The organism is Dyadobacter psychrophilus (assembly GCF_900167945.1).
Classification (GTDB): domain Bacteria; phylum Bacteroidota; class Bacteroidia; order Cytophagales; family Spirosomataceae; genus Dyadobacter; species Dyadobacter psychrophilus.
In genome coordinates this window covers 1-57,671 of the sequence record NZ_FUZA01000001.1, presented here as the reverse complement: position 1 = coordinate 57,671, position 57,671 = coordinate 1, and the positions used below count along the sequence as shown (strand labels likewise).

Annotated in this window: 55 protein-coding genes and 1 pseudogene (1 of these 56 running past the window's edge); 36 read left to right on the top strand and 20 right to left on the bottom strand. The window is 44.4% G+C overall.

Features of this window, described 5'->3' with window-relative positions; genetic code table 11:
- The 7 genes from B5X68_RS00275 to B5X68_RS00245 all read left to right on the top strand — a co-directional run.
- On the top strand, positions 1–2,429 hold the 3' portion of the coding sequence (locus tag B5X68_RS00275) for a PAS domain S-box protein (RefSeq protein ID WP_082212685.1). It extends 19 nt beyond the left edge of the window; 2,429 of the gene's 2,448 nt are visible here — the last part of the coding sequence; its start codon lies beyond the left edge, outside the window; it ends in the stop codon at positions 2,427–2,429.
- A gap of 317 nt (positions 2,430–2,746) precedes the next feature.
- Entirely contained in the window at positions 2,747–3,163 is a 417-nt protein-coding gene (locus B5X68_RS29070) for a hypothetical protein (protein ID WP_212567967.1), read from the top strand.
- Between the two features lie 401 nt (positions 3,164–3,564).
- Positions 3,565–4,401: an alpha/beta fold hydrolase gene (locus B5X68_RS00265; RefSeq protein WP_082212683.1), complete on the top strand. Its 837-nt coding sequence runs from the start codon at positions 3,565–3,567 to the stop codon at positions 4,399–4,401.
- Between the two features lie 201 nt (positions 4,402–4,602).
- Positions 4,603–6,123: an IS1182 family transposase gene (locus B5X68_RS00260; protein WP_141110150.1), complete on the top strand. Its 1,521-nt coding sequence runs from the start codon at positions 4,603–4,605 to the stop codon at positions 6,121–6,123.
- 681 nt (positions 6,124–6,804) lie between these two features.
- Entirely contained in the window at positions 6,805–7,359 is a 555-nt protein-coding gene (locus B5X68_RS00255; protein ID WP_082212682.1) for a DUF4833 domain-containing protein, read from the top strand.
- A gap of 222 nt (positions 7,360–7,581) precedes the next feature.
- Positions 7,582–7,848, top strand: a complete 267-nt coding sequence (locus tag B5X68_RS00250; protein WP_082212681.1) for a transposase — start codon at positions 7,582–7,584, stop codon at positions 7,846–7,848.
- A gap of 20 nt (positions 7,849–7,868) precedes the next feature.
- The gene (locus B5X68_RS00245; RefSeq protein WP_141110149.1) at positions 7,869–8,711 is read left to right on the top strand and encodes an IS3 family transposase; all 843 of its coding nucleotides are present in this window, start codon (positions 7,869–7,871) and stop codon (positions 8,709–8,711) included.
- Positions 8,712–9,061: 350 nt separating this feature from the next.
- Here the strand turns inward: B5X68_RS00245 and B5X68_RS00240 are convergent, their stop codons facing one another.
- The 4 genes from B5X68_RS00240 to B5X68_RS00225 all read right to left on the bottom strand — a co-directional run bounded on the left by B5X68_RS00240 (position 9,062) and on the right by B5X68_RS00225 (position 11,885).
- A complete protein-coding gene (locus B5X68_RS00240) occupies positions 9,062–9,430 on the bottom strand; it encodes a hypothetical protein (RefSeq protein ID WP_141110148.1) in 369 nt (122 codons plus the stop codon).
- A 162-nt stretch (positions 9,431–9,592) separates the two neighbouring features.
- Entirely contained in the window at positions 9,593–10,264 is a 672-nt protein-coding gene (locus B5X68_RS00235) for a DedA family protein (RefSeq protein ID WP_082212678.1), read from the bottom strand.
- Between the two features lie 185 nt (positions 10,265–10,449).
- Positions 10,450–10,836: a nucleoside diphosphate kinase regulator gene (gene rnk, locus B5X68_RS00230; protein ID WP_082212677.1), complete on the bottom strand. Its 387-nt coding sequence runs from the start codon at positions 10,834–10,836 to the stop codon at positions 10,450–10,452.
- Between the two features lie 83 nt (positions 10,837–10,919).
- Complete coding sequence (locus tag B5X68_RS00225) at positions 10,920–11,885, bottom strand: hypothetical protein (protein WP_082212676.1); 966 nt, start codon at positions 11,883–11,885, stop codon at positions 10,920–10,922.
- A 162-nt stretch (positions 11,886–12,047) separates the two neighbouring features.
- Between B5X68_RS00225 and B5X68_RS00220 the strand changes: the two genes are divergently transcribed.
- From B5X68_RS00220 to B5X68_RS00210, 3 genes are all read left to right on the top strand, one after another.
- Positions 12,048–12,800 (top strand): TerC family protein, encoded by a 753-nt coding sequence (locus B5X68_RS00220; RefSeq protein WP_082212675.1) that lies wholly within the window; start codon positions 12,048–12,050, stop codon positions 12,798–12,800.
- Between the two features lie 71 nt (positions 12,801–12,871).
- The gene (locus tag B5X68_RS00215; RefSeq protein WP_082212674.1) at positions 12,872–13,699 is read left to right on the top strand and encodes a universal stress protein; all 828 of its coding nucleotides are present in this window, start codon (positions 12,872–12,874) and stop codon (positions 13,697–13,699) included.
- 59 nt (positions 13,700–13,758) lie between these two features.
- The gene (locus B5X68_RS00210; protein ID WP_082212673.1) at positions 13,759–14,817 is read left to right on the top strand and encodes a calcium:cation antiporter; all 1,059 of its coding nucleotides are present in this window, start codon (positions 13,759–13,761) and stop codon (positions 14,815–14,817) included.
- 291 nt (positions 14,818–15,108) lie between these two features.
- Here the strand turns inward: B5X68_RS00210 and B5X68_RS00205 are convergent, their stop codons facing one another.
- Positions 15,109–16,281 carry an MFS transporter gene (locus B5X68_RS00205; protein ID WP_212567966.1) on the bottom strand — a complete coding sequence of 391 codons (1,173 nt, stop codon included), beginning with the start codon at positions 16,279–16,281 and terminating at the stop codon, positions 15,109–15,111.
- Positions 16,282–16,455: 174 nt separating this feature from the next.
- Here B5X68_RS00205 and B5X68_RS00200 point away from each other — a divergent pair, with 174 nt between their 5' ends.
- The 8 genes from B5X68_RS00200 to B5X68_RS00165 all read left to right on the top strand — a co-directional run bounded on the left by B5X68_RS00200 (position 16,456) and on the right by B5X68_RS00165 (position 26,960).
- Positions 16,456–17,037: a Crp/Fnr family transcriptional regulator gene (locus B5X68_RS00200; protein ID WP_082212672.1), complete on the top strand. Its 582-nt coding sequence runs from the start codon at positions 16,456–16,458 to the stop codon at positions 17,035–17,037.
- A gap of 118 nt (positions 17,038–17,155) precedes the next feature.
- Positions 17,156–17,638: an NADPH-dependent F420 reductase gene (locus B5X68_RS00195; RefSeq protein ID WP_229208236.1), complete on the top strand. Its 483-nt coding sequence runs from the start codon at positions 17,156–17,158 to the stop codon at positions 17,636–17,638.
- A gap of 249 nt (positions 17,639–17,887) precedes the next feature.
- Positions 17,888–18,721, top strand: coding sequence for a 4,5-DOPA-extradiol-dioxygenase (gene ygiD, locus B5X68_RS00190; RefSeq protein WP_082213913.1), 834 nt, complete (start codon positions 17,888–17,890; stop codon positions 18,719–18,721).
- 227 nt (positions 18,722–18,948) lie between these two features.
- The gene (locus tag B5X68_RS00185) at positions 18,949–20,112 is read left to right on the top strand and encodes an efflux RND transporter periplasmic adaptor subunit (RefSeq protein ID WP_082212671.1); all 1,164 of its coding nucleotides are present in this window, start codon (positions 18,949–18,951) and stop codon (positions 20,110–20,112) included.
- A 3-nt stretch (positions 20,113–20,115) separates the two neighbouring features.
- Positions 20,116–23,265: an efflux RND transporter permease subunit gene (locus tag B5X68_RS00180; RefSeq protein WP_082212670.1), complete on the top strand. Its 3,150-nt coding sequence runs from the start codon at positions 20,116–20,118 to the stop codon at positions 23,263–23,265.
- A 20-nt stretch (positions 23,266–23,285) separates the two neighbouring features.
- Entirely contained in the window at positions 23,286–24,683 is a 1,398-nt protein-coding gene (locus B5X68_RS00175; RefSeq protein ID WP_082212669.1) for an efflux transporter outer membrane subunit, read from the top strand.
- Positions 24,684–24,724: 41 nt separating this feature from the next.
- Positions 24,725–25,300, top strand: a complete 576-nt coding sequence (locus B5X68_RS00170) for a DUF417 family protein (RefSeq protein WP_082212668.1) — start codon at positions 24,725–24,727, stop codon at positions 25,298–25,300.
- A gap of 61 nt (positions 25,301–25,361) precedes the next feature.
- A complete protein-coding gene (locus tag B5X68_RS00165; protein ID WP_141110147.1) occupies positions 25,362–26,960 on the top strand; it encodes a hypothetical protein in 1,599 nt (532 codons plus the stop codon).
- A gap of 62 nt (positions 26,961–27,022) precedes the next feature.
- Here the strand turns inward: B5X68_RS00165 and B5X68_RS00160 are convergent, their stop codons facing one another.
- The 4 genes from B5X68_RS00160 to B5X68_RS00145 are packed head-to-tail and all read right to left on the bottom strand — an operon-like array spanning position 27,023 to position 29,371.
- Positions 27,023–27,691: a DUF2490 domain-containing protein gene (locus tag B5X68_RS00160; protein ID WP_082212666.1), complete on the bottom strand. Its 669-nt coding sequence runs from the start codon at positions 27,689–27,691 to the stop codon at positions 27,023–27,025.
- On the bottom strand, positions 27,691–28,320 hold the full coding sequence (locus B5X68_RS00155) for a hypothetical protein (RefSeq protein ID WP_082212665.1): 630 nt from the start codon (positions 28,318–28,320) through the stop codon (positions 27,691–27,693). The genes B5X68_RS00160 and B5X68_RS00155 overlap by 1 nt, the downstream gene beginning before the upstream one ends.
- Positions 28,321–28,369: 49 nt before the next feature.
- Complete coding sequence (locus B5X68_RS00150; RefSeq protein ID WP_082212664.1) at positions 28,370–28,777, bottom strand: DoxX family protein; 408 nt, start codon at positions 28,775–28,777, stop codon at positions 28,370–28,372.
- A 33-nt stretch (positions 28,778–28,810) separates the two neighbouring features.
- Positions 28,811–29,371: an NADPH-dependent FMN reductase gene (locus B5X68_RS00145; RefSeq protein ID WP_082212663.1), complete on the bottom strand. Its 561-nt coding sequence runs from the start codon at positions 29,369–29,371 to the stop codon at positions 28,811–28,813.
- A 492-nt stretch (positions 29,372–29,863) separates the two neighbouring features.
- On the opposite strand from B5X68_RS00145, the gene B5X68_RS00140 reads away from it, so the two are divergent.
- Both B5X68_RS00140 and B5X68_RS00135 read left to right on the top strand, forming a co-directional pair.
- Entirely contained in the window at positions 29,864–32,413 is a 2,550-nt protein-coding gene (locus B5X68_RS00140) for a cation-translocating P-type ATPase (RefSeq protein ID WP_082212662.1), read from the top strand.
- Between the two features lie 145 nt (positions 32,414–32,558).
- Entirely contained in the window at positions 32,559–32,864 is a 306-nt protein-coding gene (locus tag B5X68_RS00135; protein WP_082212661.1) for a phosphoribosylpyrophosphate synthetase, read from the top strand.
- 43 nt (positions 32,865–32,907) lie between these two features.
- Here the strand turns inward: B5X68_RS00135 and B5X68_RS00130 are convergent, their stop codons facing one another.
- On the bottom strand, positions 32,908–34,326 hold the full coding sequence (locus B5X68_RS00130) for an amidohydrolase (protein WP_229208235.1): 1,419 nt from the start codon (positions 34,324–34,326) through the stop codon (positions 32,908–32,910).
- Complete coding sequence (locus tag B5X68_RS00125; protein WP_082212660.1) at positions 34,319–35,110, bottom strand: glucose 1-dehydrogenase; 792 nt, start codon at positions 35,108–35,110, stop codon at positions 34,319–34,321. Before B5X68_RS00125 ends, B5X68_RS00130 begins: the two co-directional genes overlap by 8 nt.
- Before the next feature lie 344 nt (positions 35,111–35,454).
- On the opposite strand from B5X68_RS00125, the gene B5X68_RS00120 reads away from it, so the two are divergent.
- Positions 35,455–35,880: a DNA-directed RNA polymerase subunit alpha C-terminal domain-containing protein gene (locus B5X68_RS00120; protein ID WP_082212659.1), complete on the top strand. Its 426-nt coding sequence runs from the start codon at positions 35,455–35,457 to the stop codon at positions 35,878–35,880.
- 218 nt (positions 35,881–36,098) lie between these two features.
- Here B5X68_RS00120 and B5X68_RS29340 read toward each other — a convergent pair whose 3' ends face one another.
- From B5X68_RS29340 to B5X68_RS00080, 9 genes and pseudogenes are all read right to left on the bottom strand, one after another.
- The gene (locus B5X68_RS29340; protein ID WP_262485859.1) at positions 36,099–36,230 is read right to left on the bottom strand and encodes a hypothetical protein; all 132 of its coding nucleotides are present in this window, start codon (positions 36,228–36,230) and stop codon (positions 36,099–36,101) included.
- Positions 36,231–36,233: 3 nt separating this feature from the next.
- Positions 36,234–36,593, bottom strand: a pseudogene (locus B5X68_RS29550) (phytoene/squalene synthase family protein); the annotation flags it as partial.
- 35 nt (positions 36,594–36,628) lie between these two features.
- The gene (locus tag B5X68_RS00110) at positions 36,629–37,135 is read right to left on the bottom strand and encodes a hypothetical protein (protein WP_229208234.1); all 507 of its coding nucleotides are present in this window, start codon (positions 37,133–37,135) and stop codon (positions 36,629–36,631) included.
- Between the two features lie 225 nt (positions 37,136–37,360).
- Entirely contained in the window at positions 37,361–38,125 is a 765-nt protein-coding gene (locus B5X68_RS00105) for a LytR/AlgR family response regulator transcription factor (RefSeq protein ID WP_082212658.1), read from the bottom strand.
- Complete coding sequence (locus B5X68_RS29135) at positions 38,055–38,282, bottom strand: fasciclin domain-containing protein (protein ID WP_141110146.1); 228 nt, start codon at positions 38,280–38,282, stop codon at positions 38,055–38,057. Before B5X68_RS29135 ends, B5X68_RS00105 begins: the two co-directional genes overlap by 71 nt.
- Positions 38,283–38,645: 363 nt before the next feature.
- A complete protein-coding gene (locus B5X68_RS00095) occupies positions 38,646–39,314 on the bottom strand; it encodes a porin family protein (protein WP_229208233.1) in 669 nt (222 codons plus the stop codon).
- A 362-nt stretch (positions 39,315–39,676) separates the two neighbouring features.
- Entirely contained in the window at positions 39,677–40,612 is a 936-nt protein-coding gene (locus B5X68_RS00090; RefSeq protein ID WP_082212656.1) for a polysaccharide deacetylase family protein, read from the bottom strand.
- A gap of 257 nt (positions 40,613–40,869) precedes the next feature.
- Complete coding sequence (locus tag B5X68_RS00085; RefSeq protein WP_082212655.1) at positions 40,870–41,268, bottom strand: response regulator; 399 nt, start codon at positions 41,266–41,268, stop codon at positions 40,870–40,872.
- Positions 41,265–44,297, bottom strand: a complete 3,033-nt coding sequence (locus tag B5X68_RS00080) for a PAS domain S-box protein (protein ID WP_170916539.1) — start codon at positions 44,295–44,297, stop codon at positions 41,265–41,267. The genes B5X68_RS00085 and B5X68_RS00080 overlap by 4 nt, the downstream gene beginning before the upstream one ends.
- 458 nt (positions 44,298–44,755) lie before the next feature.
- Between B5X68_RS00080 and B5X68_RS00075 the strand changes: the two genes are divergently transcribed.
- From B5X68_RS00075 to B5X68_RS00005, 15 genes are all read left to right on the top strand, one after another.
- On the top strand, positions 44,756–45,943 hold the full coding sequence (locus B5X68_RS00075) for a sensor histidine kinase (RefSeq protein WP_170916538.1): 1,188 nt from the start codon (positions 44,756–44,758) through the stop codon (positions 45,941–45,943).
- An 11-nt stretch (positions 45,944–45,954) separates the two neighbouring features.
- A complete protein-coding gene (locus B5X68_RS00070) occupies positions 45,955–47,124 on the top strand; it encodes a hybrid sensor histidine kinase/response regulator (protein WP_082212652.1) in 1,170 nt (389 codons plus the stop codon).
- A 23-nt stretch (positions 47,125–47,147) separates the two neighbouring features.
- Positions 47,148–47,510, top strand: a complete 363-nt coding sequence (locus B5X68_RS00065) for a sensor histidine kinase (protein ID WP_170916537.1) — start codon at positions 47,148–47,150, stop codon at positions 47,508–47,510.
- 464 nt (positions 47,511–47,974) lie between these two features.
- On the top strand, positions 47,975–48,715 hold the full coding sequence (locus B5X68_RS00060) for a cupin domain-containing protein (RefSeq protein WP_082212650.1): 741 nt from the start codon (positions 47,975–47,977) through the stop codon (positions 48,713–48,715).
- A gap of 313 nt (positions 48,716–49,028) precedes the next feature.
- Positions 49,029–49,466, top strand: coding sequence for an RrF2 family transcriptional regulator (locus tag B5X68_RS00055; protein WP_082212649.1), 438 nt, complete (start codon positions 49,029–49,031; stop codon positions 49,464–49,466).
- A 43-nt stretch (positions 49,467–49,509) separates the two neighbouring features.
- Complete coding sequence (locus B5X68_RS00050) at positions 49,510–51,615, top strand: cbb3-type cytochrome c oxidase subunit I (RefSeq protein ID WP_082212648.1); 2,106 nt, start codon at positions 49,510–49,512, stop codon at positions 51,613–51,615.
- 37 nt (positions 51,616–51,652) lie between these two features.
- On the top strand, positions 51,653–52,672 hold the full coding sequence (locus B5X68_RS00045) for a cbb3-type cytochrome c oxidase subunit II (protein WP_082212647.1): 1,020 nt from the start codon (positions 51,653–51,655) through the stop codon (positions 52,670–52,672).
- A 45-nt stretch (positions 52,673–52,717) separates the two neighbouring features.
- Positions 52,718–52,975, top strand: a complete 258-nt coding sequence (locus B5X68_RS00040) for a hypothetical protein (protein WP_082213911.1) — start codon at positions 52,718–52,720, stop codon at positions 52,973–52,975.
- A gap of 4 nt (positions 52,976–52,979) precedes the next feature.
- On the top strand, positions 52,980–53,390 hold the full coding sequence (locus B5X68_RS00035) for a cytochrome C (protein ID WP_082212646.1): 411 nt from the start codon (positions 52,980–52,982) through the stop codon (positions 53,388–53,390).
- Position 53,391: 1 nt separating this feature from the next.
- Entirely contained in the window at positions 53,392–53,787 is a 396-nt protein-coding gene (locus tag B5X68_RS00030; RefSeq protein ID WP_082212645.1) for a group III truncated hemoglobin, read from the top strand.
- A gap of 11 nt (positions 53,788–53,798) precedes the next feature.
- A complete protein-coding gene (locus B5X68_RS00025; RefSeq protein WP_082212644.1) occupies positions 53,799–54,191 on the top strand; it encodes a DUF488 domain-containing protein in 393 nt (130 codons plus the stop codon).
- 41 nt (positions 54,192–54,232) lie between these two features.
- A complete protein-coding gene (locus B5X68_RS00020; RefSeq protein ID WP_229208232.1) occupies positions 54,233–55,387 on the top strand; it encodes a cytochrome-c peroxidase in 1,155 nt (384 codons plus the stop codon).
- 153 nt (positions 55,388–55,540) lie between these two features.
- The gene (locus tag B5X68_RS29405; protein WP_374754811.1) at positions 55,541–55,714 is read left to right on the top strand and encodes a 2Fe-2S iron-sulfur cluster-binding protein; all 174 of its coding nucleotides are present in this window, start codon (positions 55,541–55,543) and stop codon (positions 55,712–55,714) included.
- Between the two features lie 592 nt (positions 55,715–56,306).
- Entirely contained in the window at positions 56,307–56,936 is a 630-nt protein-coding gene (locus B5X68_RS00010) for an HAD hydrolase-like protein (RefSeq protein WP_170916536.1), read from the top strand.
- Positions 56,937–57,411: 475 nt separating this feature from the next.
- On the top strand, positions 57,412–57,671 hold a 260-nt coding region (locus B5X68_RS00005; protein ID WP_141110145.1), incomplete at its 3' end, for a transposase.

Here is a 57,671-nt window from a genome sequence, read left to right as displayed (position 1 = left end):
CAGACCAAACCAATCCTCGGGAATTGCGCTTTCGCAAACTCATCGAGCATAGTTATGCTGGCATTACACTTCTGGACCATGAGCTGAAGGTGGTTTACAGGAGCCCGTCAGCCGAACGTATTACCGGCTGGAGCCTAATTAACCGGACAGGACAAGCTGTAACCTCACTGGTACACCCTGATGACGCCCTAGTATTGCATCAAATATTATTAAGGGTTTATGCACAACCCGGTGAGCCGGTTACTACGCGCTTTCGGACCCGGCATTATGCCGGGCACTATATCACAATTGATTGCACACTAACCAACCTGCTGGACGAACCAGAGGTTGAAGCGATCGTCTTCAATTTCGTGGATGTGACCAAGCAAGTTGAACGGGAAGCCCAGCAGCAGCAAAGCCGGAAAGCTGAAAGCGAGGCTAGCCAGACGTCAGCAAAGCTGGAAGGTATATTGGACAGCATTACGGACGGTTTTTTCACGGCGGACGCTGACCAGCGCTATACGTATGTGAACAAACGGCTTTGCCAAATGGTTGGCTTGACAGCTCAGGAAATGATCGGACGGCAGGTTTGGGACGTTTTCCCCGACGCGGTCGGCTCTACTACCTATGACTCTATTCAGGAAGCACTTCATGAAAAGCATTTTGTCCGCAGCGAAGATTATTACGCGCCGCTCGACCTATGGCAGGAGAACCGGGTCTATCCCGGCGCAGATGGCTTTTCTATGTTTATCCAGGACATTACAAATCGTAAAAAGGCCGATGAGCAGCTCCGTTTGCTTTTCGACAGAGCGCCTGATATGATCGGGATCCTTGGGCTCGACCGCTACTTTAAAAGGGTTAATCCTGCCATGTGCAGCCAGTTAGAATATGCCGAAAAGCAGCTATTGGACACCTCACTAGATCATTTGGTACACCCGGATGACGTGGAAGTCAGTCGCGACCGGACTGAGGCTTTTATTGCCAGTGATAACCAGACCATGTACTTTGAGAATCGTTTTTTGACCAAAAGCGGTAAAGCGATCTGGCTATCCTGGACAGTTACCCGGTCTGCCAATGAAAAACAATTGTTTTGCGTCGGTAAAGATATTTCCGACAAAAAGGAGATTGAAAACCTGTTGCATAAAGCCAATCAACTCGCCCGCATTGGGAGCTGGGAAGTTGACCGGGTGAACGGAACGGCTTACTGGTCACCTATTACCCGTGAAATCTATGAAGTGCCTGAGTCTTTTGTGCCCAGCGCTAATAACTGGTTATCGTTTTACCGCCAGGGCGCTGACAGAGATTATATCGCCGGAAAGATGGCCAATACGATTGCGACCGGAAAGCCCTGCGATGCCGAAGTGGTGCTGGTTACAGCATTGGGCAATCTTCGCTGGGTCAGGGCAATGGCGGAAGCCGAATTCAGGGATGGCGAATGCGTCCGGGTATACGGCAGCTTCCAGGACATTGATCAACGTAAAAGGGCGGAACTGGCCGCAACCGCTGCGCTTGCCGAACGAAATGCGATCCTTGAGAGCATCGGCGATGGCTTCTTTGCCGTCGACAGTAATTGGATCGTTACCTACTGGAACGCTACTGCCGAAAAAAACACGGGCAAGCCACGTGAAACCATGCTTGGTAAATATTTTTGGGACATCTATAAGGATGTGTTGGATTTGGAATTCTACAGATCCTACCAGCATGCCATGCGTGAAGCAACGGCGGTCCACTTCGAGGATTATTACCCAGCCATGCAGGCATGGTTCGCCGTAAGCGCGTATCCTTCAGAGAATGGCTTGTCCGTATTTTTTAGGGATATTTCGGAAAGTAAAAGGACGATGCAGGCACTGGCCGAATCTGAAAAGCGTTACAGTGACCTGTTTCATCTAAGCCCGCAGCCTATGTTTGTTTACGCTATGGACACGTTGAAGTACCTGGATGTGAACGAGGCTGCTATTGCCCATTATGGCTATAGTCACAAGGAGTTTTTGGCCATGACGATACTGGATATACGGCCTGCTGAAGATATCCCGCTTGTACAACAGACGGTTGATCTGCACCAGTACCAAGAGAAGGTAATTCTGCATGGGATTTTCCGGCACCGGAAAAAAAATGGCGAACTGATCAACGTCGATATACAAAGTAATGTGATTACTTACCAAGGCATAAAGGCGAAGGTGGTGCTGGCCAATGATGTAACCGAGCGTTTGCAGTATATTAAGGCGATCGAGGCGCAGAACGAAAAATTGCGTGAAATCTCCTGGATGCAATCGCATGTGGTCCGCGCGCCATTAGCTCGTATTATGGCATTACTTCCAATGCTTGAACTGCCAGCTGAACGCAATACCGAGCAACAGCTAATCTATGACTACCTGGTCGCGTCGGCCAATGATCTCGATCAGGTGATCCATTCGATCACTGACGCTACTTGTGATATAAATTTAAAATAAGGAGCAAATCTCTCAAATACCTCAATGAAGAAAATATCAGAAGTGGACGTACAGACTATTTCAGCCGCATGTTTGAGGAACAAATGCCAGAAACACAATTTTCTAAAACTACTTCGGCAGATAGATCCTTTTAAACACAGTAATTTTGTAACTTGCAATTAGGATATGCTCAACGTTATTTACCGGGCCAGTCGAGGCTGGCCTCTTTTATAAAGGCTTGGCATTGGGGTTAGCCAAAGTATAATAGAGTTTGGGCCGCTACTAGCGTTATTGATCGGCTCGATGCTTTTTGAAGTAATGAGTTCTAGCTGATCTTTTTGGTGATCGCACTGCTTTCGATTCCAGGAATATACTTTGCCCTCAAACTTAAAGAAAGAGACCGGTTGCTGGCTCGCCAGTTTAGCTTCAAAGTATCCTTTCCATCAGTCTTTAACCGGTTAGCGTTTTTAGGTGCTTTTGCAGTGGAAGGAATGCTGGTAGTTTTGATTGGGGCCCTGTTGATGAGCGCGCAGCCTAATTGGTCGGCAGTTGAAATCACTGCCGCTGTTGCCGGGTCTCTTATCTTTCGGAGGATATGTTCCCTTTTAATTTCGCCTTTTGCGGGTTGCTTTGCTGACCGGTATGGGCGTGCTAACATCTACTCAGGTTCAATTCTCTTGATCTGCCTGGGTTTGCTGCTGGCAACGAGCGGCTGGGTAATGCCCGGATTGATCCTTGTATTTACGTTTTTATAATGTAAATGCATCACTAGCAGCTGGCGCGGCATCCGCCGGGAAAGACGATGTGACACACGCAGTCTCAATTAATGCCACTTTCCGGATGCTGGGTCCGCATTTGGCGCATTAGCGGGCGGCTTTTTATTGACCGGTAATCATTTGAGCCTGATCTTCACGGCTCTTACTTTGGTTCTGATATTTCTTACTTGGGGGATACTACCGAAAGGCAGCGGCAATCCTTGTTTAAGGCAACGTTATAGATATTGTCGATATCGTAGACCTGTCAATTAATCGGTCGTGGCCGTTGCAGAACTGTCCTGTTAAATAGTCCCCTGACTTGCTTTGATTTATGTATACAAAGGCGAATAGCAAAAGTGAGAGATTGGCTTTATATTAGAATACGAACAGCCTTTTTTATTATGCAGTCACAATTGCTTATTGCAATACTTTCAGCCAGTTTCTATACAGCATTTGGCCAGCAGGGGCTCGTAAAGGGCCACCCGCAATTAGCTTATTGGAAACTCGGCAATAAATCAGAAGTGGTGATAGTGCTACATGGCGGGCCTGCAAGTCATCACGAGTACCTTCGACCGGAGCTTGATCTACTAAGCGAGAGTGCTACAATCATTTACTACGATCAAAGAGGTTGTGGTAAAAGTGAACGAAGCAACAGCTACACATGGCAGGATCATGTGAAGGACTTACAACGGCTTATCACGGCTCTGGCTCCCAGAAAAAAAATATTTTTGGCGGGGTCATCATGGGGAAGCTTACTTGCAATACTGTATGTCTATACTTATCCCAAAAGTGTTAAAGGCCTTATTTTAAGTGGAACGGTCAGATGGATGGGTGAAGGAACAACTTACATTAGAGATAGTGAATTTAACTATAACAAACCGCACAAGCAGCCAATGCATGAAAAGGCGCTGGCAGAATCTCTTCGATCTGATGGAACAATTGAACTAGATACCATAGAAATTTCAAAGATGCTAGAGGTAGAATCAGGGATACAACTTCACGAGGCCATGGCAAGTTTAATCTCGGCGCCGATTGCTGACAGCCTGGCTAAAATCCGTGTACCTATTCTAATGTTTAATGGAGAGCGCAGCAATAGGTATGATTGGGTAGACGAGTATATGGAGCTATTTCCAAAAGTTGAATTACAAACCTTTCCCGTTGCTGGCCATGATCCCTGGTTTAGTAATCCCAAACACTTCGCAAAGCGATGCAATGAATTCATTTTCAGAAACAAATAGTTGTGTCCAACTGAATATTAAAATTTGTAGAAAATACGAATCGTTTTCTGTAACTGACCAACTGAAATTAGAAAGACATGCAATGTCGTTCTTCGAGCGGCTGGCCTGTTCACATCCTTAAACGACGATAATAATTTGAAAATCACGCCAGAAAACGCCTAATTTATTTATTACTACCCTGAATTTTTTGTAACTTCAGGAATGCAAGGAAGAAAAAACTACACGGAAAAACTGTTCATGAGCTTCCAGTTATCCGAGCGGATTCCGAAGGCTAATTTTTATCGAAGGCTGAGAGAATCGCTGGATTTGAACTCCATCCACAAAGAAACCAAAGCGCTTTATGGAAGCACTGGAAACCCTTCCATAGACCCGGTCGTGTTTTTTAAGCTAATGCTTGTCGGCTACCTCGAAAATGTAACGTCTGACCGCAAGTTGGTAGATCACTGCTCAATGCGCATGGACATTCTTTACTTTTTGGGCTATGATATTGACGAGCAGCTACCTTGGCATTCGACTATTAGCCGGACCAGGCAATTATATCCAGCTACTGTTTTTGAATCTCTATTCAACAAGGTGTTTGCTCTGTGTGTTGACAAGGGCATGGTTAGTGGACATACCCAAGCCCTGGATTCGGCACCGATTAAGGCCAATGCTTCAATGGAAAGTCTTGAACTGAAAAAGCCTTTTCAATCTATTGAAAGGCACTTTGCAGCAGTGAATACCGAGAACCAAGAGCCAGTCATCACTGCTACACCTTCGACAGTGGGGTTGATCACTGCTCCACAGCATCATTTGAACCGTGTGAAACATGTCCACGATAAACTGCGTAAAAATCCAGTCGGCGCCAGCGGCGCTTCTCATGAAAAAGCTCAGTTATTCAGTAATAAAACACATTATAATCCGCATGATCCGGATGCTCGTATTTCAGTAAAGCCTGGCAAGGCAAGAAAACTTAACTACCACTGCAGTATGGCGGTAGATTCAGGTCAGGGCGTAATTAGTCATATACAGGCAGACTTCGCCGATGGCAGAGACAGTCAGTATCTGCCAGCAATGACGGTGCAAGTCCAAAAACGATTAAAGGCTAATGATCTTCGGATGACAGAGCTATTAGCAGACGCAGGGTACTCAAATGGGTTTAACTATGAGTTTCTCGAACTGAGAAATATCACACCATGGATTCCTGTTTTTGGAAAGTACAAACCAGAAAGGGAATGGGTTACCTATGACCGGAAAGAAGATGTCTTTACCTGCACCATGGGTAAGACAATTCCTTTTAAAGGCTTCGATCTGACATCTGACGGGAAGCTTATCAAAAACTACCGGGCTTCAAAAAAGGATTGCATCCCCTGTGTTCTAAAAGAATCCTGTACGCCTAAGTCTCAATTTAAAAGAATTTCTACGACAGCTTATGAAGACTATTACCGCCGAGCCTATGAAAGACAACTAAGCAGGCGAGGGAAGCGGATGAAGCAAACCAGACAAAGTACGGTAGAGCCGGTCTTTGGAAGCTTGGTCAATTATTACGGATTAAGTAAAATTAATGTTCTGGGAAAAGACGCGGCACATAAGGTGATGCTAATGGCAGCGACCTGCTTCAATCTCAAAAAATACATCAAAACATTCAAAAGGAAACTGGTAAATAGTGCAGCAATGGAGACTGTGGAGCATTTAGTCAGCGCATTTTTAAGGCCCTTGATTGCTTTTACATTGAAATTTTGAAAATCTCACAAGTCAGATTTAAGAATTCTTCAAATTCAATTTGTCAGGGCAGTTCTGCAACGGCCACGGTGGTTTTTATGAACTTTGATAATATTCAGAAAGTATCAAAATATACGCCACAAGGTTCCATATAGTACAGATTGGTGTTTTACATGACGTTAAACTGTACTTTTCAAATGGAATGCTGCCCAGAAAGTGGCTAGCAAAAGGTAGGCTCACAATCTAAAAGAATTGCTCTCGACGATATCAAGTGCAGGGTATTTGGGAATCGGATGTGATTCAAACTTCGGTAATTATGGCAGGCAATGAGATTAACGGTGAGCTGACTGTGCTTTGCCGCTCAAGATATGGAAGGTTTATAGAATAACATCATAGGCAGTTCTTCAACCGGAGGGTAGTCGGTAACTGGGAAGACGTTTCGCAGTGGACAGCAGATACAGTCCTAACTGTTTTATTTAACGATCTGAAAGCGACTTTTGGCGAAGGATTAAAAAATAACATTGCCCTGCCGTTCAATGCCTTGTGATCCACAACATGGTTTGATGCAATGGGAAATGAAAAGCTTGAGGCTTGGTAGTCTAGTATAGTTACTTTCACCTTCCTACCACATTTTCTACCAATCGTCCGTATCTTGTAAATGTCAAAAGCGCATTCATAAGGATTGAATTTAAATTCTTGAATATGAAATCCCATCCAACGAATAAAGTTGTGGAATATCTTTTAATCTTGTTTCTGACAACCTATGTTTTACCAGGTTACGCACAGGAAGGCTATCCTGTACCGCCATTTAACAAAAACCGGTTGTTCTATATTCAGCATAGCAAAAACCATAACACTTTTGTCTATGATGCATTTATTCAAGATGGCAACATCCAAGCAGACAAGCCTGTCAATGTCTATAAGATCGCCTACACCGAAAAAGGCAAACTCACACCGCTCACCCTTATTCAAAGAAAGTTTGCGTTTGGAATAAAATCCAAGCGTTTGTCTGCTAATGTTTACGAGATGCAACTGGCAGCTTCCAAGAAAGTGACCTTCTACCTCAATTTGGTCAAATCTGGAATGCCCAAGGTCCATGTGACGGTCAACAATAGGAAGATGTTTTTAGATAGGATTTTTCTTAAAATCAAGGAGGGTACATCTGGTATCAAAGTGAAGCTCGATTATGCCCTTTTTTATGGTACAGATTTCGATACCGGGCAAAATATAATTGAAAGAACAGTTCCGAAAGAGTAGTGATATGGGATACTAAGTTCCCTTTTCTTCTTCTGAACAAATTCTTACTTTCACGATAAAAGGATTATCATTTCTAATTTCAGGTTGATGATTAGTAAATTGACTGAAAGTACCAGTAACTTAGAATATCAAATAAACCAGAGAAGGCTTTCTAACGAACTGTAAGCTTCCCTAAAAACAGAGTGGTGATGAATTAGACAAATTTTCTAATTTTAATCTGCTATGAAACGAAACACATTCACAGAAACTCACATCGTCAAAATCCTCAAAGACTTGGATTCTGGCAAACAGGCAAATGACGTCGCTCGAGAAAATGGCGTTTCCAAGGCTACATTGTACAATTGGCGCAAAAAGTACAGCGGCATGGGTGCTTCGGAACTTTCTGAATTGAAGGCACTCAAGGAGGAGAACCGCCGTCTGAAACACATGTATGCGGAATTAGCTCTTGATCACAGACTTGCAAAAGAGATCATTGAAAAAAAGCTTTAAGGCCTGCTCAGAAGCGGCTAATTGCTTCCGATATTTCTCAGGAAGCTGGATTTAGCATTGAGCGGGCATGTAGAGTTTTGCAGTTGAGCACGGGTGTTTTTTATTACAAAACGGTCAAGAACGACTTGCCTGTTATAGACATGCTTAATGAGCTGGCAGAAGAACATCCGACCCGAGGTTTCGATTGGTATTACGGCAATTTGCGGAATAGAGGCCTGCCTTGGAATCGCAAACGAGTGCTTCGAATCTATCGAAGTATGGATCTCAAATTAAGGCGTAAGCGAAAAAGGCGCATTCTGAAAAGGCCGAAACAGCCTTTAATTGAGGCGAAGGTTTTGAATGAAACCTGGAGCATGGATTTTGTCAGTGATGCTCTTAGTTCTGGCCGACGTGTGCGAACATTAGTTGTCATGGATGACGCTAGCAGAGAAGCACTTGCAGCGCATGCGGACTACTCCCTTTGTGCCGGTAAAGTCATACAAGTCTTGCAGCAGTTAGAATGCGAACGAGGGTTGCCACTATCAATAAGAACGGACAATGGCCCTGAGTTCATAAGTAAGAAACTAGCTAAATGGTGCGAGGAAAAGCAAATTGAGCAAAAGTTTATTCAGCCCGGCAAGCCGATGCAAAATGGCTATAACGAAAGATTAAACAGAACTTACCGGGAAGACGTCCTGGATGCATACTTTTTTGATTCTCTGGAACAGCTACGCATTTTATCGGACAAATGGCTTGACAATTACAACAGTAAGCACCCGCACAGGTCAATGAAGGGACTAACGCCAAATCAGAAGCACATACTATTGAAAGAAAATGCCGTGAAAAAAGAAGAATTAACTGTTACAATCAACAACCAAGTCTAACTCGCCGCCACTCTAAAAATGGGAAGCGTACAAATTCCCGTACGCTATTACTTGGCCACTCCCTAATTTTAATAGTAGAGTTTAACCGCACACAGTTTTCGGGTAAGAGATCATCTTCCACCACTATGGCTGACCGAAGCTCCCATGACAATAACCGAGAGCTCAGCGATTCATTTTCAGACAAATCCGCCATATATCGTTTTAGGATACGGAAATCGCTCTTTCCAAGTATGATGGGAGTTTTACCGTGCATTTCTTTTAAGTTAATTAGTGCTTTCAATATAACCTAGACAACCACCAGGTTTTGGTGGTTGTCCACGTTTAATGGGTATACTTAGAGGAAGGTGAAATTATGGCCGGTGTAGAAGACTGTTTTGTATTTGTGACCAATACCAATGAACAAAAAGGCGCTCCTGACGTGAAACGCCTTCATGTGCCTTTGTTACACGGCTTAGGATAGACAAAAACCGGTTTTTTGCCGACTGGTTGATTTTGACTGGTGTATTGACACATGTCTGCTGATCGTGTACAGTACCTGTACCATCAAGCACAACTGCATTTTCAGCCAGAAAATTGGCATATACATCAAAATCAGCTTGCTGCCTGGTAGCAGGCATACCATCTATTTCATGAGCCTCTCTCTTTTGGAAGATATCTTCTATTTCAGCGAGTACCATCGCTACCGAAGCAGCGCCAATTTTTGAATAAGATAAATGCATAATTTCGTCTGCTTGTTTGTAAAGCCTTTTTGAAAATGTTTGTTGCTGTTTACGTCGGTTGTTTCTGCCTGTGACCTGGCAGTCGGCCGGGCAGCATGCGACTAACATTCGCTGACTTGGAAATAATAATAGGATTGCCAGGGGTATTCCTAGAAGCTAAGCCTAAACTATAACCTCCGGCCGGCTGGACCGGAATTTAGCTTTAACCAACTGCCAAAAAATCGGCAATACGGATAACGCAACGATTCCTAGCACTACTTTCTCAAAATTGTCCCTGACTAGTGGAATGCTGCCCAGAAAGTAGCCGGCAAAAGCAAGGCTCACAACCCAAAGAATTGCCCCGATGATATTGAATTTAAAAAAGACCTTGTAATTCATTGCCGCAACACCACCTACAAATGGTGCCAAAGTCCTGACTATCGGCACAAACCGCGCTATTACAACTGTGGACGCTCCGTATTTTTCATAAAAACCATGGGTATGAGCAAGATGTTCAGGCTTGATCATTCTCTTTCCGAAAAGGGGGGTATGCTGGATTTTAGTCCCAAAACGGCGTCCGATCAAGTAGTTGCAACTATCGCCAAGTATGGCCGCTAGTACAAGCAATGCAACAATAAGCCAGATGTTGAGCGAATCGGGATATTTTGCAGCCATCATTCCTGCCGCAAACAGTAATGAATCGCCAGGGAGAAATGGCATAAACACAACTCCGGTTTCAATAAAAATGATCAGAAAGAGGACTGCATAAGTCCATGCGCCATACTGCTCAATGATATGCCCCAAATGTGCGTCCAAGTGGAAAAAGACATCCAAGATTTGGTTAAAAAATTCCATTATTAGTGTTTTTTATTTGATGTTTGCCATCAATATGCAAATGGTGATATATATAAGCATGATCGTAAATGCGTAGAACATTGCCGTTAACATTTCCTTATCCGGTCTGATTTTTTCGTTTTCCATGATCATTTCAGTTTGTCTATTTAAGTTACAAAAAAACCTTTAGATAGACATTCGCTATTTTACATGACAATCTGAGTAACTTCTATTACTTCAAATTTCTTCATGCCTGCAGGCATTTTCCACTCAATGGTCTCGCCTTTACAAAGTCCGATCAAGGCTGCGCCCATAGGTGTAAGCACAGAGATTTTCTTCTGTTTGATATCTGCCTGGGCCGGCATGACGATGCAAAATTCCATTTCTCTGTTAGAAGCCAGTTCCTTAACGCGCACTTGTGAATTCAGGCGGACGCTGTCTTCCGGCAGCTGATCATTTTCGACGACGATGGCCCGGTTTAATTCGTAGGATAGCGTCATTTCGTTCGGGTTGGTCGGGAAATTTTCTGCAAACTGTTTTAACATGCGAAAATCGTCTTCGCTAAGTATGACTGTGTTTTTTTGATTTTTCATATGGATATATAGGTTTACGCCGAAGCCGCTGCCAGGTTCTTACCTTGCAACGGCCTACAGCAACGGGGGCGTGACGGCCCGTGTTATATTAAGGAACTGGCTGCGAGCTGATGGAAAACCTTTTCATCAAGCTTGTAGCGGTCATTTAATGTAAGACTGCTTCGCGCATTGAAAAGGGCGTGATTAACAGCATTGTACATCAGCCAGCAAGATGAATCCTGGTCAAGAAGCCGCTGCTCTTGTTTGAGCCGCTCATAAGCCTGCTTGGCCAGTTGAACGGGAATCGGCAGTGTTTTTAGCAGTTTTTCATCCGCTCTACCAAAGGATTTTTGTTGAAAATGTTCATATACAGTGGTCGTCAGGGTAGGATTTTTGTAATTCTGACCAGCTAGCAATCCGTACAGCTGCTCCTGAAACAGTTCAGGCGTTTGCCTGCTGTGGTGGATTTTTCGACTCGCTGCATCTTTTTTCGCGATGGCGCTGCTGTTGGGCTTCTGCTTTTTTTCTTTTCCCTGCCCGCGTTCCTTCAACCAGGATCGGTATTTTGAGAGTTCTGAAAAGGAATCCGCCCATCCCATAAGCCCATTTTGGCAAACTGCCCGGTACATGCTCGTGCCCGGAAGGCTGGAACCATCAAGCATGGCCGTCAATGTTTTGCCTTGTACGCTAAATGGGGTTTTTCCATTATAACTATTCGTCAAAATCATGCTCCGCTGCAACTGCTCTCCGCCAATGGAGAGCTGCTCAGGAAAAATTATATTAATGCTAAATTCACCCGTAGAAGTATATTTTATTTCCAGTTTATAGTCTGAAAAGAGCTTATCGACCACTTCTCTAATTAATATGTTGGGTATGATGGCATAGTCAGCGCTTTGAATGCCGAAAATCGTTTTAGTCCCGCGAAAAGGCTGACCAACGATAAGTTGTTGCTTATCAGTGGCCATGATTTCATAGTCTGGTAATAGGTCGGCCAGCCACACTGGATTTACAGGGTAGCAGATTTCATCCCATGAAGTAGTGAACTGCGGCTGAGCACTGAGATAAGTCATTTTTCTTGTTTTTTATTTTTACAGTTGTAAATTTACTTAAAAAAATTTTAGAAAGAAAATAATATTGAGAAAATGTCTTGGCATGGCAAAATCAAATCCGTATATAACAGGGAGTTAACAGCATACTAGTCCTCATATTGAAATTCTAATCAACAAATACTCATGGAATTCGAAGTCATCGTTTCACTCTTGTCGTTGGTCGCTTTGGAGGCGGTTCTTGGGATCGACAACGTCATTTTTATATCAATCATCGCGGCAAAACTTCCTGCAAATCAGCAGAAGAAAGCCCGGCAATATGGCCTGATACTCGCGGGTGTGATGCGGATCGGGCTTTTGCTCTTGATTTCTCTCATTATGAAGCTGGATAAAGATCTGTTTGTGGTTTTTGGTGAAGGGTTCTCAGGAAAAGAGCTTGTTCTACTTGCAGGAGGGTTATTTCTGCTCTACAAGAGCTCGACTGAGATTTATCATAAAATGGAAGGGGAAGAGGGAGACCAGAGTAAACAGATCAAAGCTTCGTCTTTCGGGCAGGTCCTTACCCAAATACTGATCATGGATATGGTTTTTTCCATCGATTCAATCATTACTGCTATTGGTATGGTCAAAGAAGTTTGGGTAATGTATGTGGCAGTTATAGCAACCGTAATACTAATGCTGGTGGCAGCTGAAACGATCAGTAATTTTGTAAACCGGCACCCTGCATTCAAAATGCTGGCTTTGTCATTTTTATTGCTGATCGGCTTTTCGTTGGTCAGTGAGGGCTTTGGGCTCGAAATTCCGAAGGGCTACATTTACTTCTCTATGGCATTTTCACTGCTGGTGGATGTATTCCAGATGCGCATGAACAAATCTAAAAGTGCGCCTGTGAAAACCCATGAACATTACCAGCAAGGTGAAGATCGGCTTCTACCATAGTTTTTTAAAAAATATAAAAGGCACAAGCTTCTGCTAATTTGGCTCGTGCAAATAGACATTACAATGCGCTTATGAAAAAAATACTGATCCCTATTGATTTCTCTGAAAACTCGCAAAAGGCCCTAAAGGCCGCCAAAACAATTGCAGTTAAAACTGGCGCGGAACTAGACATTATGCATACCTCCCAGTCTGAAAACACCGGCGTTGCAATGCCGATGACAGAAAGTATGCTTGTGATGTTCGACGAATTGGAGAACTCATACAAGCAACAACTCGACGAGTATGTGGCCGGCGCTCAGTCCGAAGGTTATCAGGTAAAGGGCATTTGGGAGTCCAATGCAATTCAAACTTCGATATTGCGGCAGGCAACTAATATTAGTGCCGATCTGATTGTTGTCGGCCGGACGGGGCAGGGGACATTTATAGACAAATTGCTCGGTAGCTCTTCAACCGGCGTTGCATTGGAGGCGTCTTGTCCTGTGTTGGTTGTTCCGCCACAGGCAACGCTGAGCGGGTTTAAGAATATTATTTATGCGACGCAATTTGATCCACAGGAAACTGATATCTTACATCAGATAAAAGTGTTGACAGAGCAGCTTGGTGCCAAGCTAATCCTGGTAAAAGTCAATTCGTTCCACGAGCCTGAGAGCCATGCAAATCAAGCGCACATGTTCAGAACCATTCAGGAGCTGGATATGGCAGATGTGGATGTGGTCATTGTTGAGGATGTAAGTTTTATTGAAGGGATAAATAAATTTTGTGATCGGCAGGGCGCTGACTTATTGATTGTTTCAAACCGTGAAAGACACTTTTTACAGCAGTATTTGACGAATCCAAGTATGACTAAAAGGCTGGTTGTAGAAACGCATCTTCCTTTACTCGTATACCATATCAGGTAAGTGACTTTCGTATTCGAGTTGAAAGACTATTCAGCATAATTTATACTTAACCTTTTCGTATGAAAAAAATATTTCAGTGGAGTTATATTGCACCTATTATTGCCTGGATTTTTTACCTGATGCTGCCTATTGGCTCAGGCTTTCTGGTCAACTCGTTAGCCGTAGTTGCTTTGATTGCAGGTGTATTTTCAGCCGTGCACCATGCTGAGGTAGTCGCACACAAAGTGGGCGAACCTTATGGAACAATTATACTTGCAGTAGCGGTAACGCTTTTGGAAGCTTCGATTATCGTATCACTCATGTTGACAGGAGGAGCCGGTGCAGATACTTATGCGCGTGACACTCTGTTTGCTGCCGTTATGCTTATCTTAAATGGCATTCTGGGTATTAGTATGTTTTTGGGTGCATTGAAATTTAGGGAACAGAGCTTTGAAACGAAAAGCGTTACAATTGCATTGGTCAGCCTGGTGTCTATTTTAGTACTTACCCTGGTATTGCCTAATTTTACCACCAGTATCGCCGGACCTTCTTACAGCACGCCACAGCTAATCGCCATTGGCGTTTGCTGCCTGGTCATTTACGGGTCGTTTATATTTACGCAAACCGTCAGGCACCGTAAGTATTTCCTTACAGAAGTCTCAGGCCAAGAAAAAGATGTTTCCAGAAGCGAAGCCCTGATAAGCTTAGCTTTTTTAATCATATGTTTAGGCGTAGTTATTTTCCTGGCCAAAAACCTTTCTCCGGTAATTGAAAGCGGAATTGTAGCAGCCGGCTTACCCACGGCACTAGTGGGTGTGGCTATTGCAGCTGTTATTTTACTACCAGAAGGCATAGCTGCTATCCGTGCGGCAAGACGTGGCCAATATCAGACGAGCATCAATCTTGCATTAGGTTCCGCATTAGCAAGTATAGGGCTAAGTATTCCTACTGTGGTCATTGTTTGTACGATAATGGATTTGCCACTTATCCTCGGTCTGACCATGAAATCCATGGTCCTGCTAGTTCTTTCAATTTTTACGGTAATGCTTTCGCTTAATAAGGGACAAACGAACAGTTTATATGCTATCGTGCTTTTGGTCAATCTGATGATGTATATCTTTACAATCGTATTTCCTTAAAGACATTTATAGTTACCCCTAGTCAATATTAAAAACTACTTGAACTCGATTTTTTCAGCCAGCCAGAGGTGTCGCTTAGATGGGAGATAAAGAGATGATTTATTCAAATACTACGCGCTTCATCCATGTAAGCCTGCTGTAAGAAATTGATAATTTTGAGTATTAACCATTTACTTAAGGCTAGTATAACCGAACAGTTAGGCACCTTAGAGAAAGGTGTCATAAGAGGCCATGAGTATATTTTGTGACGGCTGCGACTGGGTTAAATACCAAACCTAGTCCATTCGGAAATTAACCTAGTGCCTTTTTAGCAAAAATGGAAATGATCATACCAGGAATTGCTAAGACGGTTGCAAAATATGGCAAGCTAATGGGAGAATAACTTCCGAGCAATATACCTGCTGCGGAAGTTGCGATCATAATAGATAAGTTAAATGCAGAAGATTGAACCGAAGTGGCAACGTCTTTTCCACTTTCTACCTGTCTGCTTACCGCTGTTTGCATTAAGGTCACTAATGGTCCAAAAGAAAGTCCCCATAAAAAGAAAGCAACATGAGCTACTATTGTCTTTCTACCAAATAGTAATAGGACAAGCATAGAAATGACTACGAGTGCAAACATCACTGTGGTAAGCAGCCTCAGATGTTTGTCGGTGTATTTTATGGCCAGCAATACTGAAATCAAAGACCCTGATCCAAAAAGTAGTAAGGCACTTTCTATTCCACCGAGCAATTCAATTTCATCAACAAGCCTGGTAAGATACACATATGCACCATAGTGGGCCATTACGCCAAGAAGGGTGAGCAGCAGGACGGTCAATACCGAGGGAATTTTAAACAGAGAAAAAGGCGATGAACTTCTCGTAAGTTTTTCGCCGGGTGTAGATGGTAATGCAACAGCACATGTCACAGCAATGGCGATAATCATTATTCCAAGTGCGATAAATGCTGCCCGCCACCCGTATCGGTTGCCAAAAAATGTTATAGAAGGCATTCCTGCACTAATACCCAAGGTATTTCCAGCCATAATCACGGCAATCGCTTTTCCATGATGCTCATGGTTGACCAGGCGCATCCCGTAGGCCGCTATCATGGGCCACATCACGCCGGCACAAATACCGCCTATGATCCTTAGGATAATGATGATAGTATAATTGGCTAAAATGCCGACCACGATATTGGAAGCAGCAAATCCGGCGAGCAAAATCAATATCAAGATTTTGCGGTTAAATTTCAGGGTTACCGAAACAAGTGGGATGGCAAAGATAGCAGACGCAATTGCGTAGTAGCCTACCAGATTACCTCCTTGTAGCTCACTGATATTTAAATCAGAATTTATCTGCGGCATCACACCGGATGGCATTAACTCAGAAAGAATCCCGACAAATGTTACAGACGACATCAAAATCATGATCAGCCAGGGAAACGCATTTGTACTTCTGGCTATCGTTTGTTGATTGCTCAATGTAGATTCTTTTTGTAGTTATTTAAAATTATGGTTTTTACGTCATTCTTTCTATCTGGCATATTCAGATTCTGATAATTACTGATATTGTTGGTGCATTAATGAGGAGAATTTAGCTTTGTAAAGATTATATCCTTGCATATTAACTAATTGTTTGTCCGAATCTGATAGCTTATGTATGATGTGTTTTTCAGCAAATTCAACGAGAAGGTACAACTGAGCGAATCGGAAGAGTATGCCGTGAAACAATTTCTGACGCCGAAAAAATTGCGGAAGCGTCAATACCTGCTACAGGAAGGAGATATCTGCAAGACTGTGGCATTTATAGAAAAGGGAGCCATGCGCAGTTACATTGTGGATTCTGATGGACAAGAGCACATTTTTTCGTTTGCGCTGGAAGGTTGGGCGATCGGCGATCTATCCAGTTTTTTGACGGAGCAGATCTCAACACAGAATATAGATGCCCTGGAAGACTGCGAGCTAGTTTTGATCAGTAAGTATGCACATGACCAGATGCTGATTTCGGTGCCCAAGTACGCAACATTTTTCAGGATATTGATGACCGAGGCCTACATTGCACTCCAGAAAAGAACGCTGAGCATTATCAGTATGTCTCTGGATGATCGATATAAATCTTTTATTGACCAATATCCTGACATTGTCCAGCGTGTCCCCCAGCATATGATTGCCTCTCACATGGGACTTTCCCCCGAAACATTAAGTAGGATCCGCAGCAGGATCGGCAAAAGTCAATAGCTTCCCTTTGCTTTCCCCTGATGGTTTATCTTGACCAAAATCAATGGAAGTTCTTGATCAGAATCATCGCCCCATGCAGGCTCATTGAGGTAATTTTGTGTATCAAAAATGAGACAAAATGAACACGAAACAGACCATTGCGATCATAGGTGCCACCGGGAATGTGGGCACCTTCATTTCTAAAAGCCTGTCAAAAGGTAACTATCGCTTATTGCTGCTAGGTAACCAACCAGATGAACTGGAAGCTTTATATGAGGAGATAAGAAACGCGAGTCCTGAGGCTGATATCGAAATTCATGGATGTCCGACAGATGCATCCTGGGAGGCCGACATCATTATCCTAGCTGTTCCTTATGGCTCTCAACAGGAAATTGCGGAGAAAATCCGGGAAGTTGCCAATCAGAAAATGGTCATAAGCATTGCTAACCCGCTAAACGAACCCTACGACAGTTTGGCGACCGTCTCTAATATGAGTGCCGCAGAAGAGCTGCAAAAATTGCTGCCCAATTCGAAAGTTGTTAAAGCCTTCAATATCGTATTTCCGGCTGCCTTTGCCAAGCCTATCCTTGTAGGTAAGAAGGCTAATTCATTCATTTCCTGAAATGATCAAGAGGATTTGCAAACTGTGGGTGAGCTTGTCGAAACTGCTGCTTTAAACCCCATTGTTGCAGGCGGCCTGGGCGTAAGCCGGACAATACAAATGATGTCCCCACTGTTGACCCAACTCAATATAAAATAAAATCATAACTGGCTGGCCGGGTGAAAAATCCTACATCACCAGGCAGAAATATTATCAGCAATGATTAAAAGAAAGCAATTCATAAAAACTGCCGTTACAGGCGCAATTAGTATGACAACATTAACAGCATTCAAACATTTTACAAATGAGCTTCCAGACCAGCAGAGATTGATGCCGGTCCTGTTTATAGGCCACGGCTCACCGATGAACGGCATTGAAGACACTGCGTTTAGCAGAAGGTGGGCACAAATGGCCAAAGAAATCCCTACGCCAGCTGCCGTGCTGGTGGTATCGGCGCACTGGTTTACCAATGGCACCAAGATCACAGCAATGGATTTTCCTGAAACAATCCATGATTTTGGTGGATTTCCGCCGGCACTTTTTGCCGTACAATATCCTGCGCCGGGCAATCCTGCATTAGCCAAAGAAACTGCCGGGCTCATTCGTTCCGCAAAAGTGGAGCTTAATCATGACTGGGGACTTGACCATGGCACCTGGACGGTGGTAAGACATATGTATCCGGAGGCCGAAATTCCAGTGCTTCAGCTGAGCATTGATTACACCAAAGGGCCTCAATACCATTACGATCTGGCAAGGGAACTAATGGCGCTGCGAAAAAAAGGAGTGCTGATCATTGGCAGCGGAAATATGGTGCACAATCTGAGAATGGTAGCCTGGGACAAGCTTAGCGTGCAGGGTTATGGATACGACTGGGCGTTGCAAATCAATGAGCAATTTAAAACCCTGATCCAGGAAAATGACCACAAGCCACTGATCAATTACAGTCAGTTGGGAAGGGAGGCCGCACTAGCCATACCAACACCGGAGCATTACCTTCCTCTGATGTATACATTGGGCTTAAAGGCGGGAAAGGAACCTGTTTCCTTTTTCAACGACCAGGCCGTTGGCGGTTCGCTGACGATGACGTCTGTTAAAATTGGGTAGTCGTAGGAGTGACAAAATTTAATTAAATTCTTGCCGGCATCAGACTTTTCTAAAAATTCTATACATTGAGATAACATTCACCTAATCCTTTGCATGGTTATGAATTATAGCTTCAACCAGTATCCGTGCAACAGGCTCCCCAGTTCACATCCCCTGTTAACCTGCAATCCCTAAGTTTATTATCTGCAATCATCTGTTCATGATCGAGTTTCCAAAATTCCATATTTATGAATCAAAGGATACAGCTCTCACTAACTGGTTTGTCGTTAATGTTCGTCCTTTTCTTGTCCTGTCAGGACAAAAAGCAGTACAGTGGGAATGTGGCGGAGCAAATCAAGGACTATCCGGTCCTGACGATTACACAAAGAACGATCACATTAAATAGTGAATTCCCGGCCACCATTGAAGGGCAGCAGGATATTGAGATCCGTCCGAAAATTGATGGATTTATAGAAAAGATTTTCGTTGATGAAGGTGCTACTGTGAAAAACGGGCAAGCGCTGTTTAAAATTAATGCTCCTCAATATGAGCAGGAAGTAAGGACTGCACAGGCGAATATTAGAATCGCAGAAGCAGACGTCAATGCCGCACAAATGGGTGTCAATAAGGTGAAGCCATTGGTCGAAAAGAACATTATCAGTAAATACGAGCTAGAATCTGCGCAGTTTACCTTGCAAGCAAAACAAGCGGCGCTGGCACAGGCTTTTGCTGCGCTTTCCAATGCACGTACCAATTTGGGTTACACCACCATTGCAAGCCCTGCAAATGGCATTGTGGGCTTAATTCCTTATAAAATTGGCAGCCTTGTTAATAGTAATACACCCGAACCATTAACCACAGTTTCAAACATTGGGAATATTTACGCCTATTTTTCCATCAATGAAAAACAGGTTTTGGCATTCTCAAAAAACACGAAGGGCAATACAACGAAAGCCCGGATCGCAACAATGCCATCTGTCTCCCTGGTTTTAGCCAATGGAACCGTTTTTTATGAAAAAGGCCGGATTACCACAACAAGCGGATCTATCAATACCCAAACAGGCTCCATCAGGGTTCGTGCGACTTTTCCTAATCCTGGCAGCATTATACGCAGCGGAAGCAGCGCGACTGTCCGCATCCCTTCCCGGCTTGATTCGGCCATTGTCATTCCGCAAAAGTCGACCTACGAAATACAGGGGAAAAAGTTTGTCTACCGTGTTTCGGCAGACGGCACCGTTAAGAGTGCGGAAGTTGGCGTGCTGGACAATAATGACGGACAGTTCTTTGTTGCCCAAACCGGCCTTGCCGTAGGAGACAAGATTATCCTGGAAGGGGTAGCGTCGTTAAGGGAAGGGGCAAAGGTTATTTCCAGACCAGTAAAAGCGGACAGTGTTTACGCCAAAAACTTGTAGGTTATGTTCAATCGATTCATTGACCAGCCCGTACTGTCTACAGTCATCTCCGTTCTTATTGTCATCCTTGGTGTGTTGGGGCTAATTTCCCTGCCTATTGCGCAATATCCTGAGATCGCCCCGCCTACTGTCGTTGTCTCCACCTCATATCAGGGCGCCAATGCCGATGTGGTGCTCAATAGTGTAATTGTGCCATTGGAAGAACAGATTAATGGTGTCGAAGGCATGACCTATATGACGTCCGCAGCAGGAAACGACGGCACCGCGCGGATTACGATCAACTTCAAGCTGGGCACCAATCCTGATCTTGCGTCTGTAAATGTCCAGAACCGCGTGGCACGAGCAACCGCTCTCTTGCCGCAGGAAGTTACGCGCTCCGGCGTAACGACGGCCAAAAGCCAAAGCAGTAACCTTGTGATCTTTTCCTTATACAGCGATAATCCCGCCTATGACCAGACATTTTTGCAAAACTATGCGGAGATAAATCTGGTGCCCTTAATTAAGCGGGTATCAGGAGTTGGGGAGGCGAATGCGTTCGGACGTATGGATTATTCCATGCGGATCTGGTTGAAACCGGATGTGATGGCAACTTACGGGCTTGTCCCTTCTGATGTCAGCATTGCACTGGCAGAGCAAAATATAGAGGCTGCCCCCGGTCAATTCGGTGAACAGGGCTTGCAATCCTTTCAGTACGTGATCAAGTATTCGGGCCGGCTCAAAGATGCAGGCGAGTTTGAAGAAGTGGTCATCAAGGCCACGCCAAATGGTCAGGTATTACGGCTCAAAGACATTGCCCGCGTGGAGCTGGGCGCTATGAGCTATGCCAGCAGTACAACAACCAATGGCAATCCGTCGGTTGGTGTATCGATCAGCCAAACGGCAGGCTCCAACGCCAAAGAAGTGATTGAAGGTAGTTTGCAGGTGCTGGATAATGCATCCAAATCATTCCCCTCGGGCATTAAGTATATCACGCTTATCAACGCAAATGATTTTCTGGATGCATCCATTGAAAAGGTGATCCATACGCTCATTGAAGCATTCATTCTGGTGTTTTTAGTGGTTTTTATTTTCCTGCAAGATTTTCGCTCCACGCTTATTCCCGCTATTGCTGTTCCGGTGGCTATTCTGGGCACGTTTTTCTTCCTGCTGCTTTTTGGGTTCACGATTAACCTTTTGACATTGTTTGCATTGGTTCTGGCCATTGGCATTGTCGTTGATGATGCCATAGTTGTAGTGGAAGCCGTTCATGCCAAACTGGACGAAGGATACACATCCGCACTCAAAGCCACAAAAGACGCCATGGGTGAAATTTCAGGGGCCATTATCTCTATCACGCTTGTGATGGCGGCGGTATTTCTGCCGGTCAGTTTCATTGAAGGATCATCCGGGGTGTTCTACAAGCAATTTGGCCTAACGCTTGCCATTGCCATTATGCTCTCGGCTGTTAATGCACTTACGCTCAGCCCGGCATTGTGCGCGATTTTCCTGAAACCCCATAAAGAGGACGCGGGGCATAAGAAGAGCATTTTGCAAAGGTTCTATGGCTGGTTTAACCGGACATTTGAAAAGACAATACAGCGATACAAGCAAGCCGTATTATTTCTGATCGCCAAAAAATGGCTGGCGGGATTGATCATTGCAGTGTTCGCCGGGCTGTTTTATTTTCTATTGCAGACTACGCCTTCCACGTTTGTACCTAATGAAGATACCGGCTCGATTATGGCTGATGTTGCCCTGCCACCGTCCGCATCCACGGAAAGGACAGAGATTATCATGAAGGAGGTTGAGGCCATTGCGCGCTCAATCCCGGAAATTCAAAACATTCTAAAAATCACCGGAAGAGGCATGATTAGCGGCGTTGGAAGCAATTATGGAATGCTTGTCATGAGACTTCAACCGTGGGCGGAGCGGGGAGGAGCCGGGCAGGATGTCCAGGCTTTGATCGGGAAGTTATTTGCAAAAACAGGTGGGATAAGAGATGCCAAGATCATATTTTTTGCCCCGCCAACCATTCAGGGATTTGGCTCCTCAGGAGGTTTTGAGTTTCAGCTTCAAGATAAAAGCGGAAGTGACATTGCCATATTTTCCAAAATAGGTACTGACTTCCTTACGGCATTAAGCAAGCGTCCTGAAATTCAATATGCGTCTACTCCCTTTAATGTAAATTTCCCGCAATACCAGATCGATGTGGATGTGGCAAAAGCAAAAGTGGCAGGCATCACCGTCAACGATATCATGAGCACAATGCAAGGCTATTACGGCGGTGTGTATGCATCTAATTTCAATCAGTTCGGGAAACAATTCCGGGTCATGTACCAGGCCGAGGCTGCTTCACGGGCAAATCCCGAGGGATTGAGTAATATTTACGTTCGAAATGCAAGTGGTCAGATGGCGCCCATCACAGGATTTATTACCATTAAAAGAGTATACGGGCCTCAGTCAATTTCCCGGTTCAATCTCTTCACTTCTATCGGCGTTACCGGCTCTCCTAATGCGGGTTACAGTTCGGGTGACGCGATTGCTGCCATCCAACAGGTTGCTGAACAGGCGCTTCCAGCCGGATATGGGTATGAATTTTCAGGGATGACGAGGGAGGAAATTTCTGCTGGCGGGCAAACAGTTTTTATTTTTATGTTGGTTGTCGTTTTTGTTTATCTGCTGCTGAGCGCACAGTACGGAAGCTATATATTGCCATTTGCAGTCCTGCTGTCACTCCCGATCGGCCTGGCTGGTACATTCATTTTTGCCAGCATGTTTGGCATTACCAACAACATCTACCTCCAAATTACGCTGGTAATGCTAATCGGACTTTTGGCGAAAAATGCGATCCTGATCGTAGAGTTTGCAGTGGAACGCAGGCGTCACGGGATGTCGTTGGTGGATGCGGCCGTTGAAGGTGCACAGGCGCGGTTGCGTCCGATCCTGATGACCTCTTTTGCTTTTATCCTGGGTTTGGTTCCACTCATGCTTTCAACCGGGGCAGGTGCAATTGGAAACCGCTCCATTGGCACTGGTGCCGTAGGAGGAATGCTGGTAGGAACGCTCATTGGGGTTTTTGTGATACCTGTGCTTTATATCGTATTCCAGTCTTTACAAGAAATGATCAGCGGTCCTGCCAAGCCAATTACAGAACAAGTTCAGGACGATCATTGACGCGTTTTAATAGCAATATTATGTATAAAAGACATTTAAAGCGACTAGTTCTGTTTTGCATGATGGGTTTGCTGCTTTGCTGTTGTAACATTGTCAGACCCTACCAGAAACCGCTAACAGCACCCGGTAACCTTTACCGAGATGTGGTCACGGCCGACACAAGCGGGCTCGGCCAGCTTCCCTGGAACCGGCTCTTTACCGATACGACTTTGCAAAGCCTAATAAGTCAGGGAATTAAAAACAACCTGAACCTGCAAATCGCTTATACACGTATTGAGCAGTCCAGGGCCTATTATGAACAGAGTAGAGCAGCATTATTTCCAACCGTTATCGGAGATCTTGGCGTGACGCGTTCAAAGCTTTCGGAAGCTCAGGGCTTTGGTATTAGAAACAGTGCAACCCAGTATCAGCTGGGATTATCTTCCGGCTGGGAGGCGGACATTTGGGGGAAACTACGAAGCACAAAACGCGCAAACCTAGCACTTTTATTGCAATCGGAAGCAGGTGCGAAAGCTGTACAAACAAACCTGGTGGCCGATATTGCCAATTATTATTATGCACTGCTGGCCTTGGATCAGCAGCTAGCCATTACAAGGCAGACTGTGTCCAATTGGGATACGACGGTGCAGACCATGCGTGAACTGAAAATAGCAGCCGTAGTTACCGAGGCGGCTGTGGTGCAAAGTGAAGCGCAGCGTTATGTAGCAGAAGTAACAATTCCTGACCTGATCCAGAGTACAAGGGAAACAGAAAACGCGCTAAGCATTCTGCTTGCCGTTCCAGCCACGTTCGTCAGACGCGGCACGCTTCGGGATCAGGATACCCTTGATGTATTGCAAACGGGTGTTCCCGCGCTGCTACTGGCAAATCGGCCGGATGTGCAACAGGCAGAACTTAATCTGAGATATTATTTTGAATTGACTAATGTGGCTCGGACTTTTTTCTATCCAGCTTTGACGATATCTGGCTCGGCAGGTTATTCGGCTCTGCAACTGGAAAACTTTCTTAAACCAATCTCACTTGCGGCAAGCATCGGCGCGGGACTAACCCAGCCGATATTCAACAGAAGAGCCAACATTACCCGCCTGGAAGTTGCCAAGGCCCAGCAGAAGGAGGCGCTGCTCAATTTTGAGAATGTGCTGCTTACAGCCGGACAGCAAGTGTCGGATGCGATGTCGCTACACAACACTGCCCTTGATAAAATAGCGATCCGCAGCTATCAGTTGGAAGCATTGCAGAAATCGGTAAGCTATTCAGGCGAGCTGCTCCAAAACGGTTTTGCCAATTACAACGAGGTCATTACGGCCCGACAAAGTTTGTTGCAAGCGGAGCTTGGAAGCATTAATGACCAATTGCAACGGTTGCAATCAGTAGTTAACTTATACAGGTCTTTGGGAGGAGGTTGGGCTAGTCCCTGATATTGTTTGGTAAATAGCTCTATAATCTTAAAATTGAAACAATGATAAATAAACTATTTTCCTATGCGGCCGGGTTACAAGCCACCGGGATTAATGCTGCCCGATGGGGTATTGTGATTGTAATGTTATGGATTGGCGGTTTGAAAGCTTTTCAATATGAAGCAGCTGGCATCGTGCCGTTTGTAGCCAATAGTCCATTTATGAACTTCTTTTATAAATACGATGCGCCAGAATATAAGCAGCATATGAATAAGGAAGGTGAATTAAAGCCCGATAATGTCGCATGGCATCAAGCCAACCATACTTATATTTTTTCTTATGGGTTGGGCACAGTAATCATTCTGATTGGCTTTTTGGTAGCGCTGTATCCGGTATTTCCCGCAGTCTCGGCATTTGGAAGTTTTCTTGTCATTATTATGTCAATTGTCACATTGTCATTTCTGATTACCACACCTGAAACCTGGGTGCCATCACTTGGTGACGCCGAGTATGGGTTCCCTTATCTAAGTGCCGCAGGGCGACTTGTGATCAAAGATATCATCATGCTTGGTGCAGGGATTGCTACGATGGCCCAGGCCGCCAGAAAGTATTTGACCGCACAGCAAACGAGCGGGTAGTAAGGCAGTTTTGTCATGTAATGTTGTTCTTCAATACAAAGCAACTAAACTAAATAATGTAATGAACAAGTCGCTCAACCTAGTAGTCATGACGGCATTAGTTGTCTCTGCCTGCAACACTTCTGAACAGTCGGATCAAGGAAAGAATAGCAAGCTCATCAGCCTTTCACCTAAGACGATGAGACAGATAGCAGCGGTAGATGAACGTTATCAGTCTTATAATGTGGAAACAGTGGAGGTCGCAGGCGGGCAGTTCTGGAAACCTTATCACTTGATGGACAGCTTGCCTGACCTGGCTGCAAATTCAACTTACGACGTCTCACAAACCAATGATCAGCTGTACCGACAATTGAAACCCATTGATCTCACAGACAAAAGGTTGCTAATCCTGGCTAAAGGGTTAGCCCCTGCTTATGTGAGGATGAGCGGCACATGGACAAATGGTATTTATTTTCAGGACGACGACAAACCTAAAATGGCGAAAGCACCTACCGGGTTTGTCAATGTGCTGTCCAAGAAGGAATTTGGAGGGTTACTGGATTTCATAAAGGCAACCGATTCTAAACTGGTTACATCGTTTGCAGTATCCAATGGCGTACGGGATGCGCAAGGGGTATGGACCCCGGTGCAAGCACAAAAACTGGCAGACTTTGCCAAGAGTGTTGGCGGCCAGATTGCAGCGGCCGAGCTGTTTAATGAACCAACAATGCCGACGGCTGGCGGTGAAATCAGTAAGTCGTATAATGCGGAAAACTTCGCCAAGGACATGGCTGCATTTAATGCCTGGGCCGAAAAGGCAGTTCCCGATATGCTGGTGCTAGGGCCCGGTTCGGTAGGCGAAGGGTCGCCCAACGTTTCTCTTCAGGGGATGGGAATGAGTATTTTGCCAACCGAGGATATGTTAGCTGCTAAACCCAATCCTAAATTCGATGTTTTCTCCTATCATTATTACGGAGCGGCTTCCATGCGCATGATTCGCAGTGGGCCTTTTTCGGTAAAAGCTGAAAATGCGCTGGACGCAGGTTGGTTGCTGAAAACAGATACGGTCGCACATTATTATGCGGGTTTAAGGGATAAGTATAACCCTGGCATTCCTTTGTGGATCACAGAAACGGCGCAGGCTGCGGGTGGAGGCGACCCATTCTCAGCGACTTTCCTTGACACTTTCCGCTACCTGTACCAAATGGGATCCTTGGCCAAGAAAGGGGTAAAGGTTATCATGCATAATACCCTTGTTGCCAGCGAGTACAGTCTGATCGACCAGGATACACATTTGCCTAAACCAAATTACTGGGCAGCGTATCTGTGGGTCAAACTTATGGGCACCCAGGTTTACGAAGCAGGGCAGGGGACAGAGGGCGTTTATGTATTTGCTCACAACATGAAAGGGCGCAAGGGAGGTGTAACGCTGCTGGTGATCAATACAAATAAGAAAGAAGCTCCAATCCATATCGATATAGACTCCGAGCACTATTTGCTGACTTCCTCTCAATTGGAAGGACAAACCGTACAGCTTAACGGGACAGAGCTGAAACTCGAAGACAATAGTGAGTTGCCAGTTTTAAAAGGCAAGCCGATAAAGAGTGGTGAGCTGACGCTTCCGGCAACCAGCATTAGCTTTTTTGCGATTCCAGATGCTGGTTTGACGGGACCGAAATAAGGATTCGAATAGCATTATATTTATTGTGGCAAATGATTGAACCCTATCGCAGGTAAATGAGCTCATATACTAATGAACCATCCAAGCGTTACCCAGAATTGCTGGGCTATGCCATTTTTTTTAAGCTCATTTACCCGATAATCTACCCCCAGCTCTATTTTATTATTAGCAGTAGCGGTATATCCGAGGGCAGGTAAAATGCCGATCTCAAAGTCGGATTCACCACGTGACCAGGTACCAAGAAAGTCATTGTTTACCTTTGCATAAAATTCCTTCGGATCGATGTATTGACCGTTAAGCGGTTTCTGTATCCCGATCCTATAGCTTATCCGGAAGTTATTAAGTCCATGGTTGGTAAAAGTTTCGTCGGCCAAGACCCGGTGTGCTACACTGAACCATTCAAACTTCCTCACATTATTAAATTGCTGAATGATCCGGTGATAATACGTATTATCTTCTAACCTTATCATATAACCACCCCCAATGGTATTATTAACAGACAGTTTGGTAGTAAGCAGCAAGGTCAAATCGGTTCGCTCATATTGAAATCTATGGCTAGGAAACTTATCAATTTCTTTCTGCGATAGGATTTGACGAGACTCCAATTTTGTATTAAACTTTAAACTTTTGCCAACCTTAAAGTTTAGGTTAATTTGATTAGTTGTTCCCGCCCGATATGTTTGGCATAGTGCTGTACAGGATAATAAACAAAAGAAGATAAGTCTGCACATCAGTAAATAAGATTATCGTCATTTGCTAATGCTATTTCCATAGTGCTTTCAATCCTTCCGGTACTATCAAATAGCACTTCAAAATACGCTTCCACGTTTTCTGTCTGCCCTCTGACGACTATCTCATATTTAACTATAATCCCTTCAAGCGGCATGTTAGCGAGAACAGCGCGTTCCAGGCTATTCTCGCTACCAACCCATTGCAGTTGTGTTTTAATGATTTTTTGACGCTTAAATGTAGCATTGAGGTTATCTTTTATTTTTGAACGGGTATTTTTTTCCAAATCACGAATGTTAATGAGGATTTCGATATCTTGTATTTGTCCGGATTCATCAAACTCGATGCTGTAATGTTTTCCCGAATGCTTCAGTTTCGCTTCGATAGACTTAGTGGTATCGCTTTCCTCCATATACCAATGAGCCTTGGAGTTGTTAAAAAGACGGGACACAAATAAAGCGGCGCTGTCCGGAACGGAATCAGCTTTGACAGTGTATTCCCGTTCATATTTTTTCTGACCCAGACAGGGCGTGCAGTGAAGTGCTACGAGCAGAAAAAAGAAAGGATACAAGAAGTGTTTGTTTGCAATCACGGTTTTGAATTTTGCTATCCATAAATTCAGTGAGATCAAGCTTGATTTAACTGGATTAAGAAATTTTATGTTGGTTCATAGTTAAAATTTAGCGTTTCGAATTTAGATTTAGTTTCTGGCGACGTGCATCCAGACTCCAAATGCCAGCACCATGCACGACTATATATAAAAAGAGAAAGCAATACAAAATGCATAACTCGCCTTTATTTAAGAGTGGTACCGGCCCATTTGGAAAATGAGCCATAAAATAGGCGACAGCCATCTGTCCGGAGGCTAAAAAAGCAGCAAGGCGTGTAAAAAAGCCAACAACTATGAAAAGCCCGCCTGCAAATTCGATAAAACCTGCAAACCCCATTAACGATATTAACGGAACCGGATCACTACCACCCGGTATACCAAAAAGTTTCTGGCTGCCATGCATGGCAAATAGCAAACCTGCCACGATCCGGAGTATAGCGAAAAAGGGAGGTATATATTGATTAAGGGCTCTATCCATAGATGAGTATGTCTGTTTAACTACAATTTCTTTCTAATACTTCGTGGCATGTGTAATCACCCATTGCTCAAAGGCTACCATAAAATCAGTCAGAAAGCCCTTTGTAGAATCATTGATTAGACTTCCGCTTTCATCAAATAACCCTGTCGCTTCAGCTATATATGCTTCGGGCTGTGCCATGGTGGGTACATTAACAAAAACAAGTGACTGGCGTAAATGATGGTTAGCGCCGAAACCACTAATATTTCCAATAGAAACGCTTACTACCGCTCCCGGTTTTCCATTCCAGGAATTTTGCCCATATGGACGCGAGCCTACATCAATAGCATTTTTTAAAACAGCAGGTACCGAACGATTATATTCTGGCGTAAGAAATAAAAGGCCATCGGCAGACCTGATTTGCCGCCGAAATTCTTCCCATTCGTTTGGCGGTGTTGCTTCCAGGTCCTCATTAAACATTGGAAGATTTGAAATATTTAATATTTCAAGACTGAGAGATTCCGGCGCAAGGGAAATTAGGGCGTTCGCAGTTTTTAAATTGTAGGATTCTTTGCGAAGGCTTCCCACAATAACTGCAATGTTAAAATTTTTCATTATTTCATTTGCTAAAGTATGATGTATGGTTTAAGTAAAACGCAGACGATGAAGCAGGCAGTGAAACGCGCAGTTTATTGAATCGCAGCGAGCAGCCGGAGAGTTATATCCTGTTGCGCACCGAGTGATTGAATAGCTATATAATCATTCATAGGAATTAGCAGATATTTTCATCAATTTATAGAAATTTTCGTATTTTTTGCTTTAAGTCAGATTATATTTTAGAATGAACTGCACAAGGGTATCATTGGGGAATAGTCGTGGGCGTAGGGAAAAAATAGTATTAGTAGTCTTTTTCCAACCTTCTATAATTCTGGGTCCTTTTATAGCTAACATAACCTGTAAAATGATAACAAATACCGCAAATAGAGGAGAGGCATCAGTAGCCGTCCAACGCGAAAGTACATAGTACTAAAAGTTCGTGGACTGCGGTTAATTTTTCTTTGGGTGTATAATGGATCAGTGCTAACGCATATTAAATTGTTTACCATCATGCAGACTTTTTTCCAGCTTAGTGCAGCAGACGTCATAAGTTCTTTAAAGACTTCCGCTTCTGGTTTAAAAAGTGATACAGTTGTAAACCTTCGAAATGAATTTGGGGAGAATGTATTGCAGGAGGCCAAACGAAAAAGTAAACTGTCTATCCTTATTGGTCAGTTTAAAGATGTTATGATTTTGATACTGATTGTCGCTGCCGCCATTTCATTTATAGTTGGCGAGCATACAGATGCATACGTTATTCTGGCCATCATTCTCGGTAATGCCTGGATGGGTTACTCGCAGGAATATAATGCAGAGCAATCAGTAAAGATGTTACAGAAAATGTCGGCACAGTTTGCGATCGTGATCCGCGACAATAACCCTTTAAAAATTGAAGCAAGTCAATTGGTCCCAGGTGATTTAATTCTACTGGAAGCCGGTGATATTGTTCCTGCCGATGCAAGGCTGATTCAGGTGAGTTCTCTTAAAACAGACGAAGCATCGCTTACCGGCGAAAGCCATTCGATAGAAAAAATAACCGAGCCAATAAAAGAAGGGAACATAGTACCTGGTGACCAGCTCAATATGGTTTTCAAAGGAACGGTTGTGAGTAATGGTTCGGCCCAAGCGGTGGTCACTGCCATTGGTATGAATACCGAAATCGGTAAAATTGCAGGTATGATGGAGGCAAGTTCTCAAAAAACGCCCCTCCAGAAAAGGCTAGCTGTTTTTAGTAAGCAACTGGCGGTTATAGTTCTAGTGATTTGCCTAACCGTTTTTGGTCTTGGCTTGCTCCGTGGCGAGCCACCATTTGCCATGTTTCTTACCGCATTGTCGCTGGCTGTTGCTGCGTTGCCAGAGGCATTGCCTGCCGTTATAACAATTGCTCTTGCCCTGGGGGCCCGCCGAATGGTGAGCCAAAATGCATTGATGAGAAAATTGCCGGCGGTTGAAACGTTAGGGTCAGTCACCTATATATGCAGCGATAAAACCGGGACGCTTACCCAAAACATCATGACGGTAGAAAGTATCCTTGCCATGGAGGGAAAGGAAGAACTTTTGGGCTATGCCATGATGCTCAATAATGATGTGCGATTTTCCGCAGACAAAGAACTGTTGGGCGATTCCACAGAAACAGCATTGGTAAAGTATGCCATAGATAAGGGCAAAACAAAAGAAGAAGCAGATCAAAAATTCCCGCTGTTGGAGAAGCTGCCATTCGATTCAGAGCGCATGCGGATGGGCACCTTACATACATATGGGGACAAATGGATTTTGTTTGTAAAAGGTGCCCCAATAAAGATGCTGGAATCGGTATCTGAAAAATATAAAAATGAGACTGACGGGTGGCTCGCACAGAACCGTAAGTGGGCGGCAGATGGCCTTCGGGTTCTATTTTTTGCTTACAAAATTTTTGAAGAAGATCCTGGCAGGATAACCTCAGATGAAGAGAATGAACTTGAATTTTTAGGGATGGCAGCCATGATTGATCCGCCTCGCGAAGAAGTCATAGATGCCATTAAAGAATGTAAAACCGCGGGTATAAAAACGGTAATGATAACCGGTGACCAGCCACTTACTGCCACAGCCATTGCCCAACGCCTGGGGATGATTAAAGAAGGATCCCAGGAAGTCAGGGCAGGCTCTGATTTAGAGAAGCTGACAGAAGAAGAATTTAAGAGTGTGACGAAACATGTTGCTGTATATGCACGTGTATCGCCAGAGCAGAAATTGAATATTGTAAAAGCCTTACAGAACAACGGTGAGTTTGTTGCCATGACTGGCGATGGCGTAAATGATGCACCATCCTTAAAACAGTCAGATATCGGGATTGCAATGGGCATTACTGGCACTGATGTATCGAAGGAAGCATCTGATATGATCCTATTGGATGATAATTTTGCCACCATTGTGAAAGCCGTTCGGGAAGGCAGGCGTATTTACGAGAATATCAAAAAGTTTATTGTTTATGTGCTTTCGTGTAACCTGGGTGAGATCCTGGTCATCTTTTTTGCCCCAATCATTGGCTTTGCTATTCCACTGCTCCCCATACACATTCTCTGGATAAATCTGGTGACGGATGGCTTGCCCGGTATTGCGCTAGTGGCAGAACCAGCGGAAAAGGATATTATGAACCATCCGCCCCGTCCACCTAAGGAAAATTTATTTGCAGGTGGTTTAGTCCTTCGTATCGTACTCATAGGAATCATTATGACATTTGCTGCACTCTTCATTCAGTGGTGGTGCGTTAGCAATAATTACGATGTAATGACACAACAGACCGCAGTATTTACAACCCTATGTTTTGTGCAACTGGGTAATGCGCTTTCTGTGCGCTCTACATATCATTCTATATTTTCCAGGGACATATTTGCTAACCGGGGCATGTGGGGAGCAATAATCCTTACCATAATGCTTCAAATGCTGATTGTGTATGTCCCGTTTTTGGATACCGTTTTTAAAACAACACCATTAAGCTGGCATATTATGCTAATAGTGATCATTACAACTGTTGTTTGTATTATCTTAATTGAGTTGGTTAAGCTTATGAATAAGAAATAAAATCCCTACGTTACCAAATTGACTGACGTCTGTAGCAGAGCGTTTCAGCGGCTTTTAGCGCGGCGGGATTAGTAAATAATTATTAAGACTAATACTTGTCTTAGATTACAAGAATCAACACCTTTCACTAATATATCTAAATAATATGGAGCCATACGTAACGCTAACTGAAAGTTTGAATGACTTGCGCAAGCAAGGATATTCTGAGGACTTCAATCTTCGCCAAAACTGCCTTGAGTGCCGTAACGGGCAATTCAAAATATTTACTGATGACTTTAAAGTGGATAAATTCATTCGGTTTGAAGGGGACAGTAACCCTTCGGATGCAGCCGTACTGTATGCGATATCTTCCGATGTTCATCAAATAAAAGGTGTGCTGGTAAACGGCTATGGTATTTACAGCGAATCAATAACGGACGAAATGCTGCGTAAGCTAGACATACGAAGCTAAAAAGATAATTCGCTGTGGTTCAGGCTCTAAAATTTGCCAGCCGTTAGTTGGGCGATCCGCTCATTAAAAAGTTAACGGCCATTGCCGCCATTGCCCTTGTACCTACCACCAATGCTTTTTCATCGACAAAGAATTTGGGATTATGGTTTGGGGCAGCTTTGGCAGGATCCTCACCATCGGGCGTAACACCAAGAAAAATATACAGACCCGGCACTTCTTTGGCGAAGTAAGAAAAATCCTCCGAAGCCCCCTGCAACGACCCGGGTATCACGCCCGCTTCGGCAGCGCGCTTCAGTACAGGCAGCATCTGTTGAGCCAGGGCATCATTATTATCTGTCACATCATACATAGGCAAAATGTCAACCTGCGCCTTCGCATAGGTTCCTTCCGCAATGTGCTCGGCAGCCTGCTTAATATCAGTATGAAGTTGCTTGCGTGCCGCAGGGTCATATGAACGGATGGTGCCCACCATTTTTACTGTGTCCGGGATCACATTCTGGCTTGACCCGCCATGGATCATCCCGACTGAAACAACGGCTGGCGACTTTGTCAGGTCAGCGCGTCGACTGACAACGGATTGTAAGCCAGCAATTACGTATGCCGAGGCTACTACCGGGTCAACTGTGTTCCATGGCATGCCTCCATGGCCCTGCTGCCCACTGATAGTAATATTCAGCACGTCGCTGCTGGCTGTGGCTGGTCCACTCTTGTAATCAATCTGCCCTGACTTGCCGGGATGAACGTGTAGCGCGAATACTGCATCTGGTTTGTTTTTCTTAAATATGCCGTCTTCAAGCATCCGTTTGGCTCCCCAGCTTTTACCCGACCCTGGCTCCACAACGCTTGAACCTTCTTCGGCAGGCTGGAATATGAACATTACTGAACCTGATAGCTCACTTTTCACGCTCGCAAGAACTTCGGCTGCGGCCATTAGCATAGCCGTATGTGCGTCGTGCCCACAAGCATGCATAAGGTATTCAGTCTTTCCGTTTATTTGGGCTGTGGCCTTTGAAGCAAATGGTAATCCGGCGGGTTCCTTAACGGCCAAAGCGTCCATGTCAGCCCGCAGGGCAACTAACTTTCCCGGCTTTCCGCCTTTCAATATGCCTATGACCCCTGTGCCGCCCACTCCTGTCTGCACTTCAATTCCCAGAGTGCGGAGGTGTTCTGCAACCAGTTTTGAAGTGCGTTCTTCCTGATCTCCCAGTTCTGGATTTTGATGTATATCCCGGCGCCAGCCGATCAATTTGGACTCGATGGATATGGTCTTGTCGCGGATCTTGCTTTCAATTGCAGAGAGAGCTGATGAATTTGCCTTGGTTGGCTTAGTAGTTTGCCCGCTGGCAGTCAATGAAACGTAAATAAGTATCAGAAGCGGAATGAGCTTAACGAGGCCCTTGCTGTTTGAGTTTGCTGATTTGCTCATAATCGTTTGCAGCTTTACATTGAACTTGTCAAACATTGCCATAACTGTTTGACTGCCCGCCATCAATAGCAAGAATCTGTCCATTTACATAAGAACATTCGTCGCTTAAAAGAAACGCCACTACCTTCGCCACCTCTTCGGGCAGGCCAAGCCGTTTTGTAGGGTTGGCCTTAGCATATTCTGATTCAGCAGCTTTCGGATCCTCAGGATTTACCTGTTTAAAAGCTTCCGCAACCATAGGTGTAAGTATGGCTCCCGGAGCAATTGCGTTTGTATTGATGCCGTCTTTCGCATATTCAAGCGCTGCATTTTTTGTCATGCCTGACACTGCATGTTTTGTTGCTACATACGGAGTTTGATTTAAAACACCCCTGATGCCTCCTACGGACGCGACATTTACGATCCTGCCGTACTTTTGTTTTTGCATGAAAGGAATAACATAGCGCATAGCGTAGTATACTCCCATAAGATTTATATCAATTACTTTTTTAAAGGTGTCTAGGTCATATTCTGTGATACTGGCTTGCTTGCCTTCAATTCCTGCATTGTTGTACAGCCCATCAATACGGTCAAACTGATTAATTGTTTCATCAACGTAACCTTTTACGGCGGCTTCCTGGGAGACATCCGCCACAACAGTAATGATTTTGTTATCCGGGAAATCTCTGCTGATCTCATCCTTAGCCTGGGAAAGACTTTGCTGATTGTAGTCAACAAGTGTAAGATTAGCTCCTCTCAAAGCAAGTTCCTTTGCGACTGCTAGACCAAGCCCCATTGCGGCACCGGTAATGATAATAGTCTTGTTTTCGAAATTTTTCATGTTTTTACCTATAAGATTAAAATTGAAATTATGTTCAAATCGCTATTAAGTTACTGCTGGAGTGAATTCTTAGGATCCGCTCGGAGAACCTTATAAATTTTTAGCAGTTTTATTTAGCAATGCAGTCTATCGAATTAATTGTCACGCGTTTGAAGTATAATTAGTGATAAATGCTTCTTCTAAAGTACAATGTTGTTCCGACATTTCCGAAAGGCGAACATCATCGCATAGCATGTTTAAGTTGCTGGTCTAAACCTCTCCTTCCGGATTTTGCGATTGTAACATAACTGACGGTCTAAATATTCAATGATTAAATAGTTGAGTCGTAAGTAACTTAAATAAGCATGGCAAAAAATAATATTGAAACGGAGGAAATTTTGAAAGCGTCTTATAGAGTTGAACTGTTTATTAGGAAATTGGAGAAGCAGATACAAACAGCTCTAATTTATGAGCCTAGTGATAGTATTAAACAGGATATACAAGTGCTGAATGAATTTGTAAAGAATCAAAAGATGCTTATTGAGGATGCTAGGAAATCTCTTTCGGGGAACTCCGATTATAAAGGCAATTACTTAGATACAGAAATTGTCTTAACCCCACTTTCAACGCGGACTTCCTTATGTTTGAAAAGTGCTAATATAACAACTGTGAAAGACTTGATAGAAGCAAAAAATAAATATGGACTAAGTCATTTTAAGAATTTTAGAAATTTTGGGAAAACCGCTTATGATGAAGTTGTTCGATTTATAAATATCGTTGAAACCCTCTAACATATTATGGATATTGATAGAAGAGAAAAGAAGAAATTAGTTCGAAAGTATCTATGTCATAACAAGCATATAAAGATCAATCAATTGATAATTTGAGATCCGGTCACTTTATTGTCTTCAGTAGGCGTGGCGGTGTTACGGATCTGCTACTAAAATGAGCAAGTGCAGATTCGCAATCTTGAAGAAAGAGGCACTTCACAGATGGCTTCTATTGAGGATCATAGCAAGTCAAATTGATGCCTTATCAATGAGCGCAGCATAAGCCCGATGTTGTTGTGGTTAGGGATCCTGATCCTGGCATCCATTACTTTTTCGGCCGGCGTCTGACTGATCCGAAGGAAAAATAGCATAATTAGATCTTCATATTGCGCTGCGTCACCTTCGGTGAATACATGCAGACACATCAGCCCAACCACTTCGGCTGAGCCCAGTACATATTCCTCAAAACTATCGGGGCTATGCTGCTTCTGTCAAAGATCCATTTCCATACTTTTTAGAAATGTACAATCAGTGACCACTCAATGCCATATTGGTTTACAACGTGTTGAAAGCTATCGACAATCTCGTCGGCCAGGCGGACAAACCCGTAGATGCTGTAAATTGGGCGTAAAATTTATTTTGTAAAAAGTGGATCCCGAGTGAGAAAGAAGTGCTGTACAGCTGTGTGGTTTTCTTGCTGAACAGACCGACAATTGATCATACAAAGCCTTCATAGCATTTGGTTTTAGGTTGCTAACCTATATTTGGTTCAAAAGGAAAAACCTGTTCTTAGTGTTAGCCGGTTAAAATCTTCCAGTTCTTCTAATGCAAGCCTGGCAACGGATGATCTCTGGAAGCGGTATCCTGCACCGATCACGAAACCCGTGTTGTCATTGAACAGCAATTTTAGTCCCAGACCTGCTGAAAACGTTGCCCCGCCGCCAAACCGAACATTGTCCACATCATTGGAAGTGGCATTGAAACCATAACCGCCTTCAAGAAAATAGAAAGGGATCTTCGAGCCTTTGCTAGAAAAATCACCACGCATGCTTAATACGACTGGTACAAACGTCTGCACTGCATACAAGTCGGCCCCGATGCCTAGACCAGTGTAAACCCACTGATTGAATTTATAGCCGTTCGTGGTTTGAAAGGAGAAAGCGGATGTTGTTACGCCGTTCGACGCCCGGTTACTCATCGCCAAAGGCCCAAGCTCGGTGTTATGGACAAATCCTTTTTTCTTATATTGAATATTGGGATTGACGCGCTTTTCCATAAAAAGCGTATCGACATCTTTCTTTTGAAAGACCAGACACTTTTGTCGTAAGTTTCTAAACGATAGACAGGATTTGCTTCAAGCAGCCGGCCGCGAATCACCGAGCCGTTTTTCAAGTGCATACTTACGTGTTTTGCTTCTTGACCAAATGCTTGCAAGGTGACAGCTGCCAGCAAGACCATTAAAAAGTAGAGAATAATCTCATGATGTGAAGGATTGGTTTTTTTAATTGTCAAGCCAGTTTTTGAACTCCTGGCTTTTATATTTACTTACAAAAATTTCCTGATCAAAAGCGGGTTTGAGGAAAACCTGCAAGCGATAGCTCAGCAACGTTTTGACTTTTTGTATTGACTCGATCCGGGCAATGACTTTGCGGTTGATCCTGAAAAACAGGGCCGGGTCAAGGGCTTCTTCAAGGCTTTCCAGATTGCTGTCCATCAGGTATTTTTTTCCGTCAGTACTCACCATAAATACAACCTTATCGTCGGTATAGAAGTAGGCCACTTCGTCTACATTTTTATAATGAATGGTATCAGCAAACCTGACCAGAAACCTGGACTTGTATTTTTTTGTAAGTTGCTGCAAAGTTGATCTGAGCTTTTCAATATCTGATGCAGAGAAGTTTCTATTGTCATGGTTCAAGCTGTGGTATTTGTCCAAAGCTCTTGTCAAATCACCTTTGTCCAGGGGATTGAGCAGGTAATTAATACTATTCAACTTGAAGGCCTGCAATGCATACTGGTCGTAGACAGTAGTAAAAATGACAGGACTTTTCAGGGTAACGTGCTCAAAAAGATCAAAACACAGCCCATCAGCCAGATGAATATCAAGTAGCAACAAGTCGGGCTCGGGAGTTTGACTAAGCCAGGTAATCGCTTCTTCGACCAAGTCCAGGATATCGGTTACCTGGATACCCGGATTATATTCGGTCAGGAGCTGCGAGGCCCTTTTGGCAGAAAGTATTTCGTCTTCTAAAATAAGCACTGTCATAACAGGTGGGTAGGATGTGGGCAGGCGCAAAAACAGTAAACGGGCCGGTACCTTGAAGCGTTGTGACCAATTCTGCTTTGGTGAGCGCAGCCACAAGTGTTGAGAATTGGGGATTGGCCGAAGCAACCGCCGGAATATTTCCTGTAACTGGATCCACGGTCTGGTCATCATCGTCGTCATTTCAAGCTGAAAGCGAAAAGGCCATCACAGCGGCGATCAGGCAGGTTTTTAAAGTTTGCTGTCTTAGCATTGTTTTCATGATTTTAAAATGTTGAAGTTGTGAAAGATTATCAAACACTTGTCAAATCAACCCCATGAAAAGCTAATTCTGTTCCCGAACAGGAGCCAATGGTCAATGGTAGAGCGTGAAGGAGTAAAAAATAAAGGTGAGTGGTATTTAAGTATAAAAATTTCTCATTGTGCCAGAAATATGGTTTGTTTATTGAGCAACAAAAAGCAGCCACCTATCCTTATAAAGATGACTGCTTTATCAAAGCCAAAATAAACTGTGTGTTTGTTCTTAAAATGAAATCAATAAACCCGCCGAAGCGTAATTGATCCAGGTGAAGTTATATATCTGGTCGTTATCAGCTCCGCCTTCAACAACCCGGTAACCCAATTTTATATCTAAATTTGGGTTTATATGGTAGGATATACCAGCAAAAATATCTTCCGCCCTGCCAAATTTGGAAGCCAGGGCATCTCCTTCTAGAATGGCTGTCCAATGCTCACCAGGTTTGTAGCCAACGTAAAAATTCACAAGTGGAACAAAGCCAACATTACTGAAATGTTGGTCATTTGAAGCATTTCGGTACCGGACATCTGCGTCCCGGATCTTACCGGTCAGACCAGCGCCAACCTTCCAACGCTCATTTGCAACGAAATCATACCGATAGGTTAATCGATATGAATTGAACTTATAATTCACGCTTACATCTTCACTTCTGCGGTAGATGGCATTGTTGAAGTTGACGTCCTGGTCGAATGATCCGTCATAATTTACGGTAAGGGGCGCATACAATGCTGAAATTGTGTGCCTGTTTGCAATGGCGTAACCTGCCCGGAGCCGGTAGAAAACCTGGGGCTTTACAGAAAGTTGATCACTCACATCGATGAGCGTTCCACCGGTGCCTGGTATGCGGATATCGTTATAATTGGTGCCAAACACTAAGCCTCCTTCTAGGTCCAATTTAAATTGGGCTCTTAGCTGTTGAAATGCAGATAAGAGCAGGCAAATTGTAATTAATCTTAAAGTCATGTTATAATCTATAAGTGAAGTACCTCAGATTAAAAAGTTTATGCCACTCATAAGAATAGTGACTGTCTTAAAACTTGTCCGTTGAGCTTGATTTCACGATATCGTTGGATATGAGCTGGTAAACTCATCCGGGTTTAAGTTTCATGCCCTGCTCTTTTGAATCTATCCCATTTTTTGGATAGAAGATTAAAAAATTCTCCAAGGGGCTGATAGAAAAATGAAATTGGAAATCGGAGATGGGCTGAAATTACGCCTGTCTTTAAAAAAATTAATATATACGGAAGTTCAAATTGCTATTGTGTCAGATCAGAGATGAATTTTGGAACTGCCGGCTCGCCTTTGAAGAATGCCCCTTTCTTATCTTTGGTAATTGCCCAGCGGTGGATCCAGGAGATCCCTCTCTTTCCGATATATCGATCCTCCGTGAGGTAACAAGGATCTTCCAGCGCTTTTTGAAGCGTGACAAACTGATAGCCATCCTCTTTTAGTCTGGAAAGAAACAGGCCAAGTGCTTTGCTATTGAGCAGGTTGGCATGGATAAGCAGAATGTGTGGAATGGGCCGGTGGAACAGCGAGTCGGCCTGGGACTCATAGTAATGGACATAATCCATCATATATTTGACATATGTCTTCGATATCGAATCGGGCAGGGACTGGTTTTTGCTGCCCATCGCCTTGTCAAAGGCAGCGGCAAAAAGGTATTCGTCGTTATCGACCGTTACCGGTGCCTGGATGTATTTGTGTTTGGCCAGTATTATTTCCAGCGAATCCCGTTTCTCAGCCGTATTTCCTCTGTGGAGATAAGGGTGCCGGAAATATTTGAGTTCAGCGCCTTCTCTGTGGAGAAAACCTCGAAGCAGTGTATCGGCACCGAGCACATCCGCTTCATAGGCGGCTGCCGAAATATCGTTGATGCCTAAGTGTCCAAAAGTGTGGTTTCCGAGTGAATGGCCGGCTTTCAGCCATTTTCTTAGTAAACCGTATTGGGCGGGAATAATTTTTCCGTCTTTGACAAGTTTCTCCCCGATGACATATCCCGTCGCCTGGACTTTATGTTGTTTCAAATGACCTAACAGCTGATCTGTCAATTCCGCTCTCAAGGCATCGGTATTCATGATTCTGCTAACCGTTGGCAAGTCGTCAATGGTGATGGCGATTTGCTTTTGAGCGAAGACTTGTTTTGCCAAAGATTGAAGAATAATTAGTAGCAGCAGTCTATGCAATCTCATGAGGAGCTCAACTTTATTAATTAACAGTATCTTGGATATTTTCTCTTGATAAGCAAAGAAAAACGGTTTGGATTACCTCTGGTTTTATCGTCCATATGAAGCATTGGTAGAAGCTTTGGCACAAGTTGCCGCCGAGACTGTGAAAGCAGGAATCGATTGTTAACAAAATAAGTGTGCGAGCCACTTTTTTTACTTGCTGCCAGCCACTGCTTCGGATGAATTACCCTTTGCTAATCGTTGAAATTCAAGGTTGTCGCTTATGTGCTAAATATCTGTTTTATCGTTTCCCTGCTTAAGGGTTTCGAATAATAACCATTAACAAGTGGGTGTATTTCTGCCTTTTGGGTATCTTCCGGATCGATGGAAGAGGAGAGTATAAATATGGTGATTTGTTCGTGTAACAGGCTGGGGAACGAAGAAAATTTATCCAGAAACTCCCACCCGTTTATCACCGGCATATTGATATCAAGAAAGAGGGCAGCATGCTGATCCTGCGCGCTATTATGATAGTCTTCCCTGATCCATTCCAACGCCTTTTCAGGGTCAGTAAACAGATGGATATTGGCATCAGGTGCAATGGAGCCAATGATATATTTGCAGATCAGGTTGTTGCCGGGATCGTCATCGACGACAATGAATTTAGAAGGTAGTTTCATGAAATTGGAATTTGGTAAGCATGGGGACGAAATGCAACCCTAACTTCGGTGCCTTGATTAACGACACTCTCTACTGCAATTTTCCCGCCAAGCATTTCAACCTGCGTCTTGACCATAAATAACCCCATCCCTTTGCCTTCCACGTGGTGGTGGAAGCGTTTGTAGAGGCCAAAGAGTTGCGCACCTTTACTGGCCAGGTCAATCCCCATTCCATTATCCTGAAAGGAAAGCGTTACAATGTCCTGCTCCCGGCTGCTTATTATCCTGATCACAGGATCGACGTCCTTCTGACGGTATTTGATACTGTTCATGATCAGGTTAAAGAAAATACTGTGCAAATAACTTTTTAAGGTGAACAATTCATTTACAGCACTAAAATTGGTTTCTATCCTGACATGTTCTTTTTCGATAATATTCTGGATGCTCGAGCTGATTTGGTCTATTAGCTGCTGCAAAGAAACCGGTTCCCTATTTTCACTGACTCCCCTTTTAACCTGCAGAATCCTGTTAAGGTCTGAAATGACATCGTCGAGACGTTTGACATTCACCAATATCTCGGTCACAAACTGCTGCTTTACTTGCGCAGGGTAAGTGTCCTGGTTTACCAGCTCGGCTAAACCTATGATATTAGCAACCGGGGCACGCAGGTTGTGTGATAAAATGTAGGAGAACTGTTCAAGGCCCTTGTTTGAAGCCAAAAGCTCATCGGTATATTTCTGAAGGTTTTTGTGGAGCTCATCAAGCTCAAACTCCGAGTGCTTGCGTTCGGTAACATCCCTGAAATAGACAGATAACCCATTTGGAGAAGGGTATGCGGTCACCTCGAACCACGCCTTGTCCCTTTCGTAATAGGATTCAAAATGCTGGATCGCATTTTGCTCTATAGCTTTATGGTAGTTATGATGGAATTCGGTGCCCACGATGTCGGAAAACACATCCCATACAACCCGGCCCAATATTGTATCTTTGGGGCAGTTTAGCATGGTCTCTGCCTGCTTATTCCAGTAGGTTACAATCCAGTTCTTATCCAGTGTATAAAACCCATCCCCTATACTTTCCAGGATGACATTCTTTTCTTCAAGCGCTTTAAGCACTTCTTGTTCAGCGTGTTTTTCCCGGGTAACATCATTGACAAAACAGGATAGGCCCGTAACAGTATTGTCTTTGATGATGGGGTGAATTGAAAAACTCAGATAGCTGTTAGATCCGTTGTAGAGGAACAACTTTTCGAATTTCAAAATTTCACCGCTCAATGTACGTGCATTGATCACTTCCCATTCGTGGGCCGAGCCGGGATCAAACTTTCCCAGAGATTCGCGGATATCATTGCCTGGCTGAACATCTATGCCATACCTTTCCTTCATCATGCTTTTCAGTGCCTGGTTGTAGGTGATGTATCTCAGGTCAGTGTCAAGGGAGTAGATGAGGGAATCCGTATTGTTGATGATCGCATTCAGGTTCGATTCTGAGCGTTCGAGCAGCTCCTGGGCCAGCTTCCGATCAGTAATATCACTCATAGACAAGCTTAGCCCCGTAATCTCACCGTTTTCATACACAGGGACAAACATAATGCTTAGCCATTTGCTCTCTCCATCGATTAGCTCATATATATGGTCATACTGCCGGGTCTTACCGGATAGTACACTGGTGATCATCATTTGGTAATCAGCGCTTTTGTCCTCACTGACCGCATCAAATAAACTACCCCCCACCTGAATTTTTTTGCCGGTGCTTAACTTATAAAAATTGCTGGCCTTGTTATTGAAGTACTTTATTACAGCCTTGGTGTCGGCCAGGATAAACCCTTCCATGGAATTTTCAAAGATTGCCCGCAGGTTGGATTCCGAACTTCTCAGGGCCTGCTCAGATTTTCTTATCTGTGTCACATCATGCATCACGCCGTACAAGCTGACGGGTTGCCCCTGGCTGTTGAGTTCAACATGGGTTTGCGCATGCAGGTACCTGACCTGTCCGTCCTTCCTGACAATCCGGAAGTAGTAATCCGCCGCCTGTTGGGAATCTATCGCATCCCGGTTCCTTTTCAGTACGTACTCTACATCATCCGGATGTATGAACGATATCCAGGAAGCCGCACTTTGGGTATTGTCTGTTAGGGATAAACCACAAATCCGACAGGCTTCATCGGAGAACGTATTGGTTTGCGTCGCTAAATCAAGTTCCCAGCTGCCCAGGTGGGCAACGGCCTGGGCCTGGCTCAGACGCCCTTCCTTGTGTTTAAGCTGCCGGTCGGCCAGGACCGTGTCGGTCACGTCGCGGAAATTGTCGACTATCCCGTTGATAGCGGGTTCATGCAATAGGTTGGTGACCGTAGCCTCAATCCAGCGCCAGGTGCCATCCTTGTGCAGCATGCGCCCGGTATGCCCCTGTATAGGTACGCCCGGACTGGCAAGAACTTTCATCAGGACCTTAGCGTGTTCTTCCGCATCGTCAGGATGTGGCAAAGTAAAAAGGTCCATATTAAGGACCTCCTGCGGCGAGTATCCCAATACATTTTTAACGGCCGGCGAAACGTAGGTTGGCTGGGCCTGCGCATTGAGCACGACAACGGCCTCCATGCTGTTTTCAACCAGCGTGCGAAAACGCTTTTCACTGTTGGTTAACTGTTCGAGCATGTCCTGCTGCTCTTTTTTAAGCTTGTATTTTTCCAGGCTCTGCTGTATTGCGAACGGCAGGCGGCCGGGCTGGTCCTTGATAATGTAATCGTCCACCCCCAGCATCAGAAGCTCTTCTGCCATTTCATCGGACACTGCATTGGAAACGATAATGAAAGGGATTTTCAGCCCGCTCTGCCGGAGACTCGCAACTGCCTCTGAGCAATGGATAGCGGCCAGAGTATATTCAGAGAGGATAATATCTGGAGCAAAACCCGCTAGTGCCGCTATATATTGATGGTTGTTGCAGGCAACACGTATCTCAGCGTTTATCCCTGCTTTGTTTAAGGCTTGTCGCGCCGTAACTGCCCCCGCCTCTGAACCTTCCAGGTACACTATTTTCAGATCGCTCTTCACTTTTGGTGTATTTATATATGCTAAACTCAGCAGGATCTTTGTTGCTATAAGAGATTTAATTACCCCACTATCTCCGGAATGTAAAATAATTTCGTGGAAAATGAATACATCTTTCAATGTTTAAAGTATTGTGCCTGCTGAAACCAGTGTTATTGACACTTGATTTCGGTCGGCTTCTCTTAGTGAGCCAGTCATGCGATTCGGCAGCGCTGCATTCACCCGGTTCTTCCATAAATAGCTTAACCTGTTCAAGCCGGCGCTTGAACTCATCCTTAATTGTTTTTAACGGTTTACATTACTTACAAGTATTGTTTGACAAATGGCCCTAACGTCGTTGTTTGTTCATGCTGGTGGGATGTTATACAATTTCTTCTATATTTATCAATCAGATATTGAAATAATTCGACATTATCGTTATGTATGATACGTGGGGAGGGATAAATCCTGCTGAACAAAAAATGAAGGCCATTTTGCTGCATGCCCCCGTGGCGTTGGTCGACATGGATAATAATGGGAAAATTGTCGACATTAACTTGATGGGTGGCAAACTGCTTAATCCTTTGGCTGGCGAAAACCTAAAGCCCGGGACAAGCTTATACCCATGTCTGTCAGCGCTGGATCCTGAAATAGTAACCCGCATCCGTGATTTTACTGAGTCCTCTGGATTGATCATGCTGAACCAGCAGTACAGTTATTTAGCTGCCGGCGTCGAAGGAGGCCAAAAGCATTTCCAGCTAACCGTATACAAAATATTTGATGACTGCCTGATAGTAAGTGCGGAAGACAAGACCGAAAAGATGCAGGAAGAACAAGCCCTGAAACAGGCACAGCAAGATAAAGCCGTTGCACAGGGTAAATACGAAATAGCATCGGAAGTGATCCATGATATCGGCAATGCGGTAGTTGGCTTTAACTCTTATCTAACCCGCATCAACCGCATGCTGGAACAGTACAGCCAGGGCAACTTGCAAAAAGTTTCATTGTTCTTAAAGCAGCAAAACGGGCCAATCAGTGCCGCAATAGGTGCACCCAAGGCCGCTGCCCTGATTGATATGATGGAGGCTATCAGCAAGTCGCTCGGCGATAGCCATGATGAACTTCGGCGGTCAGTCAACGAGCAGCTTCACCTTACTGCCCATATTCAGGACATTTTAAACATTCAGCGCCAGTATATCAGCGGGCATGAATCCCAGGAAAGAAAACCTGTTAATCTGAAAGACATTATCAGCGATTGCCGTTCAATGGTTTTTGCCAATATGGAAAAGAAGGGGGTTAATCTGTCTTTAAGCATACCCCCGGAACGTATTGTAATTAAAGGTGACCGTACAAAGCTCATGCAGGTACTACTAAATATCCTTAAAAACAGTATTGAAGCCATCGATACGGACACCAATGTAAAAACAATCAGTATTGAAGTAAGTGGCTTTGAAGACAGTGTTCAGTTAGTGGTTTCGGATTCCGGAAAAGGATTTGATGAGCAAACAGCAAAACACCTTTTTGATCGGGGATATACCACCAAAAGTTCGGGTACGGGCCTGGGCCTTTACAACTGCAAAGCCATTATTGAGAGCCATGGAGGTACTATTTCCATGGCCAGCAATGGAGCAGGTATGGGCAGCAAGACGACCATTTCATTTAATAAATAACCACGATAAAGATGAATGAAATTAATACCTCTGTATTAATTATCGATGATGAGGAAATGGTCAGAGATAATATGGAAGAAATACTTGTACCCCGACATCAGTCCATTGAAAGCCAGCAGATAAACCATGCGGCCAGCATACTTTTTGATGCACCGACGCCGATATTGGCACCGCTTACCAGCAATATTCCCATCTTTAAGGTAGACAAAGCATCAAATGGAATGGAAGGGGTCGAAAAGGTGAAAGCTTCCATTGAAAACAACAGCCCGTATGCCGTTATTTTCCTGGATATGCGCATGCCAGGTTGGGATGGACTGGAAACTGCCATAGAGATCAGAAAATTTGACAGTAAAGCCGAGATCATCTTTGTTACTGCCTTTACTGACCGTTCCATTGAGGAAATTATCGAGCAGGCAGGCCAGAACGTAGGTTATCATTGCAAACCTTATGCTTCCCAGGAAATCATACAGCTGGCTACCAAAGCAGTAACTGATTACAGCCGCCTTCGCAACCTGGAAAGCCTGATCGAATCTATTGCGTCTATTGGACTAAACGAGCGGCAGCTTAATTCCTTATTGAAAAACATATTAGATCAGCTGGCCACGACCATCGGAACTGATATGGCCTTTTTGGGCAGGCTTCGGGACGACTTCTCTTATGAGAAGGTCTTGTCGATCGGGGCGATGGAAGAAAAGATTAATCTTGAAGAGCTGGTAAGTCGCATCAGGGATATAGAAATCTCTGCTGAGGAAGTTGTCCAGCTTGATGAGCTGGTACTGGCACGCTTAAACGGGTATTCGGTATTTGCCGTGCTGAAAAAAAATGGCAGGCTAAACACTGAAAAGATGTACCTGTTGCGGTTGTTTGTGCAAAATGCTGCACAGGCGATCCGCAATGCGGAAATGAACGAAGAGCTCATTCGTAAGGAGAAGCTTTCGGCTGTGGGCAGTGCGATCGGCATGGTTATGCACGATTTACGGCCCGCAATTGGAAACATACAACTTCTTACCGATATAATCCGTGAGGAAGGCTACAAAAGCGATTGGCTGGATATGATCGACAGATCAGCCCGGCAGGCTTCTGAAGTATTTGAGGACTTTCTGGACTTTATCAGGGAACGCCAGTTGAAAAGGAAACCCTACTGCTTAAACCGCTGCTTGAGAGCGCTCTGGCCCAGTTAGCTCCAAAAGACGCGCTTGACAGAGTGCAGATTGAAATCGATGCCGACAATGAACTGACGGTTCAGGGTGACCGAAGCAAACTAAAACGGGTGTTTATCAACCTACTTAATAACGCTGTTGACGCACTCCTTAATCACAAAGTCAGCGGGCCGCAAATTCAAATCATAGCCCGCCAGCAAACTGACTTCGTTTCCATACAGGTCGGAGATAATGGCCCAGGCATACCATTGAGCCTGCTGAAATCGCTTTTTGAACCATTTGTAACCAAAAACAAAAGCAACGGAACAGGCCTGGGCCTGGCCATCGTAAAAAATTACGTGACCGCCCATGGTGGCAATATCTCCGTTCTAAACGACAACGGTGCTGTTTTCAATATCAAATTGTAATTGTTCTTTATGTTCAATGCATCGCGATAATGCATCGAGCATAGTTTTGTATTGACGAACTGGTCACATAATGGCTAATACTCTTCCTAATCACTGACACAAGTAGTCCCGGTCAGCGCACCAGCAAAGGCGAACAGCGGTATATCTTTCTGCTAGCTCCTGAAGACTACTTATAAACAATCCTCCATGGAAATGAATAACCATCATAGCCTTCTAAAAAAGCGCTTCAAGCTTTGTGTCTGAGGTAGATAAGCAGGCTACCTAATGATGTTACGGCAATGTCAAATTTAATCTGCAACGGCTTTGCAGTTGGAAAACTGACGAATGCGACGATTGCTGGCAGATCCTTAGCAGTCTGTTATCTGCTCAATTGCAAACAAATGTTTTGTTAAAGACGCGGATGTCCGGGTACAAGTGGCTTTGATTACATTTGTTTTATTTGATCGTAAATAAATATATTTCTCATGAATACTATGACTACTGTTTCAGAAGTTTTAAATGAGCTTAAATTAAGAGGTTATACCGTAGACTTTAATCTGGACGATAACTGCCTGGTCTGCCATTCAAATTCGTTGAAAATACACCCCCAGGACTTTGTGGTTGATAAGCATTACCGCTTTGAAGGGATGTCTGACCCAAGCGATGAGGCTATTGTATATGCGATCTCTTCTCCAAAACACAATATAAAAGGTGTTTTGGTAAACGGATATGGTATCTCAAGTGATAATATGGCGGATGATCTCATCAAAGCGCTGAACGAAACGCCGCCGGTTAAGCATCTGGAACAGGCGTCAGATTCAACCCCAACTAAGTCGAATGAAGCTACTCCACTAAGGCCGGAAGGTGAAAGAGAACTGGACGCACCAATGGTAACGATGGACCTAAATTCTTTGAAAGCCCAGATCAAAGAAGAAGCTTCTTACAAGAATGGCGACCGCAATGCCATAACTATTTTTAAGACCGAGGGCATGCGCATTGTTTTGATCGCGCTACATAAAGGTGCAGAAATGAAAACCCATACTGCACCGGGCGTTATCAGTGTGCAGGTCCTTGAAGGGCACATCACCTTTACTACGGAGCAAAAAACGGCAGTTCGTAGTGCAGGCCAGATGCTTGCACTTCATGCAGGAATTGCACACAAGGTTTTTGCCAGTGAAGAATCTTTATTTCTGTTGACAATATCTTCAAGGGTTGAAAAAAAGTAAGCATTGATCCTCACATTGATGGCACATTCGATTCGTGTGATCTAGCCGGACTCTGGATCTGGCAAAAAGTTAACAAAGTGATCCAAACTTCTTTTGGCCTTTCTCTAGACTTTTCAGAGCAATTGAATTGATGTAATGCTGGCGCAACGCGGGAGCGTCGTGTATCGATAGCGCCTGGTTCTCACCTTATGTGTAGTTTAACCACTCAACAGGCATAAGCGCAGACGGGGGCAAAGATACAATTAAATAAAAGACTAAAAAGTATTTTATTTTCCGGGTCTTGAAGGTATATTTGCACATAAACCAGAAGTAGATGTTTTTTTCAAAAACGTGTGAATACGCGATCCGGGCCGTTATTTTTATAGCCCAGAAGTCAGAAGGAGGCAGGAAGGTGGGTATCAAGGAAGTTGCGGCTGGCATTGATTCTCCTGAACACTTCATTGCCAAGATCCTTCAGGACCTGAGCAAACGTGAGCTCATACAATCCAGCAAGGGCCCAAATGGTGGCTTTTATGTTGACAGCAGCGCCAAGAGCAATACTCTGGCCGATATTGTCAGGGCGATTGACGGTGAAAAAATATTCAAGGGCTGCGGCCTGGGGTTAAAAAGCTGTTCTGAAATAAAGCCTTGTCCATTGCATAACGATTTTAAAGAGATTCGAAATAAGATGCATCTCACCCTACAGTCGGCCACGATAGGGGAGTTCAATGAGAACTTGAATTTGGGGCTGAGCTATATTAAAGAGAGATAAAATTTTCGAAAATAAAAGATATTAGGGTCTTAATATATAAAATATGATGATTGTTGGTAGATGTAAGATCGTGAGTAGCTTATGCCTTGGTGCTTACCTGGTGGCAATACCTGCCTATGCTGAGATCCACTTTGGTCAGGCCGTTGCACTTTCGGTAGGAGTCGTTGCATTGGTGATGGCGCTGGGTTTGCTTTTTGTTGCAATCCTGATCAAAGACGTCGTACATAATTATCTGATCAGTAAAGTCAACCAGGGGATAAAGGATTATCCAAAATACCTTGAAAACCTTAGCAGCAGGCAGATCTCATTGCTGCTCGACCGGATGGTTAAAAAAGGGCGTGTAGGAGCCATTTTGTTGGTCATGCTGACTTTGCTGGATTTTCCCTCTCTGGCACAGTCGAGTCAGCCAACTGCGGGTTCACTACTAAGCCAGGGTGGTATTTTAATTACCATTGTATTGATTTCAATCCCTGTGCTGGCGGGTGTTATCTTCTTGTTTTTCAAGATCACCAACACATTAAACAGGTATAGAAACCAGCAGCGTGAGGCAGAAGCCGGGCGAGTGGCAGCATATCTGGATGGAATAGAAGGTAAGGATCTTGCAGCAACACTTCAACGCAGAAAAGATGCGCTGGATTTTGCATTGAGTCATAATGAACTATCGGGCGCATTACCGGCCAACGACCATAAAGGCTTGATCAACAATGTGGAACATGAGGCTTCACTTCCCTTCGTGGCACGTAAAAGAAAGGCGCACGTTCGCCCGAAAGTCGACCCAGAGCTTTCCAGGCTGATCACCTGGTTCATCATCACTGCGACGTTCTGGCTTGTTTTTGGGACAACGGTAGGAGAATATCTCGGAATAAAATTTGTTGCGCCCGACGCGGACCAATTCAGCTGGCTAAGCTTTGGGCGGCTGCGGCCGGTACATACCAACGCCGTTTTCTGGGGCTGGGCGTCATTAGCGATGCTGGGGTTGGGCAACTATGTCGTGCCCAGAGTGAGCAATACAAGCCTATTCAGTATAAAACTTGGCTGGTACACATTGATCCTGATTAACACGGCGGTGGTACTGGGTACATTGTCGTTGATGGCCGGCATCAATAATGGGGGAGGGGAGTACCGGGAATACATATGGCCGGTGATGCTGCTATTTGGCATTGGACTTCTGCTAACACTGATCAATTACTTCAAGACGGTCGCCAGCCGCACGACAAAGGAGATCTACATTTCAAACTGGTACATTGTCTCTTCGGTGATTTTCGGAATTGTGATCTCGATAGTCGCTTATGTACCTCTTTGGCAAAATGGGCTGGGTGAAACGATTATTCAAGGCTATTACATGCATCAGGGCGTTGGAATGTGGTTCATGCTTTTCACGCTCGGGATCGTTTATTATTTCCTGCCCCAGCAGCTTAATAAACCGATCTATTCGTATAGTCTGGGTATACTCGCTTTTTGGACGCAGATCCTTTTTTATACGCTTATTGGTACCCATCATTTTGTTTTTAGTGCAATCCCCTGGTGGCTGCAAACAGTTGCCATCGTCGGCAGTGTGGGCATGATCATCCCGGTGGTGGCTGGAACTACCAATTTTCTGCTGACCTTTAAAGGCGCATGGTATAAGATCACCGACAGTTATACACTTCCATTCTTTTTAACGGGTATCCTTTTTTACTTTACCGGTTCTCTGCAGGGAACCGCCGAAGCCTTCCGGTCTACCAATCTGCTCTGGCATTTCACTGATTTTACTGTCGCCCATTCCCATTTGACGATGTATGGCATTATTTGCTTTTTGCTCTGGGCAGGGATCTATGCACTCATGCCACGTATCACCGGGCAGGAGCCGCCGCAGATTACGGTTGGTGCGCACTTTTGGCTGGCATTGATCGGGCTATTGTTTTACACGATACCATTAATGTATGGAAGTACCATGCGCGGTCTGATGTGGATGGAGGCCAAGCCTTTTATTGACTCAGTCAGTTTCATGGCGCCGTTTTGGCTTTGGCGGGCAATTGGAGGAAGCCTGATGTGGCTCTCACACCTGTTTTTCGCTTATAATCTTTACCGGATGATGGTGGCGCCGGGCACGGTTGATATTAAGGAAACGGCATTTGAAAAGCTAAGATCTATTGATCGCGTGCCCTGAAATCGAGTAATATCTATCCCCCATTTAATTTGACATCATGGATTTTTTCGATAATCATAACAAACTATTTGGCGCTGCCTTCCTGCTCTTTATCGGCTTAACCGCTTTCGTGGCCGTATTGCCTGCCATTGATAATGAGCAGAACAATGCACCGCTGCCAGGTGCAGTGCCGCTCAGTGAGGCGGCGATTAGGGGAAAGGCATTGTATGTTTCCAATGGGTGCGTGGCCTGCCATACCCAGCAGGTCCGTAATGTGGATATGGACAAGGTTTGGGGCCAACGGCCCGGGCTTGCGGCAGACTATGCTTCCAACCGCCGCACGGATTTCTGGCGTAATACGGCCACCTTGATGGGTACTGAGCGGACCGGTCCTGACCTGACCTCGATCGGCAGCCGGCAGCCTAGCTGGGAATGGAACCTGGTGCATTTATATAACCCGCGCATTGTGATCAAGCAGTCCATTATGCCGGCATATCCCTGGCTGTTTGAAAGTAAAGCTGAGCCGGCAAAAGAGGATGTGGTGGTAAATGTTCCCGATGCGTTTCAAAGACAAGGGATGACTCTGGTAGCTACTCAGGATGCGCTGGACCTGGTCGCTTATTTACAATCATTGAAACAAACGGAACTCCCAGGCACGGCGGGACCTGCTGCCTTTTTATACGCAAAGCAGGAACAGAAAGCAGAAAGCACGGATCAATCCAAGCTGTCCGATACTGAAACTTCCGAAAATGGCCAGATGCTTTACGCCACGCATTGTCAGGCATGTCATCAGGAAAGCGGGGAAGGTTTGAAAGGCGCTTTTCCACCTTTGAAAGGTAGTATGGTCGTAGTCGATAAAGATCCTTCCTTAATCGTAAACATTATTATGCGGGGCTATGATGCCCGCCAGGAATACGGGGCGATGCCCGCTGTGGGAGCGAATGCAGATTTAAGTCCGGAGCAAATAGCCGCCATTATAAACCACGAGCGCAGCAGCTGGGGCAACAATGCGCCCAAGGTATCGGTGCAACAAGTAGAGCAGATTGTGCAGAAAATTAAGGAAATGCCTGTGCAATAGATGCTACGGCGGCATTTGTTAAACTTTAATGAATTCAGATTTGATATGAAAAAAGCCTTTTTGTTAACCGTTTTTGTCTTGATGGGCTTATTTGCTGCGGCGTGCCCGGTATGTGACCAGCGTCAGCCGAAGTTATTACAAGGCATTGCGCATGGATCAGGCCCGGAAAGCAACTGGGACTATCTGATTGTTTCGGTTGCCGCCATCATTGTGATACTGACACTCTTTTTCTCGGCAAAGATGTTGATCAAACCTGGCGAAAAGTCGGACGACCATATCAAAAGGCTTATTATAAACATTTAATGTTATGGAAGATAAAAGCACAGTTTTTCTTTTCCTGGATAAGGATCAAACGCCAATCGCTGAGTTTATCTCTCCTGTGAATTTTGAGCTGGATACCCGTAAAATGGTGGATGGCAAACATGAGCTGAAAATTATCAGTAAAGACCCGACAGGCAAAGAAGGTATCCGCATCATTCCTTTTGAGGTGAAGAACGGGCCTGCCATTGCCGTTGAAGGTATCACCGAGAATGCAGTGGTGGATGGGATTGTCCCATTAATGATCAATGCATACGGAAAAGGGGACCAGAAGCGGTTTCTGATTACCGGAAGTGAAACACCCCAGAGCATTCCGGCCTGGATCTGGATCCTGCTCATCGGCTTTTTAGGATGGTCGATGTATTACCTTATCCGATACATTAACCTGGTCAACATTTGAAATGAAAACAAAACAAGAGATACTCAGCATCGAGGACATCAAGCTTCTGGTCGATTCCTTTTACGCAAAAGTCAGGGCGGATACATTGCTATCACCGGTTTTTAATGAGCGGATCGGTGGTAACTGGCCGCAGCATATGGAAAAAATGTACAAGTTCTGGCAGACAGTGCTTTTGAAGGAGCATACTTATTACGGAAGCCCGTTTACGCCGCACGCCATGTTACAGGTTGACCACACGCATTTTGAAAAATGGATGGATTTATTTGTCGGGACCATTGACGAACTGTTTGTCGGCGAGAAAGCCCAGGAGGCAAAGTTTAGGGCGGAGAAAATGGCAGAAATGTTTGAATACAAAATGAAGTACTACCAAAGCGATCCATCCCGTGTGATTTTATGAGATCTGATAGTATGGAAACGACTGACCAAGATCTTGTAATAAACGTAAAGCGGATATATGAACCGGCCAGCAAAACGGATGGCTTCCGCATACTTGTTGACCGTTTGTGGCCCAGGGGATTAAAGAAAAGCCAGGCCGGCGTCGACATTTGGCTGAGAGAAATTGCCCCAAGCACCGAACTACGAAAATGGTTTAATCACGATCCGGAACGGTGGCCGGAGTTTGTTGCAGACTACAACTTTCAGCTCAACAAAAACAGGGAGATTGCCGGGCAACTTATCGCTTTGATCAAGCAGCACAAAAAAGTATCCCTCTTGTATGCTGCCCAAAATGAACAGTTCAACAACGCAATTGCGTTGAAATGTTTCCTGGACAAATTTCTGAAGCAGACCATCAATGAGTAAGATATTCCGGTAAGACAATGATTATCCATCCCATTTGTTTAGTGTTTTTACTTACAATTCTTTGTAGCTCCTGCGGAAGGGACCGGGACACATTGCGCCAAAGAAAGCCGAAGGTGGTCGAAACAATTGCTGATCTGGGCGCATTACCCCGGTATGTGACAGACCCGGAAGACAACCCTTCGACCCGGGAAAAGGTAAACCTGGGCCGGTTCTTGTTTTTTGACCCTATCCTTTCCGGGAGCAAAGACGTTTCCTGCGCCACCTGTCATCAGCCCGAGTTCAATTATGCGGAGTTCCTGGAAACTTCCATCGGGGTAAATGGGAGAGGTACTGGCAGCAAGCGACGATTTCTGGATCCCAATGATATTCCGTTTGTCAAAAGAAACTCTCAAAGCATTTTAAACACAGCTTTTAACGGCATAACCAATCACGAAACATACAGGCCGGAACTGGCCCCAATGTTTTGGGATTTAAGAGCAAAAGGCTTAGAGGAGCAGGCATTGGAGCCGATTAAAACACTGGAAGAAATGCGGGGCAGTGGTTATGCGGATCACCAGATCCTGGAGGAAATCATCGAGCGGATAAATAAGATCCCTGCCTATAATGAGCTATTTTCGAAAGCATTTCCCACAGATCCTAAACCAGTCACCCGGGTAAATTTAGCGAAGGCATTAGCATCCTACGAAAGGACGCTGATTGCCACCAATACCAGGTTTGACCAGTACATGCGTGGTGACAGCAATGCACTGTCAACTGGCGAAAAGGACGGGCTGAATGCGTTTTTAGTAACAGGCTGCGCAAAATGTCACTCGGGGCCCATGTTTTCTGATTATAAGCTACATACTCTGGGCGTGCCAGACACTGATAACCGGGCAGAAAGTGACTGGGGGATCAATCAGGATTATGCCTTCCGGACACCCACACTACGTAACCTGCGCTTTACTGCTCCTTACATGCACAGTGGCAAGTTTACTACCCTGGATCAGGTGTTGTTGTTTTATGAAGATGTGGCAGGAGGCAAGATCCTGAACCCGAAGGTGAAGGCCGGCAGCATTGATTCGCTTGCGACACACATGGACGTGAATTTCAAAGATATTTCAAGGATCGTCGAATTTTTGAATACGCTCAACGACGATTCCTTTGACAAAACAATCCCTGCAACTGTACCGAGTGGTTTACCTGTGGTAGGTCTTTGAACACAGAGAGAAGTCAACAAAAGCGTTAATACAAATCAAAGTCAAGTACTTATAAATTTGGAAGAAGAACTAAAAAGCACAATTCTCTTTACGCTAATCTACGGAAATGAAGAATATCAGGTCCAGACCCGGGAAAGGAAATATTTGTCTTTGATGGCGTTGATTTCGGATTGTATGAGTATTTCCGGATTCGGGCTTTGCTGTGGCATGGGGAGCTGCGGAACCTGTATGGTGCAAATAGATGGCCGCTGCACCTTAGCCTGCCAGGTTCCTATTGACGATTGGCTTGCTAATTCAAAAATAATAATTGAGCCTTCCATTTTTTGAACATTTTAATACTCTTTAACCTAACAGCTGCCCTAACCCTTTCGGGTTTTGGTCCCTTTCTGAACTCCCATTCTGCATCATGATGTGTAAAAATGGGTGGCGTTTTTTGGAGTCAACTCAGGCAAGATGTCTTAACCTAAAATTAGAATGCTTTTAATGTATAAATCGTTGGAACGTGAAATCGGGATGACGCATTTCTAACATCTTTTCGCTAGATACTCATTGGGCCTCGGACGCATAGGCAAACATCTTTTGTTCGTAATCGTAAATAGCGGCTTGTATGGTTTCGTAATTTTCACTTGTCAAGATTATCCGCTAACACAGAAGCGTCCATCAGGCCGGTATTTACCCTTTGACCGGCAAAGGGCTGCATCCAATTAGCGTAATCGGTAAAGGTCGATCAGCCTTCCAAGGCTTATTTAACGGAAGCCTTTTGGTTGGCAAACCAAAAAGGGTGGATGTAGCGTTGAATAATAATTGATGATAAGGCTGACCCCAATCCATGAATCTTTTAAAAAGAAACATTTGGATACGACCCGGCTTTCTGAAATTTGTCCGTGATCATCAATTCCATTTTTATAGTCAATATTCAATGTTTAAATACGTTATTTTCGATTTCGATGGAACCGTGGCCGATTCCTATGAAGTTTTTATCTCTGTTTATAACCAAATAGCTGCAAAAAAAGCTTACCGGCAGATCGAATCTGGCAACTTGCAATACTTGCGAAGCCTTACCATTCCGGAGCGTTGCAAGTATCTCAATGTCCCCATGTATAGAATTCCGTTGATAGCATCGGAATTCTTGTCGCTATACAAAACAGAGCTTCAGCAGGTGAAACTCTTTGACGGGATCAAAGAGTTGCTGGTAGGGCTTAACGATTTAGGCTGCCAGACAGCAATCATCTCGTCTAATACTGAACAAAATATTACACGTTTTCTTTTATCTAATAATGTCGAGTCTATCAGCAAAATTTATTGTAAGGCCAGCCTGTTTGGGAAAGATAAACTGATCGCCAAATTTCTTAAAAAGTATGACCTCTGTGCTAACCAAGTCCTCTATGTAGGAGACGAAACGAGGGACATTATCGCTTGTCAAAAAGTGGGTGTCAAAATTGCCTGGGTTGAATGGGGTTATGACAATAAAGAAACAGCCGCTGCCGCTAGGCCAGACTATCTGGTAGCTAGCGCAGGAGAAATTTTGAACATTGTGAAAGCAAGTTGAATTAATATTCATCCGACATTACCCTTTATTTCTTATCTTTTTAATCTGCCGCACGTTCCCTGCTGTCCAACGCTTGATCTTCCGCAGCTGGTTTACCAAATCCCTGATAGTACGACATCGGGGGGCAGCATCCGGCATATCAGAGGGCATTTCTAAATCCTTTAGTCCAGCAGCAGTAGCCGTATACCTAAAGTCAGTAGGATTTTGGGTGTTTGGAATACTACATGTAAAGTTTTCAGTGTAGTAAGACAGCTCTTAGCTTGATTCGTTACGTACAAACTAGAAGGGTCTCCCCTTTTAAAGTAATTCCTACTCTTTCAGATTTGTATGGCTGGCAACGGAGCAAAAGGTTCAGTCTCTTTCTCCCATTGTGCTTTGTATCCGTGTTCACGAAAACGGTGGTGGCCGTTGCAGAACTCAATGAAAAACAGCCTAAATCCTTTCCATAACTGCCTGGAATTTTGTAACTTCAGGAATGCAAGGAAGAAAAAACTACTCCGAAAAGCTGTTCATGAACTTCCAGTTATCCGAGCGGATTCCAAAGGATAATTTTTATCGGAAGTTGAGAGAATCTCTGGATTTGAACTCCATTTACAAAGAAACCAGAGATCTGTATGGAAGCACCGGGAACCCGTCCATTGACCCGGTTGTATTCTTCAAGCTTATGCTTACGGGTTACCTGGAAAACATAACCTCTGATCGTAAACTGGTCGATCACTGCTCGATGCGCATGGA

Excerpts from the sequence above, each read along its gene's own strand:
- B5X68_RS00170 (WP_082212668.1), top strand. The coding sequence starts at position 24,725 with ATGATAAATAAACTATTTTCCTATGCGGCCGGGTTACAAGCCACCGGG.
- B5X68_RS00185 (WP_082212671.1), top strand. The coding sequence starts at position 18,949 with ATGAATCAAAGGATACAGCTCTCACTAACTGGTTTGTCGTTAATGTTC.
- B5X68_RS00010 (WP_170916536.1), top strand. The coding sequence starts at position 56,307 with ATGTTTAAATACGTTATTTTCGATTTCGATGGAACCGTGGCCGATTCC.
- B5X68_RS29340 (WP_262485859.1), bottom strand. The coding sequence starts at position 36,230 with ATGCTATTTTTCCTTCGGATCAGTCAGACGCCGGCCGAAAAAGTAATG.
- B5X68_RS00165 (WP_141110147.1), top strand. The coding sequence starts at position 25,362 with ATGAACAAGTCGCTCAACCTAGTAGTCATGACGGCATTAGTTGTCTCT.
- B5X68_RS00120 (WP_082212659.1), top strand. The coding sequence starts at position 35,455 with ATGGCAAAAAATAATATTGAAACGGAGGAAATTTTGAAAGCGTCTTAT.
- B5X68_RS00215 (WP_082212674.1), top strand. The coding sequence starts at position 12,872 with ATGAAAAAAATACTGATCCCTATTGATTTCTCTGAAAACTCGCAAAAG.
- B5X68_RS00225 (WP_082212676.1), bottom strand. The coding sequence starts at position 11,885 with ATGACTTATCTCAGTGCTCAGCCGCAGTTCACTACTTCATGGGATGAA.
- B5X68_RS00090 (WP_082212656.1), bottom strand. The coding sequence starts at position 40,612 with ATGAGATTGCATAGACTGCTGCTACTAATTATTCTTCAATCTTTGGCA.
- B5X68_RS00085 (WP_082212655.1), bottom strand. The coding sequence starts at position 41,268 with ATGAAACTACCTTCTAAATTCATTGTCGTCGATGACGATCCCGGCAAC.
- B5X68_RS00055 (WP_082212649.1), top strand. The coding sequence starts at position 49,029 with ATGTTTTTTTCAAAAACGTGTGAATACGCGATCCGGGCCGTTATTTTT.
- B5X68_RS00265 (WP_082212683.1), top strand. The coding sequence starts at position 3,565 with ATGCAGTCACAATTGCTTATTGCAATACTTTCAGCCAGTTTCTATACA.
- B5X68_RS00050 (WP_082212648.1), top strand. The coding sequence starts at position 49,510 with ATGATGATTGTTGGTAGATGTAAGATCGTGAGTAGCTTATGCCTTGGT.
- B5X68_RS00145 (WP_082212663.1), bottom strand. The coding sequence starts at position 29,371 with ATGAAAAATTTTAACATTGCAGTTATTGTGGGAAGCCTTCGCAAAGAA.
- B5X68_RS00160 (WP_082212666.1), bottom strand. The coding sequence starts at position 27,691 with ATGTGCAGACTTATCTTCTTTTGTTTATTATCCTGTACAGCACTATGC.
- B5X68_RS00240 (WP_141110148.1), bottom strand. The coding sequence starts at position 9,430 with ATGCATTTATCTTATTCAAAAATTGGCGCTGCTTCGGTAGCGATGGTA.
- B5X68_RS00180 (WP_082212670.1), top strand. The coding sequence starts at position 20,116 with ATGTTCAATCGATTCATTGACCAGCCCGTACTGTCTACAGTCATCTCC.
- B5X68_RS00110 (WP_229208234.1), bottom strand. The coding sequence starts at position 37,135 with ATGGAAAAGCGCGTCAATCCCAATATTCAATATAAGAAAAAAGGATTT.
- B5X68_RS00235 (WP_082212678.1), bottom strand. The coding sequence starts at position 10,264 with ATGGAATTTTTTAACCAAATCTTGGATGTCTTTTTCCACTTGGACGCA.
- B5X68_RS00255 (WP_082212682.1), top strand. The coding sequence starts at position 6,805 with ATGAAATCCCATCCAACGAATAAAGTTGTGGAATATCTTTTAATCTTG.
- B5X68_RS00250 (WP_082212681.1), top strand. The coding sequence starts at position 7,582 with ATGAAACGAAACACATTCACAGAAACTCACATCGTCAAAATCCTCAAA.
- B5X68_RS00030 (WP_082212645.1), top strand. The coding sequence starts at position 53,392 with ATGAAAACAAAACAAGAGATACTCAGCATCGAGGACATCAAGCTTCTG.
- B5X68_RS00040 (WP_082213911.1), top strand. The coding sequence starts at position 52,718 with ATGAAAAAAGCCTTTTTGTTAACCGTTTTTGTCTTGATGGGCTTATTT.
- B5X68_RS00025 (WP_082212644.1), top strand. The coding sequence starts at position 53,799 with ATGGAAACGACTGACCAAGATCTTGTAATAAACGTAAAGCGGATATAT.
- B5X68_RS00070 (WP_082212652.1), top strand. The coding sequence starts at position 45,955 with ATGAATGAAATTAATACCTCTGTATTAATTATCGATGATGAGGAAATG.
- B5X68_RS00130 (WP_229208235.1), bottom strand. The coding sequence starts at position 34,326 with ATGTTTGACAAGTTCAATGTAAAGCTGCAAACGATTATGAGCAAATCA.
- B5X68_RS00150 (WP_082212664.1), bottom strand. The coding sequence starts at position 28,777 with ATGGATAGAGCCCTTAATCAATATATACCTCCCTTTTTCGCTATACTC.
- B5X68_RS29405 (WP_374754811.1), top strand. The coding sequence starts at position 55,541 with ATGGCGTTGATTTCGGATTGTATGAGTATTTCCGGATTCGGGCTTTGC.
- B5X68_RS00260 (WP_141110150.1), top strand. The coding sequence starts at position 4,603 with ATGCAAGGAAGAAAAAACTACACGGAAAAACTGTTCATGAGCTTCCAG.
- B5X68_RS00200 (WP_082212672.1), top strand. The coding sequence starts at position 16,456 with ATGTATGATGTGTTTTTCAGCAAATTCAACGAGAAGGTACAACTGAGC.
- B5X68_RS00195 (WP_229208236.1), top strand. The coding sequence starts at position 17,156 with ATGAACACGAAACAGACCATTGCGATCATAGGTGCCACCGGGAATGTG.
- B5X68_RS00060 (WP_082212650.1), top strand. The coding sequence starts at position 47,975 with ATGAATACTATGACTACTGTTTCAGAAGTTTTAAATGAGCTTAAATTA.
- rnk (WP_082212677.1), bottom strand. The coding sequence starts at position 10,836 with ATGAAAAATCAAAAAAACACAGTCATACTTAGCGAAGACGATTTTCGC.
- ygiD (WP_082213913.1), top strand. The coding sequence starts at position 17,888 with ATGACAACATTAACAGCATTCAAACATTTTACAAATGAGCTTCCAGAC.
- B5X68_RS00125 (WP_082212660.1), bottom strand. The coding sequence starts at position 35,110 with ATGAAAAATTTCGAAAACAAGACTATTATCATTACCGGTGCCGCAATG.
- B5X68_RS00105 (WP_082212658.1), bottom strand. The coding sequence starts at position 38,125 with ATGACAGTGCTTATTTTAGAAGACGAAATACTTTCTGCCAAAAGGGCC.
- B5X68_RS00140 (WP_082212662.1), top strand. The coding sequence starts at position 29,864 with ATGCAGACTTTTTTCCAGCTTAGTGCAGCAGACGTCATAAGTTCTTTA.
- B5X68_RS00175 (WP_082212669.1), top strand. The coding sequence starts at position 23,286 with ATGTATAAAAGACATTTAAAGCGACTAGTTCTGTTTTGCATGATGGGT.
- B5X68_RS00035 (WP_082212646.1), top strand. The coding sequence starts at position 52,980 with ATGGAAGATAAAAGCACAGTTTTTCTTTTCCTGGATAAGGATCAAACG.
- B5X68_RS00220 (WP_082212675.1), top strand. The coding sequence starts at position 12,048 with ATGGAATTCGAAGTCATCGTTTCACTCTTGTCGTTGGTCGCTTTGGAG.
- B5X68_RS00135 (WP_082212661.1), top strand. The coding sequence starts at position 32,559 with ATGGAGCCATACGTAACGCTAACTGAAAGTTTGAATGACTTGCGCAAG.
- B5X68_RS00045 (WP_082212647.1), top strand. The coding sequence starts at position 51,653 with ATGGATTTTTTCGATAATCATAACAAACTATTTGGCGCTGCCTTCCTG.
- B5X68_RS00075 (WP_170916538.1), top strand. The coding sequence starts at position 44,756 with ATGAAGGCCATTTTGCTGCATGCCCCCGTGGCGTTGGTCGACATGGAT.
- B5X68_RS00210 (WP_082212673.1), top strand. The coding sequence starts at position 13,759 with ATGAAAAAAATATTTCAGTGGAGTTATATTGCACCTATTATTGCCTGG.